The sequence below is a fragment of the Anaerotaenia torta genome (genome assembly GCF_050433395.1).
Taxonomy (GTDB): Bacteria; Bacillota; Clostridia; order Lachnospirales; family Lachnospiraceae; genus Mobilitalea; species Mobilitalea torta.
Genome location: NZ_JBNPXH010000006.1, coordinates 288,356 through 333,621 on the forward strand (window position 1 = coordinate 288,356; position 45,266 = coordinate 333,621).

The window sequence follows — 45,266 nt, forward strand, 5'->3', positions numbered from 1 at the left end:
CGGGAGGAAATCGTCGGTAAGGCATTCATTCGGATATCCCCCTTTAATTTTGTAAATAAGCTGAATTTGCTTAAAGAAACAGAGAAAGAAAAAGAGTAAGAGGCCGGGCAAAATGTCCGGCGGCAGGAGGTAATCAATGCATTTTCAATGGTATCCCGGTCATATGGCGAAGGCAAAACGGTCCATGCAGGAGGATATGAAGCTGATTGATGTGGTGATTGAGCTGGTAGATGCCAGAATACCATATTCCAGTATGAATCCGGATATTGATACGCTGGCACAGAATAAATCCAGGGTAATGCTGCTCAATAAGGCAGATATGGCGGATCAGCGTTATAATCAGGCATGGAAGGAATATTTTGAGCAGAAGGGTTATTATGCCACCCTGGTGAATTCCCGGAGCGGTGCAGGGGTGAAGCAGGTTCAGGATATCGTGAACAAGGCATGTCAGGCCAAGATAGAGCGTGACCGCAGGAGGGGCATCTTAAACCGTCCTGTCCGGGCCATGATCGTCGGTATTCCCAATGTGGGGAAATCCACTTTTATTAACAGCTTTGTAGGAAAGGCTTCCACGAAGACGGGGAATAAGCCGGGGGTTACCAAGGGAAAGCAGTGGATTCGCCTGAGCAAGACCATAGAGCTGCTGGATACACCGGGAATTCTCTGGCCTAAATTTGAGGATCAGTCCGTAGGTCTGAAGCTGGCCCTGATCGGCTCCATTAATGATAATATTGTGGATACGTCGGAGATGTCCTTGGAGTTGATTCTGCTGCTTCATAAGCACTACCCGGAGGTTTTGCAAAGCCGTTACGGGGTGGAGATGCCGGAGGGGGAACTGGATATTCCCCGGGCTGCGGCGGTGCTGGAGGAGATAGCCAGAAAGCGTTCCTGCCTGTTAAAGGGCGGGGAACCGGATCTGGAGCGTGCTGCAAGCCTGTTTATTGATGATTTCCGGAGTACAAAGCTGGGAAATATCACCCTGGAGTTTCCGCTGGAGAATAAAAACCCGTAAGCGGCTTCTTGCCTGTGGGGTGATGCAGGGGGGGAGGGCATGCTGCTCCCTCACACAGGATAGAAGGCATATGATTGTATCAAAAACACAAGAAAAAGGAGGGCTCTCCATGTTAGCCGGAAAAGGTCCCAAGGATACGGTTCCGAAAAAGATATCCATGATTAAACTGGAATTTATGCAAGCCTCGGCAGAGGAGATTCCCGGACTGCTGGATCAATATGCATCGGACCAGCGAAGCGGGGTTATTACGGTCTGCAATCAGTACCGCAGCCGGGCACAGGCACTTCAGAAGGAATTGGAGCGCTTGGATAAAATGAAGGAATATGAAAGAAAATATAGTGAATTCGAATATATTTGCGGTATTGATGAGGTGGGCAGGGGTCCCCTCGCCGGGCCGGTCATTGCCGCGGCGGTCATCCTTCCGAAGGATTGTAATATCTTATATATTAATGACTCCAAACAGCTCACGGAGAAGAAGAGGGAGGAGTTGTATGATGAGATCATAGATAAGGCAATTGCCTTCGGTCTGGGAAGCGTTCCCCCGGATCAGATCGATGAGGTCAATATATTGCAGGCCACCTATGAAGCCATGCGCAAGGCCATCGGAAATCTTAGCGTTAAACCGGATATACTGTTAAACGACGCGGTTACCATACCGGGGATTTCCATCCGCCAGGTTCCGATTATCAAGGGGGATGCCAAGAGCATCTCCATTGCGGCGGCCAGCATAGTAGCCAAGGTGACGAGGGACCGCATGATGGGAGCCTATCACCAGGTCTTTCCCCAATATGATTTTGCCGGTAATAAGGGATATGGCTCCGCCAGGCATATAGAAGCCATCCGCCAGCATGGTCTGACGCCGATTCACCGCAGATCCTTTGTGAAGAATTTTGCTCCGGCTTAATGCAAGACGGGGGGAAAGGAGGCTTTATGGAAGAATCCAGACAGGAAGGAAACAACCAAAAGCAGCAAGAGGCTGATTTCATATTCAAGAATAAAACCGCTGTCGCACTTTCCTATGAGGCCGGTGAGGATGCCCCCAAGGTCATCGCCACAGGAAAGGGCTATCTTGCCGAGAAGATCATCAACCGGGCCCGGGAGGCCCAGGTTCCGCTGCATCAGGATGCGAAGCTGGCGGATACCCTGTCCAGGCTGGAGCTTGGGGAGATGATCCCTCCCGAGCTATATGAGATTGTAGCTGAGATTCTGGTTTTTGTTGACCGGATGGACCGAATCAAGGGTAAGGCAGGTATGGAGGATGAATAAGCGGGCCGTGGGTTCTGAATTCGAGCAGCAGGCAGCCGGATATCTTGCGGACCGGGGATATACTATTTTGGAGCGCAACTTCCGCTGCAGAATCGGGGAGATTGACCTGATCGCCAGAAACGAAGGCTATCTCTGCTTTATTGAGGTAAAATACCGCTCCAGTTCCTCCAGCGGTTACCCGTCGGAAGCCGTTACGCCCCATAAGATACGAAAAATTGTTCACACGGCGGAATTCTACCTGCTGCTGCACCGGCTTCCCGTAGATACCCCCTGCCGTTTTGATGTTGTCGTCATTCTCGACAATGAGATTTCCCTCATTAAAAATGCCTTTGACGGGATATAATCCCGTCGCTGTGAAGCCAAAATAAAGTTATGAGCAAGCAGCTAAACGGCCGAAGCTTATTGACCGAAAGCTATTGGCATACTGGGAATATCCCATTCCTCCGATTCAGAAGAAAGGCCAGGTGATTTCTATGAAATTTCAGAATTCCTCTGACGCGCAAATTGATTTTAGCAGGGAGGTCCCCTATCTGTCCTTCCCTGTCCTCTCAGAGCTTCCCTTTATCCGGCACGGCTTTTCTACCCGTCTGGGCGGGGTCAGCGAGGGTGTTTATTCCTCTATGAATCTCGGCAACACCACCGGCCTGGCTCCGGATGCTCCCGAAAATATCAGGGAGAACTTCCGCCGGATGGCAGAGGGCATTGGAGTGGATATAGGCAGCCTGGTACTATCCCAGCAGGTCCATAAGACCAATATCCGTCTTGTCACCGGGGAGGACCGCGGAAAAGGGGTCCTGCGTCCCCGAGGCTATGCGGAGATCGACGGTCTGATCACCCAGGAACCTAATGTAACCCTGGTTACCAAGTACGCGGACTGTGTGCCCTTATATTTTGTAGATGTGAACCGGCGTTCCATCGGCCTTTCCCATTCGGGATGGCGGGGAACAGTGGCAGAGATCGGCAGAATTACCGCAGAAGAGATGCACAAGCACTTCGGCAGCCGCCTGGAGGATATCATCGCTGTGATCGGCCCCTCCATCTGCCATGACTGCTTCGAAATCGGCGTCGAAGTAGCCGCAGAGTTCGAACGTGTCTTCCCCGGAGCCTATGATACCGGTATTCTGACACCCCGTAGTGAAGCCGGTAAGTTCAGCTGTGATTTATGGGAAGCCAACCGTCAAATTCTATTACTGGCAGGTCTTTCTGAAGAGAACATCCATACCAGCAGAGTTTGTACCTGCTGCAACGAAGATCTGTTATTCTCCCATAGGAAAACCATGGGACAGCGGGGAAGTCTGGGAGCATTCCTGGCAATTACAGAATAGAGTAAAAAATAACCACAGAGATGAAAATTGTACAATCACGTAGCAGTGGAGAATGTGGCTGGGAGTACTAAGCCCTCCTCCCAGCCACATTCTCCACTGTTACTCTTCACTACCTCCCCTTTGTATGGTGATGGAATCTTCTTTACAAACTCATGTACGTATTGTACAATCAGATGGAAAGTTCGTGACTAATTCAGTCACTCTTTAATAAGGAAAGTAATAAGGAAAGGCACAGGTATAATATGAGCAAACCAATTGTAGCCATTGTAGGCAGGCCCAATGTAGGCAAATCTACACTATTTAATGCCTTGGCGGGTGAGCGTATCTCCATCGTCAAGGATTATCCCGGTGTAACCAGAGACCGGATCTATGCCGATGTGACATGGCTGAACACACAATTTACCATGATAGATACCGGAGGAATTGAACCGGACAGCAAGGACGAGATGCTGTCCTATATGAGAAGCCAGGCTCAGACCGCCATTGATACGGCGGGGGTGATTATCTTCCTGGTGGATGTGAGACAGGGTCTGGTGGATGCTGACTTTAAGGTGGCCGATATGCTCCGCCGTTCCGGTAAGCCGGTGGTGCTGGTAGTAAACAAGGTGGACAGCTTTGAAAAGCTGATGGCCGATGTATATGAATTCTATAATCTGGGAATCGGAGAACCCTTTCCCATATCCGCTTCCGGAAAGTTGGGTCTTGGCGACATGCTGGATGAGGTGGTGAAGCATTTTACCTCCGGCAATATCCGGGAGGAGAACGATGAAAGGCCCAGAATCGCCATTGTGGGAAAGCCCAATGTAGGGAAATCCTCTATCGTTAACAAACTGGTAGGGGAGACCAGGGTTATCGTTTCCAATATCGCAGGCACCACAAGGGATGCCATCGATACTCCCATCCGCCGCAACGGTAAGGAATATATACTGATTGATACGGCGGGTCTTCGCCGGAAGAGTAAAATCAAAGAGGAGCTGGAGCGTTTCAGCATTATCCGCACCGTATCGGCTGTGGAGCGTGCGGACGTGGTGGTGCTTGTCATTGATGCGGAGGAAGGCGTGACGGAACAGGATGCCAAGATCGCGGGCATTGCCCATGACAGGGGCAAGGGCATGATCATTGCCGTGAATAAATGGGATCTGATTGAGAAGAACAATAAGACGGTCAAGGAATATACGGCGGATATCCGGGAGATACTGTCCTTTATGCCGTATGCGGAGATTCTTTTTATCTCGGCGGAGACCGGTCAGAGGCTGCACAAGCTTTTTGAAATCATAGAGGTGGTAATCCAGAATCAGAATCTCCGCATTGCCACCGGGGTGCTGAATGAGATATTGATGGAAGCGGTCTCACTTCAGCAGCCGCCTTCGGACAAGGGCAGGCGTTTAAAATTATACTACATCACCCAGGTGTCCGTAAAACCTCCGACTTTCGTAATCTTTGTCAACGATAAAGAATTAATGCACTATTCTTATACCAGGTATATCGAGAATAAAATCCGGGAGGCCTTTGGTTTTGCCGGAACCTCATTAAAATTTATCATCAGGGAGCGAAAGGAGAACGCATAAATGATTCCTGGAATCATAATTTGTCTGGTTTTCGGTTATATTATGGGATGTTTTTCAACCGCATATTTTGTAGGTAAGCTGAATAAGGTGGATATCCGCCAATACGGCAGCGGCAATATGGGCACCACCAATGCCCTCAGAACCCTGGGAGCGAAGGCGGGAGCCATCACTCTGGTGGGTGACGTGCTGAAGGCTGTTATTGCTATTCTGCTGGTGAAGTATGTTTTTTATCCCGGAGCGGAGCGGCTGGATTTGTTTTCCATCTATACCGGCTTGGGCGTGGTAATCGGGCATAATTACCCCTTCTGGCTGAAGTTTAAGGGCGGAAAGGGCATGGCGGCTACCGGAGGAGTAATGGCCAGCGTGGATCCCTGGATTATTCCTGTGGGACTTCCTTTGTTTGTTTTATCTATTCTTATTACGAAGTATGTATCCGTCGGTTCCCTGGCAATTGCCGTCTTATTTCCCATCTGGATCGCAATCCGCCATCCGGGGGACCTACATATGCTGGCGGTGGCTCTGGTCTTCATGGCCCTGGCCTTCCTCAAGCATCGGTCCAATATTAGGCGCCTGATCAATGGGACAGAGAATAAAATTGGCCAGAGAGTAAAGATGTAATAAAAAACATCATATTGATAAAAAACATCTAATAAGGAGGAGCTTATGAGTAAGGTTAGTGTCTTAGGTGCGGGGACTTGGGGATGTGCCCTGGCAATATTGCTTGCCAATAATGGGCATGAGGTTACTATTTGGACGAAAATCGAAGCAGAAGCTGCGGCGTTGAAAGAAAACCGCAACAACATGAAGAATCTTCCCGGTGCGGTTTTGCCTGAGCAGATTCAGATTACCCTTAACCTGGAGGAGGCCTGCAAGGACAGGGATTTACTCGTAATGGCGGTAGCCTCACCCTATATCCGTTCCACCTCCCATGATGCCAGCCCTTATATCAGAGAGGGGCAGATGCTGGTAAATGTGTCGAAGGGCATAGAGGATGGAACTCTTTATACCCTTTCCGAGGTAATCAGCTCAGAGATTCCTCAGGCGGATGTGGCTGTATTATCCGGCCCCAGCCATGCAGAGGAAGTAAGCCGCCAGATTCCCACCACCATTGTTGTGGGCGCCCGCACCAGGGAGACGGCCAGATATATTCAGGATGTTTTCATGACGGATGTATTCCGTGTATATACCAGCCCGGATATTATCGGAATTGAGCTGGGCGGCTCTTTGAAAAATGTAATCGCTCTGGCTGCCGGTGTTGTTGACGGCCTGGGTTATGGAGATAATACGAAGGCTGCCCTGATGACCAGGGGAATGGCGGAGATCAGCCGGCTGGGAATCCGGATGGGGGGAAGAATAGAGACCTTCTCCGGTCTGTCCGGTTTCGGAGATCTGTTTGTAACCTGTAACAGTAAGCACAGCCGTAACTGGAATGCAGGCTATCTCATGGGACAGGGCAAGTCCATGGAGGAAGCCATGAAACAGGTGGGCCAGGTGGTGGAAGGAATCAATTCCGCCAGGGCTGCATTGGCACTGGCCCGGAGGAATGGGGTGGAGATGCCCATTGTAGAGCAGATTAATCTGGTTCTCTTTGAAGGAAAGGCTCCCAAGGAGGCACTCTATGATCTTCTGGGAAGGGACAAGCAGAAGGAGCACAAATCCCTGGAGTGGGACTAACCGGCGATCCGCAATCCTTGGGATATCGCTGAAGCGGAGAGAGAAATGATACAAGAAATTATTGCAATTGTAAAGGAAGCGGGTCAGATTATGACAAAGGCCCGCAATATACAAGAGGATACAAAAAGCAAGGAAGGCAGAGCTAATTTTGTCACCAAGTACGATATAGAGGTTCAGCGGTTTCTGTACTCCCGGTTGGGCGAGCTGTACCCCCGGGCGACATTTATCGGGGAAGAGGATGACAATAACGGGCCGCCCGGGGAATACTGCTTCATCATTGATCCCATTGACGGCACCACCAACTTTATTCTGGACTATCATCACAGTGCCATCAGCGTAGGATTAATGTATCACGGACAGATGGTTGCCGGAGTGGTATACAATCCCTATCTGGATGAAACCTTCCATGCGGTAAAGGGAACCGGCGCTTATTTGAATCACAAGCCTTTGAGGCTGACTGACCAGTCTCTCAGCGAAGGGCTGGTTTCCGTAGGCACCTGCCCTTATTACCGTGAGAAGGCGGATGAGACCTTCGCCCTGATGCGTAAATTATATGACCGGGCGCTGGATATCCGCAGAAGCGGCTCGGCCGCACTGGATATCTGCTATGTGGCTGCCGGCCGTTTTGTTCTTTATTATGAATTGCAGCTATCCCCCTGGGATTATGCGGCGGCATCCCTGATTCTGACGGAAGCGGGAGGCAGAATATCAAAGGTCGGAGGCGGTGAGCTTCCACTGACCGAGGGCTGTCCCGTTGTGGCGGCTGCCCCGGCGGCGTACGAAGAATTTCATAAAATGGCGGATCAGATTTGATCTGATGCAAGGCGGATAAATCATATTTATCCGCCTTTGTTTGAATCTGTTTTCCTATTCATAGAATGAAACATCCCTGCATATGCTTAACTATAACTATAAGGAGGGTTGGCACATGCTAGGGCAGTATGATGTTTATAATGATATTCAGGCTAGGACAGGCGGTGAAATATACATAGGCGTAGTAGGGCCGGTTAGAACAGGAAAGTCCACCTTCATCAAAAGGTTCATGGATCTCCTGGTGATACCGGGTATCGAAGATGTCCATAGCAGGGAGCGGGCAGTTGATGAGTTGCCCCAGGCTGCGGCCGGAAGAACCATTATGACGACCGAACCGAAATTTATTCCCAAAGAGGCAGCCGTAATAACCTTTGATGATGATACGAAAGTAAAAATCCGTTTGATAGACAGCGTAGGATATATGGTGGACGGCGCCGCCGGCCATATCGAGAATCAGCATGAACGCATGGTTCGCACTCCCTGGTTCGACCATGAGATTCCCTTTACCCAGGCTGCGGAACTTGGAACCAGGAAGGTAATCAATGACCATTCCACCATCGGTATTGTTGTAACCACAGACGGCAGCTTCGGCGAGCTGTCCCGCGCCAGTTACAAGACCCCGGAGGAGCGGACCATCAATGAATTGAAACACCTTGGCAAACCCTTTATCGTGCTGCTGAATACGAATAAGCCTTATTCCAATGAAACGCTCCGCATCGCAGAAGAGATGCGGGAGGAGTATCAGGTTCCCGTATTGCCGGTGAATGCGGAACAGCTGAGAAAAGAGGATATCACCAGAATTATGGAAAATGTTCTGTATGCATTTCCGATCACGGAGATGGATTTCTACATGCCGAAATGGGCGGAAATTCTGCCTGCGGATCACTGGCTGAAGAAGGATCTGGTGGCTTCCGTGCGGGAAGTATTTCATAATATTACCCAGATGAAGGATACAAAGGTGACAAATCTGGATACCGACAGCCAGTATGTCAAGCGTTTTAAAGTGGATAACATCAACATGCAGGACGGTACCGTAAGTGTCAATGTGGAGTTCGATGATATGTATTATTATCAGATTCTCAGTGATCTCATCGGTGTGCCGATTAACGGGGAATACCAGCTGATTCATACCCTGAAGGAGCTGGCAGCCATGAAGTCGGAATATGAAAAGGTATCCCAGGCTACGAATCAGGTCCGCGCCAAGGGCTACGGAATTGTTTCGCCTATGAAGGACGAGGTAAGCATTGAGGAGCCGGAGATCATGAAGCATGGAAATAAGTTCGGTGTTAAAATTAAGGCCACCGCACCTTCTATTCACATGATTAAAGCGGAGATCATGACGGAGGTTGCTCCCATTGTAGGCACGGAGGAGCAGGCCAGGGATCTGATTAACTACATCAATGTCAATGCCAAGGAAAATCCGGAAGGCATATGGGAGACTAATATCTTCGGAAAAACCGTGCGGCAGCTGGTGGACGAGGGAATTAATTCGAAGATCAGCAAGCTGACCGATGAAAGCCAGTTGAAGCTTCAGGATACCATGCAGCGGATTATTAACGACAGCAACGGCGGCCTTATCTGTATTATTATTTGATTATGATCCATTGGAAGGACTACCCGGTCAACGGTATTTATCGTACTGCGGTAGTCTTTTTTTAAAGCTTTTGCTCCCTGTTTTGTAAATATTGCACCAGATTTAAAATATGTTTGACATGGAGTTGACAAAAAGTATAGTGTTTGTTATAATACTCACGTAATATATTTAATATTTACGTAATAATTTTGAGGGACAGTATAACAAACATTATATTGACATAGCATGTACATATGTGGTGAAGTATATCAGCATAATCGTTCGCATAATAGAACAAGAAAATTATGGAGGACATACAATGAACAGGAAGCTCCTTAGGTTTTCCTTAGGCGTTGTGACGGGAGCAATGGTGCTCACAGCCAGTCCCAGGACAGTATTTGCATTTGAAGAGGCAGTTGCCGGTTTCACCTTTGATAAATTAACCTCCAGTACGGGAAGCGGTGATGAGGGGACAGAGATATCCAGTTTATCAACTTACGATATACCCATCCCGGGCTTTACCAATATCGGAATTGCCGATGTGGTGAATAATTTAAATATCCGTTCCGGGGCGGGCGAGAATTACAAGATAATCGGCAAGCTTCCGAAAAACGGGGGATGTGAGATACTTGAGCTGACAGAAGACGGATGGGCGAAGATTAAATCGGGCAAGGTTAGCGGTTATGTAAAGGCTTCCTACCTGATTACCGGCCCGGAAGCCACCGCATTGGCCCGGAAGGTAGGGAACTATGTGGCAACAGCCAATACGGGAGGCCTTCGTGTCCGTAAGGAGCCTACCACCGATGCTGAGGTAATCGATCAGATTGCCAAGGGCGAGGAGATGGTGGTACTGGATGCCAGAGTCATTACGGATGATGAGGAGCATGGCAAGTGGGTTCAGGTAAATCTTGACTCAGATGATTCGGAAAATGGAACTCCCGGATATGTAGCCAAGGAGTATGTGGATTTATCCTTTGAGCTGATCAAGGCAGTTTCCGTAGAGGAATTAGAATACGGTTCCGGAGTTTCCTCCACCCGTGTGAAATTGATCAATCTGGCAAAGCAGTACCTGGGAGATGCTTATGTATGGGGAGGTACCACTCTCGGAAGAGGAGTTGACTGTTCCGGCTATACACAGGCTCTTTACAGAAAGCTGGGTTACAGCATTCCCAGAACCTCCAGAGAGCAGGCAAGAGGCGGCAAGACCATTTCATCTTCCAATTTAAAGCCCGGTGACCTGGTGTTCTACGGAAGCTCCTCCTATATTAATCATGTTGCCATCTATATCGGTAACGGTAGAGTGATCCATGCCAGCAACAAGAGGGATGGCATCAAGATCTCCGGCATGTATTACCGGAAGCCGGTTAAATATGTTCGGTACATCAATGGTTAAGAATAGCTGATAGAATGATAATGTATGGCTGGGTATATAAGATACCCAGCCATTTTCTCCCTAAAATATAGGGGCAACACTACATCTGTCGGTTATTTACACAAAGCGGTTGACATCACCGGAATAGAAATTTATAATAAGCCCTAAGTAAGTTGATGATATCGACTTCCAATAATGACAGGCAGGAGCAGAAGACTATGACTTATATCTTAATCTTAGCGGCCTTGGTGGCCGCTATTGTAATATGGAGCCACATAAGCAATATCAACTATCAGAAAGAGTTAAGGCGGCGTTTAAAGAAGGAATGGGGCGATATCCCTTCCCAGGAGTATTCCTCGGAAAAGCTGGAATCCATCAAAGCTTATTATTCCTCCGTCAGGGACAAGCATCTGGACATTGACGATATCACCTGGAATGATCTGGACATGGACGAGATTTTTATTGATATCAATAATACCCAGTCCTCCATTGGAGAAGAGTATCTTTATGGGCTGCTTCGCAAGCCCTGCTTCTCCCAGGAGGAATTGACGGAGCGGAACCGGCTGATGAAATTCTTTGAGGAAGAGGAAGAGAGCCGAATTCTGCTCCAGACAAGGCTGCATGAGATGGGGAAGCTGAGAAGTATTTCCGTTTTTGAATACATTAACCGGCTTCAGGAACAGGAAGTGGGAAGCAATCTGATCCACTACCTGCTGGATCTTGGATTACTGGCGTCCGTCTCCTTTATTTTTGTCAATCCGGGAATCGGTGTGGTAGGAACCTTCGCCTTTGTAATCGTCAATATCTTTCATTACTATTCCTGCAAGGCGAAGATCGAGAATTATATCACCGTATTCTCTTATCTTTTTGGCGTGCTGGACAGCGCCAAGGAGATTGTTAAGCTGGATCTTCCTCAGATTAGGGAGTATACCGGGCTGCTGCGGGAGGATATCAGGCATTTTAGCAAAATTAAGCGGGGAGCATTTATTCTGGCTCCTAAGAAGGCAACCGGCAGCCTGGTGGATGCTATTATGGATTATTTCAGGATGCTCTTTCACTTGGATTTGATTAAATATAATTCCATGCTCAATTTCTTTAAAAAGAGCCATGCGGTATTAAACCGTATCTATGAGAAGATTGGTTATCTGGACAGTATGACTGCGGCGGCTTCCTTCCGCAAATCAATCTATTATTATTGTGAGCCGGAGCTGTCCCGGTCTGAAAAGCCCTTTCTGGAAGCGGAGGATTTGTACCATCCCCTGCTGGAGTCGCCGGTTCCCAATTCCATTACGGAGGATCGCAGCGTGCTCCTGACCGGCTCCAACGCTTCGGGCAAATCTACCTTTATTAAGGTGCTGGCAATCAATGCAATATTGTCCCAGACCATATATACCTCCACCGCGCGCAGCTACCGGGGGAGCTTTTTCCTGATTTATTCCTCCATGGCCCTCAGGGATAATATCTTCGGCAACGAAAGCTATTATATTGTAGAGATAAAATCATTAAAGCGGATTCTGGATCATGTGAATGAGGACATCCCCATGCTTTGCTTTATTGATGAGGTGCTGCGGGGAACCAATACCCTGGAGAGAATTGCGGCCTCCTCCCGGATTCTGCATAGCCTGGCCGGGCAGAATGCTATGGTGTTTGCGGCGACCCATGATATTGAGCTGACCCATATCCTGGAGAACAGCTTCTCCAATTACCACTTCCAGGAACGGATTGAGGATAAGCAGGTCTTATTTGATTATAAGCTCTACCAGGGGAAGGCTGTTTCCAAGAATGCCATCCGGCTGCTGGATATGCTTGGATATCCGGAGGGGATTATCACCTCGGCGGAACAAGCTGCCCAGGAGTTTCTCACCGAAGGCGAGTGGAAAGATTTGGTGTAAACAGAAAGGTGTAGGATTCATATGAACGTTACAATTTATACGGATGGAGCAGCCAGAGGAAACCCGGAAGGACCCGGCGGCTACGGCGCTGTTGTCGTATTTGTTGATTCTAAGGGTACGGTTCATGAAAGGGAGTATTCCGGCGGCTACCGGAAGACCACCAATAACCGGATGGAGCTTATGGCGGCAATCGCAGGACTGGAGGCATTGACCAGACCCTGTCAGGTGGTGCTTTATTCTGATTCCCAGTATCTTGTGAAGGCCTTTAATGAGCATTGGCTGGAGGGATGGATTAAGAAGGGCTGGAAGAGGGGAAAGAATGAGCCTGTTAAAAATATTGATCTATGGAAAAGGCTGCTGAAAGCAATGGAGCCCCATCAGGTGCGTTATGAGTGGGTGAAGGGACATAACGGCCATCCGATGAACGAGCGCTGCGATGTGCTGGCAACCACGGCGGCGGATGGCGATGAATTGCAGGAAGACGTAGTATCAGAGGAATAGACAGTACAGAATACAAGATAGAATTTTGATAGACATCAGAATGATTACGTTGTTGACAATGTATACGAAAGGAAGCTTACCATGACACAATTAACTCCTTTGATGCAGCAATACATGCAGATCAAGGAACAATATAAGGATTGTATCTTATTTTACCGGCTGGGTGATTTTTATGAGATGTTTTTTGAGGATGCCCATGTCTGCTCCAGAGAGCTGGAGATTGCGCTGACGGGAAAGAATATCGGTCAGGAGGAGCGGGCGCCCATGTGCGGCGTGCCCTATCATGCGGTAGAAGCTTATTTGAGCAAACTGGTCAGCCGGGGCTACCGGGTGGCCATCTGCGAACAGGTGGAGGACCCGAAGCAGGCAAAGGGGATCGTTAAGAGGGAGGTAGTTCGGATTGTCACGCCCGGAACCAACTTAAATACCCAGGTTCTGGATGAATCCAAGAATAATTATCTGATGTCAGTCGTACATACCACCAATGCCTACGGCATCTCCATCGTGGATGTCACCACAGGGGATTACTATGTAACAGAGGTGGACAGTGAGCGAAAGCTCATAGACGAGATTTACAAATGGTCTCCTACGGAGATTGTATGCAATGATACCTTTTTTGTCTCAGGGGTTAATATTGAGGCTTTGAAGAATTACAATAATATTACCCTGTCTCCTTTAGAGCCCTGGTATTTTGACGATGACCTCTGTGTCCGTGCCCTGAAGGAGCATTTTAATGTGAGCGTATTGGACGGCATCGGCTTAAAGGATTATACCATCGGAGTCATTGCCGCAGGCTGTGTCATGCAGTTTTTGCGGGAAACCCAGAAGAGCTCCCTGTCCCATATTGTTAAGCTTACCCCCTATACCTATGAGAAGTACATGCTTTTGGACAGCTCCACCGTCCGTAACCTGGAGCTCACGGAGACAATCCGGGAGAAGAGTAAGAAGGGTTCGCTGCTGTGGGTGCTGGATAAGACCAAAACGGCCATGGGGGCCCGGTTGCTGCGCAGCTTTATGGAGCAGCCCTTAATTGATTATGAGCAGATCAATCAGCGCCTGGAGGCCGTTGACCAGCTGAAGGAGAATATGATTACCAGGGAAGAGATGCGGGAATACTTAAATTCCATCTATGACCTGGAACGCCTCATGAGCAAAATCAGCTATAAAAGCGCGAATCCAAGGGATCTGATCGCTTTCAGCTCCTCCCTTTCCATGCTTCCCCATATCAAATTCCTGATGCAGAGCTTTGACAGCGGGCTTCTGAAGGAAATTCACGCGGAGCTGGATTCCCTGCAGGATATCCATGAATTAATCGCTTCCTCCATCGCCGAGGAGCCTCCTATCAATGTCAAGGAGGGAGGCATCATCCGTGAGGGGTACAATGAGGAGGTGGACCGCCTCCGCAAAGCAAAAACCGAGGGCAAGGACTGGCTTATGGACCTGGAGACCAAGGAACGGGAAGCCACGGGCATTAAGAATCTTCGCATCCGGTTTAACCGTGTCTTCGGATATTATCTGGAAGTAACCAATTCTTATCAGAACCTGGTTCCCCCCACGTGGATCCGTAAGCAGACATTGGCCAATGCGGAGCGTTATACCACCCAGGAGCTGAAGGAGCTGGAGGATATTATTCTGGGAGCGGAGGATAAGCTGTTCTCTCTGGAATATGATCTGTTTGGAGAGCTTCGTGACCGGATTGCCCTTGAGGTAAAGAGAATTCAACAGACAGCCAAGGCAATTGCGAAGATAGATGTGTTCGCTTCCCTTGCTTTGGTGGCTGAGCAGAATAATTATGTAAAGCCGGTGATGAGCACCGGAGGGTCCATCCATATCAAGAACGGAAGGCATCCCGTAGTGGAGCGGATGATTTCCCATGACATGTTTGTGGCGAATGATACGCTTCTGGATAATAATCAGAACCGGATCGCCATCATTACCGGCCCCAATATGGCGGGAAAATCCACCTATATGCGTCAGACCGCCTTAATCGTCTTATTGGCCCAGATTGGAAGCTTTGTGCCTGCGGATTCCGCCGCCATCGGTATCGTTGACCGGATATTCACCAGAGTGGGAGCCTCGGATGATCTGGCCAGCGGGCAGAGCACCTTCATGGTGGAGATGACGGAGGTGGCTAATATTCTGCGCAATGCCACCAGGAACAGTCTCTTGATCCTGGATGAGATAGGAAGAGGAACCAGCACCTTCGACGGCCTGAGTATCGCCTGGGCGGTGGTTGAGCATATCAGCAATCTTCAGCTTCTGGGGGCGAAGACCTTATTTGCAACCCATTACCATGAGCTAACAGAGCTGGAGGGCCGGCTGGAGGGTGTGAACAATTACTGCATCGCCGTGAAGGAGCAGGGGGAGGATATCGTATTCCTTCGTAAAATCGTCAAGGGCGGGGCTGACAAGAGCTACGGCATCCAGGTGGCAAAGCTGGCGGGCGTGCCGGCCAGCGTCCTTAAGCGTGCCTCAGAGATTGTAACGGAGCTGACGGGCAATGACCTTGCCCTGAAGGCGAAGAATCTGTCCGCACCGGAGGCGGCTGCCTCACAGGAGGTTTTCCTGCAGGAGGAGCTGACCTTTGAAGCGGGGCAGTTTGTTCCTTCCGGCACCGATACCGCCAGAAAGGGCAGGAAATCCAAAGAGTTCCGGGAACAGCTCTCCTTATTTTCCACTTCCGAAAACGAGGATATTATCACCGAGCTGCGGGATATGGATATTGCCAGATTAACACCCATTGATTCCATCAATAAGCTGTACCAGCTCCAAAGGAAGATAAAGGACCGAATATAGGAGGTGTCCCATGTCGCTTATTCATATTCTTGATGAAGCCACCATTAACCAGATCGCAGCCGGAGAGGTTGTGGAACGTCCCAGCGCGGTAGTGAAGGAGCTCATTGAAAATGCAATGGACGCCGGAGCAACCGCCATTACTGCCGAGATCAAAGAGGGGGGACTGACCTTTATCCGGATTACCGATAATGGGAGCGGAATGGACCGGGAGGATATTCCCCTGGCATTCCTGCGCCATGCCACCAGCAAGATACGGACTGCCGGAGATCTGCTCAGTGTCACCAGTCTGGGATTCCGCGGAGAAGCATTATCCAGCATTGCCTCCGTGGCCCAGGTGGAGCTCATCACCAAGACTCCCACCGCATTAAACGGATTTCGTTATGTGATTGAGGGAGGGGAAGAAAAGTCCGTGGAGGAAATCGGCTGTCCCGGCGGAACCACCATCATCGTGCGCAATCTATTCTTCAACACTCCGGCCAGACGTAAATTCCTGAAATCCGCCGTAACAGAAGCCGGCTATGTCAGTGATCTGATGGAACGCCTGATGATCTCCCATCCTAATGTGTCCTTTAAATTTATCACCAATAATCAAGTTAAATTGCAGTCTTCCGGCAATAATAACAGTAAGGATATTCTGTACCAGATCTACGGCAGGGATATTACCAGGGAGCTGCTTTCGGTGGAATATGAGGCGGAAGGCATAAAGGTAACGGGTTACATCGGAAAACCTTCCATTACCAGAGGAAACCGTAATTTTGAAAATTATTTTATCAACGGGCGTTATATTAAGAGTAACATTATAACAAAGGCAATTGAGGAGGGGTACAAGTCCTATCTGATGCAGCACAAATACCCCTTTACTTCCCTTTATTTTGAGATTGATCCGGAACAGATCGATGTGAATGTTCATCCTCAGAAGTTGGAAATACGACTGAAAAACGGGGAGGAAATCTACCGCTGTGTCTATGGGCTGATCCGGGATGCCCTCTCCGGGAAAGAGATGATTCCTAAGGTCACTCTTGTTCCTGAGGAAGAGAAGAAACAGGAGCAGCCGAGGATGCCGGAGCCTTTTGAGCAGAAGCGCAGGGAGCAGTACCGGCTTCAGAATAAGATAGAGAATGAAATCAATAATATAAAAGGCGAAGCAGGGCCGGAGGTATCATCTAAAAACCATTCGGAATCATCCGAACCGGTTATCTATGAGTTATCCGCAAAGGTACCGCTGTTAAAGGAGTCATCCGGCAGGGCGGCAGCAGAATCAAAGGGTTCTCATGGCCTTCCTGCGGCAAAAGCGGTAAATCCCCAAGCAAGTCTGGAAGCGCTGAGAATCTTATCCGGCGGGCAGCAGATGGACCTCTTTACCGGAACTGCACCGGAAGAAGAGAAACCCTTCCTTTCAAATCAGGCTGTTCAGGAGCACCGGATTATCGGTCAGGTATTCTCCACCTATTGGCTGGTGGAATATAAGAAAGACCTGTATATCATAGACCAGCACGCTGCTCATGAAAAGGTTCTCTACGAACGAATTATGGCCGCAGCGAAGACAAAGACCTATGTATCCCAGCAGCTTCTTCCTCCCATCGTACTGACCCTGACCCTCCGGGAGCAGGAAGTCCTTGCAAAGAGGGAAGAGGTACTGACCAGCATTGGCTATGAGTTCGAGCATTTTGGAGGAAATGAATATTCTGTCCGGGCGGTCCCGGCAGATTTATACGGGCTTTCGGAGAAGGAACTGCTGCTGGAATTCATTGATGATCTGGCAGAGGAGGTAAACAGCGCCGCGCCCGCCGCAAATTCCATCCTGGAGAGAGTGGCTTCCATGTCCTGTAAGGCGGCTGTAAAGGCAAACCATACATTTTCCCATGAGGAAGCGGGAGCCTTAATCCGGGAGCTGTTAACCCTTGAGAATCCCTACCACTGCCCCCATGGCCGTCCGGTTATTATCTCTATGAGCCAGTATGAGCTGGAGCGTAAATTCAAACGGGTATTATAAATGGAGGTTAATATGGAGAAAAAACCTTTAATTATTCTGACCGGTCCAACCTCTGTAGGAAAGACCTCCTTATCCATTGAATTGGCTAAGGCAGTCAATGGTGAGATCATATCGGCTGATTCCATGCAGGTCTATCAGTATATGGATATCGGAACGGCTAAGATTACTGCCCCCGAGATGCAGGGTGTCCCTCATTATCTCATTGACGAGCTGCTTCCGGAGGAGGAGTTCAATGTGGTCCGGTTTCAGCAGCTTGCGAAGGAATATATTCGTCAGATTCATGCCAGAGGGAGCATACCGGTCATCGCAGGGGGGACGGGTTTTTACATCCAGGCGGTGCTCTATGATATTGATTTTACGGAAAACGAATCAGATACCTCCTATCGCACGGAGCTAGAGGAAATCTGTGAGGAGCGGGGGAAGGAATACCTTCATAATATGCTGGCAGAGATTGATCCGGACAGTGCTGCCGCCATACATCCCAATAACAGCAAACGGGTAATTCGTGCTCTGGAATATGCCAGGCTGACGGGAGACAGAATATCGGAGCATAATGCCATGCAGCGGCAGAAGGAATCACCGTACCGGTTTTGCTATTTTGTCCTGAACCGGGACCGCGGCAAGCTCTATGATACGATTAACGAGCGTGTGGACCGGATGATGGAGCAGGGCCTTCTTGATGAGGTGAAGGCTTTGGCTGCCAGAGGCTATACAAGGGACCTGGTGAGCATGCAGGGTCTTGGATATAAGGAGCTGCTGGCTTTCCTGGACGGGGAATGCTCTCTGGAAGAAGCCGTTTATACCCTGAAAAGGGATACCAGGCATTTTGCAAAACGGCAGCTCACCTGGTTCAAGCGGGAGAAAGAGGTTCAATGGGTGGAAAAGGATCATTTTTCTTCTCAGGAAGAGCTGTTAGGCTATTTATTGAATTGCTTAAAAGAAAAAGGAATTATTTAATTGTCATAATTATATTATGTAAGCCCAATATATAAAGCAGAAATGTACCGGTTCTTCTGTGTCATGGAAGTTACCTTTCAGCCGATGGAGTGACAGTGCAGCCCGGTTGAAAGGTAATTTCCATGATAAATATTATGAATGGAGAACCGAGAGGAGGATATTATCTTGATAAAGCAGGAATTGACAAATGCTTACCGGGGGCTTGGAATTGATTCCGGAGTATTGAATTTTTGTCTGGAGATAGAAGAGAAGCTGGCAGAGCGTTTTCTGAAGATTGATAAAATTGCAGAGTACAACCAGATGAAGGTATTAAAAGCCATGCAGGATAACCGGCTCAGTGATATTCATTTTGCGGCTACCACCGGCTATGGTTACAATGATATCGGAAGGGATACCCTGGAAAGAGTTTATGCCGATGTATTCCAGGCGGAGGATGCCCTGGTCCGGCCCCAGTTAATCAGCGGCACCCATGCCCTTACGGTTGCCCTGTCCGGGAATCTGAGGCCGGGGGATGAGATACTTTCTCCGGTGGGAAAGCCCTATGATACCCTGGAGGGTGTGATCGGCATTACGAAGGCCAGAGGTTCCCTTGCAGAGTATGGGATTACCTATTCCCAGGTGGATTTAAAGCCGGACGGCGGTTTCGACTGGGAGGGCATCCGGGCAGCACTAAAGCCCAATACCAGACTGGCCACAATCCAACGTTCCAAAGGCTATGCAGACAGGCCCACCCTGTCCGTTGCACAGATTGGAGAGCTGATCCGTTTTCTGAAGGAGCGGAAGCCGGATATCATATGCATGGTGGATAATTGCTACGGAGAATTTGTGGAGCTGACGGAGCCGACTCAGGCGGGAGCCGATCTCTGTGTGGGATCTCTGATTAAAAATCCGGGGGGCGGTCTGGCACCCATCGGAGGCTATATTGTGGGCAAACAGGAATACGTTGAAAATGCGGCCTATCGTCTCACCGCACCCGGTCTCGGCAAGGAAGTGGGAGCCACCCTTGGGTTGAATTCCTCCCTGTTCCAGGGACTGTTCTTATCTCCCCAGGTGGTCTCCGGGGCGGTCAAGGGCGCCGTATTTGCCGCCAATATATACGAGAAGCTGGGCTATGGAGTATTGCCCAATTCCGTGCAGGAGCGCCACGATATCATCCAGGCGGTTACCCTGAACAGTGCCGAAGCGGTAATTGCCTTCTGCCGTGGAATTCAGGCGGCGGCCCCTGTGGACAGCTATGTGGTTCCTGAGCCATGGGCTATGCCCGGATATCAATGTGACGTCATCATGGCAGCAGGCGCCTTCGTCCAGGGTTCCTCCATCGAGCTGTCCGCCGATGCGCCCATTAAGCCCCCCTACACTGTTTTCTTCCAGGGAGGTCTCACTTGGTATCACGCCAAATTAGGTATTCTCAATTCAGTACAAAAGCTTTTTGAAGCAGGGCTGCTTCACCTATAGAGACCGGGCCAAACCTCCCATATCCACAAAATCAAGTTTAGCATATACAAAATACAGCGTTTGTGATAAAATGTTATTTGATTATGATACTGGGAGGCAGACATTTTATGGCAAGAGTATTGAGCAAAAACAGATGGGCTTTATTTCTTCTGCTGTTAGCCGGTATGGTGGTAGGAAGCTTTATCGGATACCTTCTGAGGGGTGCAGGGGCCTTGAGTTGGCTGGATTATGGAATGAATTTTTCCATAGGAAATGTGGACAAGGGTAATATTGTAACCCTGGATCTGGGGGTGCTGGTGCTGCATTTCGGCTTCCGCCTCAAGATCACGATAGCCAGCGTGATCGGCGCCGCTATTGCCGTAATCATTTATAAAAAGCTTTAGAAAGAGAGCAATCAATTTCGAAACAGTCCGGTTTCCTGGAGAGAGGAATACGGAGGATCGAAAGATGGAAAATTATTTAACAGTGAAGGAACTGCCTTGTTCCGAACGTCCTTATGAAAAATGTGAACGTTACGGGGCCGGGTTTTTGTCCGATGCGGAACTGCTGGCAGTGATTCTTCGGACCGGAACAAAGAAGTTAAGAGCAATTGATCTGGCGGTGAATATCTTGAATTGCGCTGCCTATCCCGGATTAAAGGGTCTGAATTATTTCACCCTGGAGGAGCTTAAGAAGATAAAGGGAATCGGCAGAGTGAAGGCCATTGAGCTGTGCTGCCTGACGGAGCTTACCAGGCGCATGGCGAAGGAAACTCTGGAGGAGCAGCTTCGTTTAAACTCTCCGAAAAGTGTGGCGGAATATTACATGCAGGATATGCGGCATCTGACCTGCGAGCGGGTTCTGCTGCTTATGATGGACTCTAAGGGCAGAAAACGGAAGGAACTGGTGATCTCCGAGGGGACGGTAAACACCTCCATCATGCCTACCAGGGAAGTCTTTGTACAGGCCATCAAATATGAAGCGGTGAGTATTATCCTGATACATAACCATCCAAGCGGTGATCCCACCCCAAGCCCGGAAGACGTCCGGGTTACGAAAAAGGTGGCAGAAGCCGGGAATTTAGTCGGAATTACACTTATGGATCACATAATTATTGGCGATAATAGATATATCAGCTTAAGGGAGCAGGGGCTCATCTGAATTTCCGTCAGATGAACCATAACGCCAGAACAGCTCCATGCGATGATAGGAGGTTACACAATTATGGCTTCGAAAGCATTTGGTATCGACTTCGGTACCAGTACAATAAAAATATATAAAAAAGGACAGGGGATCGTTCTGGATGAGCGCAATATTATTGCCATATCCAACCGGAAGACAGTGATTGCTTCGGGGGACGAAGCCTTTGAGATGTATGAAAAAGCACCGGCTAATATTGAGGTAAGCTATCCCGTGAGAAACGGGGTTATTGCCGATGTTGCCAATATGCTGTCCCTGCTCCGGCATTTTATGCACCGGATCGGGGGCTCCGCACGTCCGGGAGCGGCTGATTATATCGTGGCAACGCCTACGGATATTACCGAGGTGGAGCGCCGTTCCTTTTATGATCTGATTGCCAGCGCCAATCTGAAGGCAGGTAAGATCAAGATCGTAGAAAAGCCCATTGCCGACGCGGTGGGGGTCGGACTGGATATTATGACGGCAAGAGGAGTTATGATTGTAGACATCGGTGCCGATACCACGGAGGTTTCCATTCTGTCCCTGGGCGGCATCGTTCTCAGCAAATTGATTCCCGTGGGCGGAAACCGGCTGGATGAGAGCATTAAAAGTATGGTAAAGAGAAAATACAATCTGTATATCGGGGATAAAACCGCCGAGAATATTAAGAAGAAGCTGGCCAGCGCCATCACCAATGTAGAAGCCAGCGTCAGGGTATACGGCCGTGATGTTGTGACCGGCCTGCCGTTGGAGATGGAAGTAAGCTCTTCCGATGTCTATGAGGCGATATCCGAGCATATGTTTGCCATTATTGATGCCATTAAGATTATTCTGGAGCGGACTCCGCCGGAGATATCCTCCGATATCATTGACAGCGGTATCTATGTCACCGGAGGCTCTGCCAAAATCTATGCTCTGGATCAGCTGATGCAAAAGGAAACCGATCTGAAGATTAATATATGCTCTGATTCTTCCAACACAGTAGTAAACGGACTGGGAAGAATTATGGAGGATAACAAGCTCTCCGCCCTGGCGGATACCCTGAGACCAAAACTCTTCATCAATTAGGAGGAAGAGATGAGACGAAGAACAAAGATCAACATTAACCCCAAACATGTATTCATCGCATTGGTTATTTTCTGTATTGCGCTGATCGGCCTGTCCTTCCGGTTTGGTGACAGGCTGTCACCGGTGAAGGATGCGGTGGGAATGGTAATCACGCCGATGCAGGTGGGTATCAACTCAGTGGGGACTTATGTGTCGGATAAGCTGGATACTTTCAAAAGCATTCGTGACCTGCAGGCGGAAAATGAGCGTTTGAAGGAGCAGGTCAATATTCTATCCTATGAGAATAAGCTGCTGCTTCAGGACAAATACGAGCTGGACGGCCTGCGGGAGCTCTATGAACTGGATCAGAAATATCTTGACTATCCCAAGGTGGCGGCGCGTGTCATCGGTAAGGATACAAACAATTGGTATAATGTATTTAACATTGACAAGGGTTCCCGGGACGGGATTCAGAAGAACATGAATGTGCTGGCCGGGAATGGCCTGGCCGGAATTGTGACCGATGTGTATTATAACTACTCTGTGGTAAGGTCTATTATTGATGATAACAGCAATGTTACCGGTATGCTCCTGAAGACGGCGGATACCTTTAATGTGCAGGGAGATCTCCGGCTCATGGATTCTGGGAAGATCCGGGTGAAGGATATCGGCCGGGATGCCCAGATACAGGATGGGGATGAGGTGGTAACCGCCCATATCAGCTTGAATTTTCTTCCGGGTATACTCATCGGTTATGTCAGCGATATTCAGCTGGATGCCAACAACATGACCAGAACGGCTTATTTAACGCCGGTGGTCGATTTTGAGCATTTGGAAGAAGTACTGATCATCACGGAGCTGATGGAGCCGCTGCTGGAAAAAGACCCTGCGGCGGAGGAAGAAGAACAAAACTAAAGGCAGGGAAGGCATGAATGTTAAGGTGAAGAGGTTAATTGTATCCGTTCTTGAAATTATAATATTGTTTGCACTGCAGAGTGCCGCCTTCCATTATTTTCAGCTTGCCAATATTATGCCCAATCTGCTGCTGATTCTAGTGGTTTCAACGGCCTATATGCGTGGGCGGCTTTCCGGCATGCTTATGGGCTTTTTCAGCGGATTGCTGGTAGATTTAAGATTCGGGTCCTATGTGGTGGGATTATATGCGCTGCTGTACCTGCTGATCGGCTACTTCATGGGATTTACCAACAAGATATATTCAAACGACGACTACACGCTGCCCATAGTTTTCATTGGGATCAGTGATTTTGTATATGGTTTTTTTTATTATGTATTCGAGTTTTTATTGAGAGGACGTCTGAATTTTATGTATTATTTAAGACGCTTCATTATACCGGAGATCATTTATACGGTTGTCGTATCCGTTTTCTTATATAAGCTGCTGCACATGATTAACAGAAGCCTGGAGCCTAAGCCGGAAGAGGAGGGATAAGAGTGTTTGATGTTTTTTTGGATTATATAAAGCGGTTATTGAAATCCAGATTATTTCCCGTTACGATCATTTATCTGGCGCTGTTCGTCGTAATTGTCCATCGTCTCTTTGTTCTGCAAATTGTGCAAGGACCGGAGATTGTGGCGGAAAATGAGCTGAAATCTACCAGGAGCAGGGTGATAAAAAGCACCAGGGGCAATCTGTATGACCGTAAGGGCAAGCTGCTGGCCTACAATGTGCTGACCTCCTCTGTTGTGATGGAGGACAGCACTAAAGTCAAATCAAATGCCCAGAGAAATGAAATTATCCATAAGATGATCCGGCTCATTGAACAGAACGGCGATACTCTGGATACCGAGTTCTATATCCGTCAGAATGAGGAAGGCGGGCTGGAATTTACCGTAGAAGGAAGTGCTCTGACCCGCTTTAAGAAGAATGTGTTTTCCTATGTTCTGAAAAAGGATGGAACCTTTCCGGATGAATATCCCAGCGAAACGGCGGAGGATGCTTACGAATTCCTCAAGAAGGGAACCGGCGATGCCTATACCAGAATGTTTGGAATCTCTGACGAATACAACGTTGAGGAGACGCTGAAGATTATGAGTGTGAGGTATGCCCTGTTCATAAATTATCCGAAGTATGCTCAGATTACCGTAGCCTCCTCCGTCAGTGACCGGACCGTGGCTGCCATCAATGAGAGCAGTGCGGAGCTGCCGGGGATTGAGATCCAGCAGCAAACCCACAGGGTCTATGAGGACAGTTTATATTTGGCCCATATTATGGGCTATACGGGGCTGATCAGCGCTGAGCAGCTGGAAACCATGAATGCGGAAGAGGAATATTATGATGCTACGGATGTGGTGGGAAAGGCTGGATTAGAGAAAAAATACGAAGCTATTCTCGGAGGCACAAAGGGCAGTGAGAAGGTGAGCGTCAATTCCTCCGGCAAGGTGGTGGAGATTCTCAGCCGCACCGAGCCCGTGGCAGGGAGTGATATCTATCTGACCATTGACAGTGAGCTGCAGAAGAATGTTTATCATATTCTGGAGAAGAAGATTGCCGGAATCCTATTGGAGAAGATTGTACCGAATCTGGATTACGGAAGCAAGGGGACAAGCGCCACGGATATTACGATTCCGATCTATGAGGTTTACTATGCTCTGATCAATAATAATATTATCCGTCTGGACCGCTTAAATGCAAAGGATGCCACAGAGCTGGAGCAGCGGACCTATGAGGATTACGCGGCGGAGCTGAACTCCGTATTCAGCCGTCTGGATGATCTGCTTGCCATGGATAATACGGTTACCAATGATAAGTCCGGTGATATGGGTGAATTTCTCGACTATTTTTACACAGTGGTGTCCAAAAACCTGTTTATCGCGGACGCGGTCGGAAAGGATGACCCGGAGCTTACCAGCTATAAGAACAACAGGACAAGCTTAAGCAAGCTCCTTTTATATGCCTTGTCGAATAACTGGGTTGATTTGTCGAAATTAGGCGGGGATGAGTTTTTTACCGTGGAGGAATACTATGGGAAATTGGTCGGCTACATCAAGGATCTGCTGAAAGCGGATGACAATTTCAATAAAAAAATATATCGAAAATTGGTATTTTCGTATAAATTATCGGGAAGTGAAATTTGTCTTTTATTATTCGATCAAGGTGTGTTAGAATATAATGAAGGGGATGTCAACCGTTTAAAAAATGGAAATAAATCCGCCTATGATTTTATCCGGGAGAAGATAACCTCCCTGGAGATCACTCCGGCGATGCTTGCGCTGGAGCCCTGCAGCGGATCCGTGGTGGTAACGGAGGTGAAGACCGGTAATGTGTTGGCTCTGGTGACTTATCCCAGCTATGACAACAATAAATTTGCCAATAAGATTGACTCTGCCTACTACAGCCAGGTATATAATGATAAGACAACGCCCATGAACAACCGGCCTGTAACAGAGAAGCTGGCTCCCGGCTCCACCTTCAAGATGATAACGGCTTTTGCCGCGTTGGAAGAGGGAGTGACGGATCCCTATACCCGGATCAAGGACGAGGGTGAGTTTGATAAGATCAATCCGGCGGCCAAATGTCATATCTATCCGGGATCCCATGGGATGGTTAATATTGTGGATGCCATCAAGGTTTCCTGCAACTATTATTTTTATGAAATGGGCTGGCGGCTTAGTATGAGCAGCAGCGGTAAATTTGATCCGCAGCTGGGGCTGTCCCGGCTGGCAAAGTATGCGGAATACTTTGGACTGAATGAGACCTCCGGTATTGAGCTGGCGGAGTCGATGCCGGAGATTTCCACGGAGGATGCGGTTCGTTCTTCCATCGGTCAGGGCTCCAATGTATATACACCGGTTCAAATGTCTCGATATATTACAACTCTGGCTAACCGCGGCACCTGCTTTGATCTTACCCTCATTGAAAAGACGGTGAGCAGGGACGGGAAGACGCAGGAGAATAAGGCGGTAATTGACCATCAGCTGACAGACTTTAAACAGAGTACCTGGGACAGTGTATGGCAGGGAATGTATTCCGTAGTGAATGAACAGGGCGGTTCCGTTTATAAGCTCTTTAAAAATCTGGACATGAACATTGCAGGTAAGACAGGTACCTCCCAGATCAGCAAAATCAGTCCCAATAACGCGTTATTTGTTTCCTTTGCCCCCTATGAGGATCCGGAGATATCCATAACTACGGTGATTCCCAAGGGCTATACCTCTTCCAATGCGGCAGAGGTGTCAAAGGAAATCTATAAATTATATTTTGGTTTGGAGGAAGCTACAGAGATTCTGGACGGTGAGGTGACGCTGCCGGAAGGATCGGGCAATGTAAGTGAATAACTGACGGCATCTGAAAAAACGAAGAAGGAGTATTGCAATGAATAATTCGGTTATTATTAAGGGTAATAAATACGGTATTATTGTTGTCATGAATCCTGATCTGCCATTTGAGGACTTGAAGCTTGTCATTGCAGAAAAGTTCAGGGAATCCAGTAAATTCTTTGAAAATGCAAAAATGGCCATCAGCTTTGAGGGCCGTAAGCTGACCAATGACGAGCAGCGGGAGGTATTGGACATCATCAATGAGAATACAGACATGCATATTGTCTGTGTTTTGGAGAATGATACAGAGAAGGAAGAAACCTTTAAAAAAACCGTAGAACAGAAGCTGATGGAGCTGTCCAATAACACCGGACAGTTCTATAAGGGAATTCTCCGGTCCGGTGCCTCTCTGGAATTCGAGAACAGCGTAATTATTATCGGAGATGTCAATCACGGAGCAAGAGTGGTGTCCAAGGGGAATATTATTGTTCTGGGTTCTTTGAAGGGCAATGCTTTTGCCGGAGCAACCGGCAACATCAATTCCTTTGTGGTGGCGCTGGATATGAATCCCACGCAGATCCGGATTGCGGATACCATTGCCAGAGCTCCCGATAAACCGGTGAAGCAGGAAATAAAAGAAGCAAAGATAGCATTCCTGGAGGAAGGCAATATCTATATTGAACCGCTGAACAAGAATATTTTACAGGATATTAATCTTTGACAGATTTAAAAACATGAAGGGCTCTCCTCCAATCAACAACGGAGAGTATCCCTTCATAGAAAACAGGAGGAAAAGAGTTAGCTATGGGAGAAGTTATAGTTATCACATCAGGTAAGGGTGGTGTAGGTAAGACCACAACAACTGCAAATGTTGGTACCGGCCTGGCGATGCTGGATAAGAAAGTGGTATTGATTGATACGGATATCGGCCTGAGGAATCTGGATGTTATTATGGGGCTGGAGAACCGGATTGTGTATAATCTGGTAGATGTTATTGAGGGAACCTGCCGTATCCGCAATGCCCTGATTAAGGACAAGCGTTATCCCAATCTCTATCTGCTTCCCTCGGCCCAGACCAGGGATAAGAACTCTGTGACACCGGAACAGATGAAGAAGCTGGCTGATGAACTGAGAGAAGAATTTGATTACATATTAATGGACTGTCCCGCCGGTATTGAACAGGGCTTTAAAAATGCCATCGCCGGAGCAGACAGGGCATTAGTTGTTACTACCCCCGAGGTATCGGCTGTTCGTGATGCGGACCGCATCATCGGCCTGTTAGAGGCCAATGAGATGAGGCAGACCCATCTGGTAGTAAACCGGATCCGCATGGATATGGTAAAACGCGGTGACATGATGTCCAGTGAAGATGTATGTGAAATATTAGCAGTTGATCTGATCGGCATTGTACCGGATGATGAGAACATAGTAATCTCTGCAAATCAGGGTGAGCCCTTGGTTGGCAATGATACCATGGCAGGAAAAGCTTATATGAATATCTGCAGAAGGATACTGGGTGAGGAGGTACCTTACCTGGATCTGGAAGAAAAACAAAGCATTTTCGGGAAACTGTTTGGGAAGCGAAAAAAATAGGGAGGTAGCATAATGGGCTTTTCGGATTTTTTTAGGAAAAAAGGAACCAGCAGTATTGCGAAAGACCGATTAAAACTGGTCCTGGTGTCTGACCGTGCCGGGTGCTCGCCGGAGATCATGGAACAGATCAAAAATGATATTATCGCGGTAATATCAAAATACATTGAGATTGACCTGGAGGGATTGGATATTAAGATTACCCAGATGGAATCAGAGACAAACAACGGAGCGGTACCGGCCCTGTTTGCCAATATTCCCATCAAGGACTTGAAGTCCCATAATAAGTAAGGATGATAACCGGATGTTGAAGTTTAAGCAGTATGATTTTAAGCGATACAATATTCCGCTGCTGATAACAGTATTTCTGTTAGGCGGAGTAGGAACCTATTTAATCAAACAGGTTCAGACAGAAGATGAAAATCTGTTTACAAAGCAGATATTTGGTCTGGCGGTAGGAATCGTCGGTGCATTGATATTATCCGTAATCGATTATCATTTTATATCGGGTTTTTATATCGTGCTGTATCTGATTAATCTGGGATTGTTAGGATTGGTGGTAACCATCGGTGAAACCCATAACGATGCCCAGAGGTGGCTGAAGCTGGGGCCCTTGCCGGAATTCCAGCCATCGGAGCTGACGAAAATCATATTGATTATATTTGCAGCCAAGCTTTTTTCCGTGCTGCGTGCCAGGATCAATAATATCTTTGTCCTGCTCCTCGTTGCGATATCCTTTGGAGTACCCATCATCTTAATCCTGATGCAGCCCAATTTGTCCACCAGTCTGGTAATTGTATTTATATTTGTTATAATGATATTTGCGGCGGGACTCAAATGGAAGGTAATTCTTCCTATTCTGATTATAGGAGTTCCGGTGATGATGGGATTGTTCTGGTATATCCAGCAGGACTATCAGGTACTGTTACATGATTATCAAAGGAACCGCGTGCTTTCCTTCTTGAATCCGGAGGAGCATGAATCGATTATGTTTCAGCAGGAGAATTCCGTAAGCGCCATCGGATCAGGGCAGCTTCACGGTAAAATCTTCAGCGAAGAAGAGAAAAGGAATTATGATACCCTGCCTATCTCCGAGAGTGATTTTATCTTCTCTGTGGCAGGCGAGGAGTTTGGTTTTATTGGCTGCTGTATCCTGCTGGGACTTTATGCGGTTGTTATTTCTATCTGTCTTCAGACTGCGAGGCAGGCGCCTGATTATATGGGAATGCTGATTGCCGTTGGCATCGCCTCCATGTTCACGTTTCAGGTATTTGTCAACATCGGGGTGGCAACAAAATTGCTGCCCAACACCGGTATACCATTACCGTTTTTAAGCTACGGCTTAAGCTCCCTCCTCAGTGGTATGATGGGAGTGGGTATGATTCTTAATATTAGATTACAGCCCAAAAAGACCAGAAGCTAGTATAGCCGGTCTTATATTGCGGCAGAAGGGAGGTAAAATATGAATATAGGTATGATTGCCCATGATTCAAAAAAGAAGCTGATGCAAAATTTCTGCATTGCTTACCGCGGTATTTTAAGCAAGAACACTTTATATGCTACCGGCACTACCGGGCGTTTGATTGAGGAGGTAACCAATCTGACGGTTCATAAGTATCTGGCAGGCCATCTTGGCGGAGAACAGCAGCTGGGCGCACAGATTGAGCATAACCAGATGGATCTGGTGATCTTTTTGAGAGATCCCCTGACTCCCAAGTCCCATGAACCGGATGTGAATAATATTTTCCAGCTATGTGACAAGCATAATATCCCTCTGGCAACCAACCTGGCTACGGCAGAGCTGCTGGTTAAGGCCCTGGACCGGGGAGATTTGGATTGGAGAGAGCTTTTTAAAACATGAGGAGATGGTGTATCCTATGAGAAAAAGGCTGATTGTCGGCGCATGTACATGCATACTATTGACATTGCTGGGCGGATGCCGGACATCCTTTGAGGATTATCTGGCTTTTGAGGACACGGCGGCATCCGCGGATTATACTATCGACAACCGGTTAACCCAGGCCGGATTCTTTGCGGAGAATCTGGCGATTGCCGTTGAAGGGGAAGCGGATGAGGAATTGACCTCCGGCGCCAGCCTTCTGGTGAATATGGCGGATAACCAGGTGTTATATGCAGATCATGTCTATGACAGATTATATCCAGCCAGCCTGACTAAATTAATGACAGCGCTGGTGGTGCTGCAGTACGGTGAACTGACGGATACGGTTACCGTCAGCCATGCAGCCTCCCATATCAGTCAGGGCGGGATCAAATTATGCGGCTTCCAGGAGGGGGACATCCTGACTCTGGATGCTCTCTTGAAATGTCTTCTGGTTTATTCCGGTAATGATGCCGCGATTGCCATTGCGGATCATATCAGCGGAAGCGAGGAAGCTTTTGTCGCGAGAATGAATGAGGAAGCGAAGAAGATTGGAGCGGTTCATACCAATTATGTGAACTCCAACGGACTTCATGAAGACGAGCAATATACCACTGCTTATGATGTTTATCTTATATTTAATGAATTGTTAAAATATGATACCTTCCGTTCTGTCATCGTAATGGATTCTTATACGGCGAATTATCAGGACCGGTCCGGTAATCAGAAGGAGAAAACCTTCAAATCCACCAATTCCTATCTCCGGGGTGATGCGGAGGTCCCCGATGGAATTCAGATCATCGGAGGCAAGACCGGTACCACCAAAAAGGCAGGCAACTGCCTTGTACTGCTGAGCAAAAATGCGGCGGAAGAGGAACTTATCTCCGTGATATTAAAGTCCCCTGACAGCTCCGCTCTTTACTCCCAGATGTCCTATATGCTGGAGATGGCGGCAGAGGAATAATAAAAATACTTTAAATTGTTATTTTATAGTTGTTTTTCTCTGTTAATTGTACTATAATTAATTTGTAATATTTTCTTTTTAAGACAAATTGCACAATTTAATATTTGGTACCGCACATCTTAAAGTTGCGCCCATAATAAGGAGGAGATTACAATGATACAGATAATTTCAGGTGAGAAGGGTAAGGGAAAGACCAAGATCCTTATCGAGAAAGCGAACACTGAAGTGAGAACCGCTAAGGGAAGCATTGTTTATCTTGACAAAAGCAACAAGCACATGTATGAATTAAGTAATAAGATCCGGTTAGAAAATGTACGTGATTATTTCATTGAAAATCAAAGCGAGTTCATCGGTTTTATCTGCGGTATCATATCCGGTAATCATGATGTTCAGGCGATTTATCTGGATAGTTTCCTAAAAATAGCTTATGTGAATGATGATAATTTAGAATCAGTTTTCTCCAAATTAGAGAAAATAGCTGAGGCTTTTCATGTTGATTTCATAATCAGTATCTCCCTGAATGAAAATCAATTGCCTGAGAACTTTAAGAAGAATGTAATTGTATCCTTATAATGGGATGCCGGAAGGCAGCCGGCAGCAAACTGCTGATTAATGTAAACCAGAACATAAACGGGAAGACCGGAAGGAGCTTTCTGTTATTATACCGAAATAACGAGTGGCTCCTAACGAGCCACTCGTTTTCTTCTATTATTCATTTCTAAGTCTTCCAAAGAAGCTTAAAGCGTACAGGCCGGATACACCGACTAAAGCATAGATGATTCTGGATACGAGAGTCATATCTCCGAAAATCATTCTTACTAAATCGAAGCTGAAGAATCCGATTAAGCCCCAGTTTATTGCACCAATTACTACAAGGATTAATGCAATATAATCCAATGTTTTCATAATGAACCTCCTTCATGGATTTAATGTGATGCAAAGCTCCCGATATCCCTTGAAAATGCGGATGCCGGGATAAAATCTCTCTTTTCATAGAATATCCTATTTTTTTGCTTTTATTCATGCACGGAAGGATTATACTTTTGATGTTATCGCTGGGCAGGGCAGAGCAGAGCAAAGCGGACAGTAACATTGGTATTTTAATGCTTTCTTACTAAATTTTATAAAATAAAGGAGAAAGGGGTTTGAAAATTTTTGAAAAGTAAGTATAATGTTATAAGTGTGATGCATCCATTTCAAGCCATAACGGAGGGAAGTTTTCTTGAGCGACAATAACAAGGTTGTTAAATTTAAAAAAAGAAGAAGCATCAACATTGGTGTAATTGTATTTCTGATTTTATTTGTATACATTGCATTTAATGTGTATTTTTATTTAACAAAAGAGCAGCTCTCCATCTACGAGGTGCATGAAGGAACCACCGCTGTTGACAATCGGATCCAGGCCCTTATTATCAGAGAGGAAGAGGTTATCACCTCGGATCAGGCAGGATATGTTACCTATTACCAGAAGGAAGGGGCCAGGGTTGCCAAGCATACTTCGGTATATTCCCTGGATGACAGCGGAAGAGTGGCGGATATACTGGAAAGCGGTGATATTCCCGTCACTATGTCCAAGAAGGATAGTGCGGAGCTGCTCCATACCATTAAGAGCTTCCGCAACGCTTTTAATGACGAGAATTTTCATCGGGTGTACGATTTTAAAGAGGATGCCCAGAGTACTGTGCTGGAAAGCCTGAACAACACCATGCTGCTGAATGAAACAACCATAAGGGAGGAGACGGGGCAGAGCTTTTCTTATCATATGGTAAAAAGCCCCCAAAGCGGAATTGTAAGTTATTATATCGATGGATATGAGACGGTCACCCTGGAGAATCTATCCGCTGACCTGTTCCTTACAGAGAATTATGTTAAGACGGGACTTCGAACGAACAGCATGATCGATATCAACACGCCGGTATATAAATTAATTACTTCAGAGCAATGGAGCCTGGTGTTCCCTCTTACCCAGGAGCAATACGGAAGGCTTCAGGGGAAGGAACAGGCCAAATTCACTATTTTGGAGGATGATTTTGAGCTGTCTGCGGCTCTCACGCTGACCCAGATGAACTCACAATATTACGGGCAGCTTGTTCTGAATAAATATCTGTCCAATTATCTGAGGGACAGGTTTCTTGAAATTGAACTGGATTTTGATACGGTGGAGGGCTTAAAGATACCCTTAAGCGCCATTACAGAAAAGAGCTTTTACCTGGTGCCCCTGGAATACCTCTCCAAGGGAGCGGACAGCACCGATTCCGGCCTGATCCTTGAGAGCTACGATGAAAAAACCGGGGAAGTAAAATATACCTTTACTGTTACGGATATTTATTACCAGGATGAGGCTTATGCCTATGTGGATATGGAGCTGTTCCCGGACGGCACATTTATTCATTCTCCCAGCGGAAGTCAGCGTTATGTTCTTAAGCCGACCAACAGGCTTACCGGAGTATATAATGTAAATCTGGGTTATGCCGTATTTAAACGGATTGAAATTCTATATCAGAATGAGGAATATGCTATCGTTAGTGATACTACGGAGAAAGGGCTGTCTGCCTATGATCAGATTGCCCTGGACGGAAAAACAGCCGTCGATCAGGCGATTATATATTAAGAGAATGAGATGGAAGGAATCAAAAAGGATGGACGAAGAAGGAAAATGATGAAGGACAATATAATTCAAATGGAAGAACGTATTCTGGCCGCCTGTGCCCGAAGCAAAAGGGAACGTTCCGAGGTGACGCTGATTGCTGTGAGCAAGACAAAGCCGGAGGAGATGCTGCTGGAGGCTTATGAGAACGGTATCCGGCATTTCGGGGAAAACAAGGTGCAGGAGCTGGTAGAAAAATATGAGGATTTAAATAATCAATTTTCGGATCCGGTTTATTGGCATATGATCGGACACCTGCAGCGCAATAAAGTAAAATATATCGTGGACAAGGCGGTATTAATCCATTCCGTGGATTCCCTGCGTCTGGCACGGCAGATCAACGAGGAGGCTGCTAAGAAGCAGATCATCTGTGATATTCTCCTTGAGGTCAATATTGCCGGAGAAGAGACCAAATATGGCATGAAACCTGAGGAGGTACCAGGAATGGTAGCGGAACTGACGGCTTTTCCCCATATTCGGGTGCGCGGTTTAATGACGGTTGCACCTTATGTAGAAAATCCGGAAAAAAACAGAGAGCATTTTAAGAATTTGCGACGATTATATGTTGACATAAAATCAAAAAACACCGATAATATTAATGATGATTTCAATATTCTTTCCATGGGCATGACAGGAGATTTTGATGTGGCTATTGAAGAGGGTGCAACCATGGTCCGTATTGGGACAGGTATCTTTGGTGAGCGCGATTATTCAATTTGAATATAGCTGTACGGTTGGAGGTAGGGACGGATGTCTAATATTTTTAAAAGTTTCTTAAACTCAATGAAGTTAACGGAAGACGAAGATGATTATGAAGATTACCTGGAGGAGGAGACCGAGAAGGAGCAGAGGCGCGCTCTCAGGGCAGAACGGAAAGAGGCAAAGAGGGAGCAGTATGCTGAGAGGAACGACCGCTACAGCGATAAGAACGACCGCTATAGTGAGGTTGCTAAGAATCAGTCGATAGCCTCCATGTCAGCCGCCTTTTCCAATGATACAAAGAAAGAGAAGGCTGCCAGGGCGGAGCGAAGCTCCGTGAGCAAGGTGGTACCGATCCGTACAACAGCCAAGGGGCTGGAGGTCTGTATTATGAAGCCTACTTCCTTTGAAGACTCCCAGGAGATCTGTGATATGCTTTTAACCGGGCGTGCAACGGTAATTAATCTGGAGGGCTTTGATGACAAATTAGCCCAGAGAACTATGGATTTTATCTCCGGGTCGGTCTATGCCATTAACGGGAAGCTTCACCGGATATCCAATGCCATTTTTATCGTATCGCCGGATACGGTGGATATTTCAGGAGACTATCTTGACTTGATTCAGGAAAGCGGTTTTGAGCCTCCGACTTTCCATTCCAAATTTTAAGCCATGATGAACAACGATAAAGAAGAACAGTTATTGCGGCGGAGATTTGCGGATCTGGCGAATGCTGCCTATCACCGTGGGATATGTATGTTCTCGGATTATTTGAACCTGTATGAGCAGAATTTGCTTCTGCGTTTTAAAAATGAACTGCCAAGGATAAAGTATTTTGCTTACGGAGGTTTTGAGGATGCCGAGAGAAAAATACTTTGTTTTTGTGGAAACGATCAGATTGACCGGAGGGAGGAAATTGAGTTTCCTATTATCTGTATTAAAGTCTCTCCGATTAACCAACGTTTTTCGGATGATCTGAATCACCGTGATTTCCTGGGAGCGGTATTAAATCTTGGGATTGACCGGAGTAAGATCGGAGATATTTTGATTGAACATAAGACAGGCTATATTTTTGCCCATACTTCCATCAGCCGTTTCATTACGGATCAGCTGGTTAAGATTAAGCATACGGTGGTCAGTGCCGGTGTGCTAAATCAGCAGGAGTTTCATTATGAGCCGAAATACACCGAGGTTACCGGGACAGTTTCTTCCGTAAGGCTGGACAGCATTCTGTCCGTAGCCTTCCACGGCTCCCGCAGCAGTCTGACGGGGTTAATTGAGGGCGGAAAGGTGTTTGTGAACAGCAAAGAGGTGCTGTCTAACAGCTATGCATTGAAGGAGCAGGATGTGGTGTCAGTACGCGGTCTGGGGAAGTTCATCTACACCGGTACCTCCTATCAGACAAAGAAGGGCAGATACAGCGTTAAGCTGCTGTTATATACTTAGATAAGCAATGGCCATAGCATAACCTCGTCTTATCCTGTGATGCGGTTATGCTTTATTGTTGCAGGATCGTGCTGCGCTGCAGGGCATGCAACTGGTTGTATGGATACTTTAAGAAAGGAACAGATGCGATGAATCAGATCCTTAATGTTAATTATGAAGGAAGGCCGGCCTACTCTATCATGCTGGAACCGGATTTTGGGAAGCTGGCCGAAGCCTTCGGTTCACTTTCCATGACGAACCGGAGAGTTATGATTATAACGGATGACAATGTGGGCGCCATTTACCTTGAAGCGGTGAAGAATATATTTCTTTCCTCCGCAAAAGCGGTGGAGAGCTTTGTCTTTCCGTCCGGCGAAGGCAGCAAGAACCTGGACACCGTGGGCCGGTGCTATGAACAGCTTATTCAGGCTGGTTTTGACCGTAAGGACATTCTTGTAGCCTTAGGAGGCGGAGTGGCAGGCGATCTGACCGGCTTTGTTGCGGCAACCTACCTGCGGGGGATTTCCTTTATCCAGCTTCCCACCTCCTTGCTGGCTATGGTGGATTCCAGTATCGGCGGAAAGACCGGGGTGGATTTTAAAGCCTATAAGAATATGGTAGGTGCATTTCATCAGCCTAAGCTGGTATATATGAACCTGTCAACCCTGCTCACCCTTCCCCAGGCGGAATATAATTCCGGCATGAGCGAAATAGTAAAGCATGGTTTAATTAAGGATGCCCGGTATTATCAATGGCTGAAGGAGCATAAGGAGGAGATTCGCCGGAGGAGTTTTGATATCCTACTGGAGATGATCCGGCGCAGCTGTGAAATCAAACGGGAGGTTGTGGAGAGAGATCCGAAGGAGCTGGGAGAAAGAGCCCTGCTTAATTTCGGACATACCATCGGACATTCTGTGGAGAAGCTGAAGGAGCTGTCCTATCTCCATGGAGAATGTGTCAGTCTGGGCATGGCAGCCGCTTCCTTTCTTTCCCTGTCAAGGGGAATGATCACGAAGGAAGAATATGAGGATATTCTGGATACCATGATTAGCTTCGGGCAGCCGGTGAAGGTGGACGGCTTGTCAGCGTCAGAGGTATATGAGGTGACCCGTTCGGACAAGAAGATGGACGCACAGCAGATCCGGTTTGTCTTATTGCAAGGAATTGGCAACGCGGTTATTGATACGACGGTCACTAAGGATGAGATGTTGGACGCGATCCATTCCATTCTGGAAGGCATAACAGGATGAAAGCGTCCAAAGGTGCTGCGCACTTTTCCAGATAGAATATATTGCTATTGCAAGCGTGCTTGCATATCAATATATCCTATCCGGAAAGCACCTTTGGTGCTTTGGATGCTTCTAAAAATACAAATTATAGTGCCTGCCAAATTGGGATGCCTGCAGGCCGCGGAAAGGCATGGTTTTTATATGAAAGAAAAAATAAAGCATTTGATACTGTTTATTATCCTTGTGGTGATTGATCAGGGAGTGAAGCTGTGGGTACGCCGTACCTTGATGGACAAGGCCCCCCTTGTTTTTATTCAGGATGTGTTCAGTCTGCAGTATCATGAGAATACCGGTGCGGTATGGGGAATTATGAGCGGGAAGGTGCAGCTCCTGAGTATCTTTACCTGTATTGTTTTCCTGCTTATTGTTTTCCTGTATTTTAAGATCCCTCAGGACAAAAAGTACCGTCCCCTGCGACTGGTTACCGTGTTTATCCTGGCCGGAGCGGTAGGTAATCTCATTGACAGGGTGTTCTTGGGCTATGTGGTGGATTTTATTTATTTTGAATTGATCAACTTTCCTTTATTTAATATTGCTGACAGCTACCTTACGGTATCGTGCATTGTATTATTCCTTCTGGCGGTCTTTCATTATAAGGAGGATGATTTTGCTTTCCTTGACAGGCTCTTTACCTCCAAGAAGAAAGCTTCCAATGAGGAAGCGGGATCTGCCGGAGCGGATGACAAAAGCGGTATTACCAGTGATGCGGAGCAAATCGATAAGGAATAAATTTGCAGGGTGTAATCTTCATAAGGAATAAATCAGAATGACAGGATACGGAAAGGATTGTGCGGATGGACGACGAATTAATGGAGCTGTCGGAATCGGAGATGGAGCAGGTTCTGGAATATAGCATAGCAGAAGAGGATGCCGGCAACCGCATTGATAAATACCTTTCTGTAATACAATCGGAAATCTCCCGCAGCTACATCCAGAAACTAATCGAGGAGAACAGGGTTTTGCTTGACGGTAAGCCCGTAAAAGCCAATTTAAAGGTTAAAGCAGGACAGACGGTACAAGTATTGCTTCCGGAGCCAAAAGAGGCGGAAATCGACCCTGAGGACATTCCTCTTGATATTATTTACGAGGACAGGGATATTATCATTATTAATAAACAAAAGGGTCTGGTGGTGCATCCGGCGGCAGGCCATGCCAACGGCACACTGGTGAACGGGCTGCTCTATCACTGCCGCGGCCAGCTGTCGGGCATTAATGGGGTTCTCCGCCCGGGTATCGTCCACCGGATTGACAGGGACACCACAGGGGTTATGGTTGCCTGTAAGAATGACAGAGCCCATCAGATCATTGCAGAGCAGCTGAAGGTTCATTCTATAACCCGCAAGTACCAGGCAATTGTCTATCACGCCTTTAAAACGGATCAGGGCAGGGTAGAGGGGCCCATCGGAAGGGACCCCAGGGATCGGAAGAAGATGGCCGTTAATCACAGGAACGGCAAATCGGCGGTGACCAATTACAGGGTCTTAGAGAACCTGGGAATGCATTATGCCCACATCGAATGCTCTCTGGAAACAGGACGGACCCATCAGATCAGAGTCCATATGGCAAGTATTCACCACCCATTGCTGGGGGATACGGTGTACGGACCGGATAAGGACCCTTTCCATCTGGAAGGACAGGCTCTCCATGCCGGTATTCTGGGCTTGATTCATCCCACCACCGGAGAGTATATGGAATTTTCAGCGCCTCTTCCGGATTATTTTACCGATTTATTAGTGAAACTAAGACATAAGGGGTAATTGCCATTGAAGAGAAATGTCATCGATCAACTAATTTGCTGGAAAACAGAATCCAATCGGCTTCCTGTTTTACTTAAGGGTGCAAAAGGTGTGGGGAAAACCTTTCTGGCCTACGATTATGCAAAAGCATTTTTTCAGCATATCTATTATATTAATTTTGAGCGCGAGCCTCAATTGGCAGAGCTGTTTCATGAGACTGGAGAGAAAGCCCCCGGATACAGGCTGATGGATTATTTTCAGAAAGAGGTTCCCCGGGAAGAGGGAGCGCAGACCGAAGAGGAGAAGCCTCTTGGAGACCGGGTTCTTATTCTTGATGAAATCAGCTTCAGCCGGGAGGCAATGACGGCGGTTCAGGAGGGCCGGCTGCAGCCGGCCTTTGAATACATCATTGTAATTTCAAGCCATCCTTTACCGGAGGAACTGAGCCGGAATTATATGCAGCTCAGTATCCGTCCTCTGGAATTTGACGAATTTTTAAAAGCAATAGGAAGTGATTGGTATATCGAAGCCATTGTCAATCATTTTCAAGCCGATAAAAAAATGCCTGAGATTGTACATAAGGAGCTGCTGGCTCTCTACCAGCTGTATCTGCAAATCGGCGGCATGCCCGGAAGTATCAATGAATATCTCAATTTGCAAAGCAGTGTCAATGTTTCCGAACAGCACAGCTTCATTAACGCGTCCTATCGCAGGGATATCCTCAGGGATAATAACGACAGCGATGCCCTCAAGATGAATCAGGTGCTGGACAGCCTGGTGTACCAGCTTATGAAGGATAACCGGAAGTTCCAGTATAAGATTATAAGAAAGGGTACCACCCATACCATGTACCGGGAGGCTATCCATAGGCTGTGTGAACAAAATTATACGATACGGTGCAGCCGAATCAGTCCGGAGCAGCTGACACAGCCCTCTCAATCCCAACCCTCGCCGGATGCTTCCTCTTTCTATGAGGATGGGGAAAATACAAATTTCAAGCTATATCTTCCGGATACGGGAGTCTTATATTCACAACTCGTGGAGGTACAGGGAAAGGAAAATATGAATAAATATGAAAAGGTCCTGCATGAAAATTGTGTGGCTCAGTCCCTTTCTGCAAAAAATGACCTCTTTTTCTTTTGGGAAAGCAATTCCACCGCAAAGGTTGATTTTATCCTTTTAAGGGATGGTGAACTGCTTCCTATCGAGATTTTTACAGGGGAGAATACCCGATCGAAGAGTATCAGTGTTCTAAAGCAGAACTCTGCTTTCCCGTATTCCATCAAAATATCATCCCGAAATTTTGAATTTACCAATGATACGAAATACGTTCCGTATTATGCTGTGTTCTGTATCTAGTATATTGTTTCCATAATATTGCTATTATCTTACGGATATATTAAGAAAACAGTTGACAAAATCATTCTATTGGTATAGTATGGTAATACAAGTCTGAATCTACTTATGTAGATTTTTGCGAAGACTCCTTGATGGTGTGCCGATGGTTGAAAGAATTTTTATTCTATAACTGTAGATTTCCTTGTTTTACATAGAGTATATGGATATATGGCAATGAAGTTTATTTTATTTGCAGGACAATGTGTTATGGTATATTTGATCTCAATGTTTCATTGTCTGAAAATAGAATGCAGCAGATGTACGGAGAAGCAGATGCCGCATTTTTGGTTCTACAGATGTAGACCTATAGAATAATAGCCTGGAGGAGTGTAGTATATCATGTCATCGTTACCAGAAATACGTCTTCACGAAGGAGAACTTAATATTATGGAACTGTTATGGTCCAATAAGACCCTGGCGGCCAAGGATATATCCAAAATCATCAAGGAATATATCGGCTGGGAGAAGAATACCACCTATACAGTAATTAACCGTCTGATTGATAAAGGGGCAATCAAGCGTGAAGATCCCGGTTTCTTATGCAGGGCTGCGATTTCAAAGCGTACCGTGCAGGCAATTGAAACAAAAGCCCTGCTGAACAAATTATATAATGGTTCCTTAAGCACCTTTTTGAACGAATACTTGAAGAATCAGGATTTATCAAAGGCAGAGGTGCTGGAGCTTCAGAGGATTATAGGAGAGCAGCGGTTTTGATTCGCTTTATACTTCCTGAAGACGGAGATTAAGCTGCATAATCAAAAATAGAGATAGGCCGAAATGTTGTGATACATACGGCCTATTATTTATTTTACATCCGACAGGAAAGCGTTGTATGAAGAGCAGCTTTGAAGTATAATCGAGGTATGGCAAATGGGGAGCCAGTGGTGTCGTTATTATTATTTGGTTTGATCTTGGTGTGATTTTGTTTTGATCAGTAGATTTATAGGCGGTGATGGGGTGTATCAGGTTTATCAAAAGCAGGATGAAATGAAACGAAAGCTAAGAGAGCTTAAGAAGCTGGAGTTGAAAATACGTCCGGGAGTTACGAAGGGCTTGCCAGGAAAGAATAAGGAGCTGGTCTGGGATAAATTCTTTGATCTTAAGGAGGAAGGGAAACAGAATGTGAAGTATCCCATCCACCGGCTTATCTCTTTGACGAAGGATGAATATAAGGATGTAGTGAACGAGTACTTTTATCATGTATATTATTGGTTCTGCCAAGAATTTGGAATAACAGGCTCCTCATCGGCGGATATCGAAACCCTCACACGGCTTGGACTTCCCATAGATGCAGATAGTGACGAGATTAGAAGGAGATTCCGAGAGCTTGCTAAAATATATCATCCGGATAACGGGGGCGACAGCGATAAATTCATCGAAATAATGGAGAAATATAAGAACTGCAGGACGGAGGAGCGCCCATGATAGGAGTATGCCCGCAATGCGGGAACCATGAATGGAATAAGCAGATATCTGAAAACAAAAAACATATAATATGTCAGCAATGCGGGCATCAATGGAATTTTAAAGCCATGCCTCTTTTTATATTGACCGGATGCAGCGGAGTAGGGAAAACTACAACTGCACAAGAATTACTTCAGCGGGATGCGAAATTCATCGTTATGGATGCGGATTTCTTATATAACATTATGCCGCATGAAACAGAGGAAGATTGTAAGAATTGGGTGGAGCAGATTATGTCTCTGTCTAAAAACATCATGCAGGGCGGAAAGCCTCTGCTATGGGCAATGGCAGGTGCTTTGGAGCATTTTGAACATACCTATAATCGTCGTTTTTTTACTGAGATTTATTATTTGGCTTTAGTATGTAATTCCGAAGATTTAGAAAAAAGGATGCGTGAGGGAAGGCAGATAACGGATTTGAATTGGATAAACAGTTCCGTTGACTATAATCGTTGGTTTATTGAAAATGGTATGGTGTCCGGTCAAAGAGTTGATATCTATGACATTACCGGAAAAAAGGTATCTGAGGTTGCTGATTATGTAATGCAGTGGGTCGCAGCAAGAATAGAGGACTGGGAAGCGGAGGGGTTATCATGAGTGACTATATCCGTTGGATAAGAAGTAAGGTTGGACATGATAATATTATTTTGAATTTTTCAGGAGCATGTATTACCAATGAGAAGGGGGAAATCCTACTTCAAAAGCGGAGTAAGACGGAAAATATTTGGGGATTGCCTGGAGGTGGAGTTGAACTGGGAGAATCCATTGAAGAAACGGCAATAAGAGAGGTAAAGGAAGAAACGGGCCTTGATATCAGAGTGGAGTATTTAATAGGTGTATACTCAAAGTATTTTACCGAATATCCAAACGGAGACAAAGCACAGTCTATCTGTTATTGCTTCAAGGGTACTGTTGTAAATGGAAGTCTTAATATAGATAATAAAGAGACCTTCGGTTTACAGTTTTATGATAAGGAACATATTCCGCCATTATTTGTACAGCAGCATGCAGACATAATAAATGACTTTTTTGAAAATAAAGCAGGTGTTTTTCGATAATGTGTTAGGATGAGAGAACAAAAATTTCTTTATGCTGGAGAAGGATAGTGGATTACAGGTATACAAAAAATGATAATTATGAGGATTTCGCCAGCGGAAGAGTATTATACCATCAGAGATTTATGGAAGCGATATAAATCTCAAAAGCCTTAAGCTGGCAGAAGATAATCTTGGGCTTTTGAAAAGGCCGGGGATTAACAGACGGAGAGATGAGTTAAAAACGCTTTATGAAAAATACGGGAAAGTATCTCATTTCGATGCGTTACAGAGTACAAATCGGATAGAGCGCCTGCTGATAAATGAAATTAAAACCGGTATATTTAATAGAAATGTCCTTGAGGCATGTAATCTGCCCTTTGTTCCTGATATTATTATCACCGATGTCCCTTACGGCAATATGGTAGAATGGGAAGCAGGCAGCGGAGGCGTTAATCAAATGATGAATGCCTTATCCGAGGGATGCGGCAGAGAAACCGTAGTTTGTGTCTGCATGGATAAAAAACAGAAGATACAAACAGACGTATATCAAAGACTGGAAAAACAATTCGTTGGAAAAAGAAAATTTGAAATTTACAGAAAGTAAATAATATAGAAAGTAAATATTCTTGTCAGGGAGCGGCGGGTCATGTCAACCAGAAAAATATTCGATACCATTATAAAAAAAGAACCGATAACAAAAGGATGGTCGGAAGATCAAAAATACTGTGTCACCACAACAGGCGGAACAAAATATTTACTTCGTATTTCTTCTGTTTCCCAGTATGAGGCAAAAAAATCATTATTCTCCATGATGGAACAGATTGCTGTACTTGATATTCCTATGTGCCGCCCTATAGAGTTTGGTATTTGTGACGAGGGTGTTTACTCCATCCAGAGCTGGATTGAGGGCGAAGACCTGGAAACAGTATTGCCCTTGTCCTCTAAAACCTTGCTGTCTGAGACGGAGCAGTATAGATTGGGGTTACAGGCAGGCAAAATTGCGAAAAAAATACATACCATACCCATACCGGAACCGCAAGAGGAATGGGAGAATATTTTTAACCGCAGAATTGATATGAAAATACAGGAATATCATGAATACGGCTTGAAATTTGAAGGTGATTATCATATGTTCGATTATATTGAGAAAAACCGTCATTTGTTGAAAAATCGCCCGCAATGCTTTCTGGTGGGTGATTATAATGTGATTAATATGATGTATGAAAAGGGTGATTTGAGAATCATAGATTTCGAACGTTTCGACGTCGGTGATCCATGGGATGAATTTAATTGTATCGTTTGGAGCGCCATGGCAAGCCCCCATTTCGCAACAGGGCAGCTGCATGGCTATTTCGACGGGGAGCCGCCGATGGAATTTTTTAAACTGATGGACGTTTATATCGCAGTTCTTGTACTGTCATTGATCTCTTCCTGGGCAGTCACTTCCGAATTTGGGCGTAATGTAACTTTGAAGTTGTCACAGGATGTATTGAAATGGTTCGATGATATGCAAGATCCCGTGCCCACATGGTATCTCAGGGATTTCCATCTATAATAAATAAAAGAGGGCAGTAACCGTGATTCCGGCTGCTGTCCCTTATTGTTATACCACGATACGGTCGGATGCTATCGGGGTAAAATATCACGAATTTTCAAAATTTCTATTATAGTTTCATTTTCATCCGATAATTTCCTTATGTCGGTCCTTATGTTTCTTTCCAGGACCTTCATATCCAAACTTAAATTGGAGATTCTTTCTGAGTTTCTATCAACCTTAAATTTAATAACTTTTATGCAATCATCCATTACGTTTAAGCGACCATCCATTGTGTCTAAGCGACCATCCATTGTGTCTAAGCGACAGTCTATTGTGTCTAAGCGACCATCTATTGTGTCTAAGCGACCATCTATTACACTTAAGTGATCATCCACTTTACCTACATGAACTTTAATGTCCCGAACTTCGCTTAACATATTTCCTAAGATTTCTTTTAATTCGTTCTCCATTATACTCCCCCTGTCCATTTTCTTAATTGTAACATATTAGATATAAAAATAGAAGACGGCAAAATCGGCAAACATTTTATTTTTTTCTGTGCATTTTACTTAAAAGGAATAGCTGTTTTTTGTATCTGGCAGAATTATCAAGGGACATAGACAGTGCCTGCAGAACATTTGCATTATTATAAAATCATGATATAATCTCTGTATATTTATTTGCATTCGGCTATGATAAGGAACTAAGGCTATTAAGGGAAACAGGAGATAATAGGGGGATAATAATGAAGGTTGAAGAGAATAAAATAATGCAATCCTTTGAAAAATGGTGTAAAAAATTGCGTATATCTCCATATTGGGATATCAAGCTGGAATTGAACAAAATCGCTGCGCGATGGCCTGCCAAGGCTGTGGCGCAGTTTCTGTTATCTAATAATTAAAAGGCAATGGAAATCTTTACTGAT

General features: G+C 46.4%; 48 protein-coding genes (1 of these 48 cut by a window edge). 46 read left to right on the forward strand and 2 right to left on the reverse strand.

Annotation, left to right across the window (positions count from 1 at the left end; all coding sequences use genetic code 11):
* The 31 genes from lepB to HNQ56_RS12315 form a co-directional block, all read left to right on the forward strand.
* A protein-coding gene (gene lepB, locus HNQ56_RS12165) for a signal peptidase I (protein WP_429146305.1) crosses the window boundary here: on the forward strand, positions 1-99 show its end. The gene continues 504 nt to the left of window position 1, outside the view; the window shows 99 of its 603 coding nt (coding positions 505-603); its start codon lies off the left edge, out of view; its stop codon occupies positions 97-99.
* A 37-nt stretch (positions 100-136) separates the two neighbouring features.
* Entirely contained in the window at positions 137-1,012 is an 876-nt protein-coding gene (ylqF, locus tag HNQ56_RS12170; protein WP_429146308.1) for a ribosome biogenesis GTPase YlqF, read from the forward strand.
* 109 nt (positions 1,013-1,121) lie between these two features.
* On the forward strand, positions 1,122-1,916 hold the full coding sequence (gene rnhB, locus HNQ56_RS12175) for a ribonuclease HII (RefSeq protein ID WP_429146311.1): 795 nt from the start codon (positions 1,122-1,124) through the stop codon (positions 1,914-1,916).
* A gap of 26 nt (positions 1,917-1,942) precedes the next feature.
* Entirely contained in the window at positions 1,943-2,278 is a 336-nt protein-coding gene (locus HNQ56_RS12180) for an EscU/YscU/HrcU family type III secretion system export apparatus switch protein (RefSeq protein WP_429146313.1), read from the forward strand.
* The gene (locus HNQ56_RS12185; protein ID WP_429146316.1) at positions 2,271-2,621 is read left to right on the forward strand and encodes a YraN family protein; all 351 of its coding nucleotides are present in this window, start codon (positions 2,271-2,273) and stop codon (positions 2,619-2,621) included. Before HNQ56_RS12180 ends, HNQ56_RS12185 begins: the two co-directional genes overlap by 8 nt.
* Before the next feature lie 130 nt (positions 2,622-2,751).
* Positions 2,752-3,603 carry a peptidoglycan editing factor PgeF gene (pgeF, locus tag HNQ56_RS12190; RefSeq protein ID WP_429146318.1) on the forward strand — a complete coding sequence of 284 codons (852 nt, stop codon included), beginning with the start codon at positions 2,752-2,754 and terminating at the stop codon, positions 3,601-3,603.
* A 242-nt stretch (positions 3,604-3,845) separates the two neighbouring features.
* Positions 3,846-5,171, forward strand: a complete 1,326-nt coding sequence (gene der, locus HNQ56_RS12195) for a ribosome biogenesis GTPase Der (protein ID WP_429146320.1) — start codon at positions 3,846-3,848, stop codon at positions 5,169-5,171.
* Positions 5,172-5,789, forward strand: coding sequence for a glycerol-3-phosphate 1-O-acyltransferase PlsY (gene plsY / locus HNQ56_RS12200; protein WP_429146323.1), 618 nt, complete (start codon positions 5,172-5,174; stop codon positions 5,787-5,789).
* Between the two features lie 45 nt (positions 5,790-5,834).
* Complete coding sequence (locus HNQ56_RS12205; protein WP_429146325.1) at positions 5,835-6,845, forward strand: NAD(P)H-dependent glycerol-3-phosphate dehydrogenase; 1,011 nt, start codon at positions 5,835-5,837, stop codon at positions 6,843-6,845.
* A gap of 45 nt (positions 6,846-6,890) precedes the next feature.
* Positions 6,891-7,658 carry an inositol monophosphatase family protein gene (locus tag HNQ56_RS12210; RefSeq protein ID WP_429146327.1) on the forward strand — a complete coding sequence of 256 codons (768 nt, stop codon included), beginning with the start codon at positions 6,891-6,893 and terminating at the stop codon, positions 7,656-7,658.
* 115 nt (positions 7,659-7,773) lie between these two features.
* Positions 7,774-9,252 carry a stage IV sporulation protein A gene (gene spoIVA, locus HNQ56_RS12215; RefSeq protein ID WP_429146329.1) on the forward strand — a complete coding sequence of 493 codons (1,479 nt, stop codon included), beginning with the start codon at positions 7,774-7,776 and terminating at the stop codon, positions 9,250-9,252.
* A gap of 298 nt (positions 9,253-9,550) precedes the next feature.
* Positions 9,551-10,624 carry a C40 family peptidase gene (locus HNQ56_RS12220; protein WP_429146331.1) on the forward strand — a complete coding sequence of 358 codons (1,074 nt, stop codon included), beginning with the start codon at positions 9,551-9,553 and terminating at the stop codon, positions 10,622-10,624.
* Positions 10,625-10,821: 197 nt separating this feature from the next.
* Complete coding sequence (locus tag HNQ56_RS12225) at positions 10,822-12,495, forward strand: MutS-related protein (protein WP_429146334.1); 1,674 nt, start codon at positions 10,822-10,824, stop codon at positions 12,493-12,495.
* A 21-nt stretch (positions 12,496-12,516) separates the two neighbouring features.
* Positions 12,517-12,996, forward strand: coding sequence for a ribonuclease HI (rnhA, locus tag HNQ56_RS12230; protein WP_429146337.1), 480 nt, complete (start codon positions 12,517-12,519; stop codon positions 12,994-12,996).
* An 81-nt stretch (positions 12,997-13,077) separates the two neighbouring features.
* On the forward strand, positions 13,078-15,792 hold the full coding sequence (mutS, locus tag HNQ56_RS12235; RefSeq protein ID WP_429146340.1) for a DNA mismatch repair protein MutS: 2,715 nt from the start codon (positions 13,078-13,080) through the stop codon (positions 15,790-15,792).
* A 10-nt stretch (positions 15,793-15,802) separates the two neighbouring features.
* Positions 15,803-17,785 (forward strand): DNA mismatch repair endonuclease MutL, encoded by a 1,983-nt coding sequence (gene mutL / locus HNQ56_RS12240; RefSeq protein WP_429146343.1) that lies wholly within the window; start codon positions 15,803-15,805, stop codon positions 17,783-17,785.
* Between the two features lie 12 nt (positions 17,786-17,797).
* Positions 17,798-18,742, forward strand: coding sequence for a tRNA (adenosine(37)-N6)-dimethylallyltransferase MiaA (gene miaA / locus HNQ56_RS12245; protein WP_429146345.1), 945 nt, complete (start codon positions 17,798-17,800; stop codon positions 18,740-18,742).
* Between the two features lie 138 nt (positions 18,743-18,880).
* Entirely contained in the window at positions 18,881-20,197 is a 1,317-nt protein-coding gene (locus HNQ56_RS12250; RefSeq protein WP_488167874.1) for a methionine gamma-lyase family protein, read from the forward strand.
* A 107-nt stretch (positions 20,198-20,304) separates the two neighbouring features.
* Positions 20,305-20,580 (forward strand): DUF4321 domain-containing protein, encoded by a 276-nt coding sequence (locus HNQ56_RS12255; RefSeq protein WP_429146350.1) that lies wholly within the window; start codon positions 20,305-20,307, stop codon positions 20,578-20,580.
* 64 nt (positions 20,581-20,644) lie between these two features.
* Entirely contained in the window at positions 20,645-21,337 is a 693-nt protein-coding gene (gene radC / locus HNQ56_RS12260) for a RadC family protein (protein WP_429146352.1), read from the forward strand.
* A 63-nt stretch (positions 21,338-21,400) separates the two neighbouring features.
* The gene (mreB, locus tag HNQ56_RS12265; protein WP_429146355.1) at positions 21,401-22,423 is read left to right on the forward strand and encodes a rod shape-determining protein; all 1,023 of its coding nucleotides are present in this window, start codon (positions 21,401-21,403) and stop codon (positions 22,421-22,423) included.
* Between the two features lie 9 nt (positions 22,424-22,432).
* Positions 22,433-23,317, forward strand: coding sequence for a rod shape-determining protein MreC (gene mreC, locus HNQ56_RS12270; protein WP_429146358.1), 885 nt, complete (start codon positions 22,433-22,435; stop codon positions 23,315-23,317).
* 13 nt (positions 23,318-23,330) lie between these two features.
* Complete coding sequence (gene mreD, locus HNQ56_RS12275) at positions 23,331-23,852, forward strand: rod shape-determining protein MreD (RefSeq protein WP_429146361.1); 522 nt, start codon at positions 23,331-23,333, stop codon at positions 23,850-23,852.
* A 2-nt stretch (positions 23,853-23,854) separates the two neighbouring features.
* The gene (locus HNQ56_RS12280; protein ID WP_429146364.1) at positions 23,855-26,698 is read left to right on the forward strand and encodes a penicillin-binding transpeptidase domain-containing protein; all 2,844 of its coding nucleotides are present in this window, start codon (positions 23,855-23,857) and stop codon (positions 26,696-26,698) included.
* Positions 26,699-26,735: 37 nt separating this feature from the next.
* Entirely contained in the window at positions 26,736-27,401 is a 666-nt protein-coding gene (gene minC / locus HNQ56_RS12285; protein WP_429146367.1) for a septum site-determining protein MinC, read from the forward strand.
* A gap of 83 nt (positions 27,402-27,484) precedes the next feature.
* Positions 27,485-28,273 carry a septum site-determining protein MinD gene (gene minD, locus HNQ56_RS12290; RefSeq protein ID WP_429146369.1) on the forward strand — a complete coding sequence of 263 codons (789 nt, stop codon included), beginning with the start codon at positions 27,485-27,487 and terminating at the stop codon, positions 28,271-28,273.
* A 12-nt stretch (positions 28,274-28,285) separates the two neighbouring features.
* Positions 28,286-28,561, forward strand: a complete 276-nt coding sequence (gene minE / locus HNQ56_RS12295; protein ID WP_429146372.1) for a cell division topological specificity factor MinE — start codon at positions 28,286-28,288, stop codon at positions 28,559-28,561.
* Between the two features lie 13 nt (positions 28,562-28,574).
* Complete coding sequence (locus HNQ56_RS12300) at positions 28,575-29,693, forward strand: FtsW/RodA/SpoVE family cell cycle protein (protein ID WP_429146374.1); 1,119 nt, start codon at positions 28,575-28,577, stop codon at positions 29,691-29,693.
* Between the two features lie 39 nt (positions 29,694-29,732).
* On the forward strand, positions 29,733-30,131 hold the full coding sequence (gene mgsA / locus HNQ56_RS12305; protein ID WP_429146377.1) for a methylglyoxal synthase: 399 nt from the start codon (positions 29,733-29,735) through the stop codon (positions 30,129-30,131).
* Positions 30,132-30,147: 16 nt separating this feature from the next.
* A complete protein-coding gene (locus HNQ56_RS12310) occupies positions 30,148-31,113 on the forward strand; it encodes a D-alanyl-D-alanine carboxypeptidase family protein (RefSeq protein WP_429146379.1) in 966 nt (321 codons plus the stop codon).
* A gap of 153 nt (positions 31,114-31,266) precedes the next feature.
* Entirely contained in the window at positions 31,267-31,686 is a 420-nt protein-coding gene (locus tag HNQ56_RS12315) for a twitching motility protein PilT (RefSeq protein ID WP_429146382.1), read from the forward strand.
* A gap of 135 nt (positions 31,687-31,821) precedes the next feature.
* Here HNQ56_RS12315 and HNQ56_RS12320 read toward each other — a convergent pair whose 3' ends face one another.
* On the reverse strand, positions 31,822-32,019 hold the full coding sequence (locus HNQ56_RS12320; RefSeq protein WP_429146385.1) for a DUF378 domain-containing protein: 198 nt from the start codon (positions 32,017-32,019) through the stop codon (positions 31,822-31,824).
* Between the two features lie 316 nt (positions 32,020-32,335).
* Between HNQ56_RS12320 and HNQ56_RS12325 the strand changes: the two genes are divergently transcribed.
* From HNQ56_RS12325 to HNQ56_RS12390, 14 genes are all read left to right on the forward strand, one after another.
* Complete coding sequence (locus HNQ56_RS12325) at positions 32,336-33,724, forward strand: biotin/lipoyl attachment domain-containing protein (RefSeq protein ID WP_429146387.1); 1,389 nt, start codon at positions 32,336-32,338, stop codon at positions 33,722-33,724.
* A gap of 45 nt (positions 33,725-33,769) precedes the next feature.
* On the forward strand, positions 33,770-34,480 hold the full coding sequence (locus tag HNQ56_RS12330) for a YggS family pyridoxal phosphate-dependent enzyme (protein WP_429146454.1): 711 nt from the start codon (positions 33,770-33,772) through the stop codon (positions 34,478-34,480).
* 63 nt (positions 34,481-34,543) lie between these two features.
* Positions 34,544-35,125, forward strand: coding sequence for a cell division protein SepF (locus HNQ56_RS12335; protein ID WP_429146390.1), 582 nt, complete (start codon positions 34,544-34,546; stop codon positions 35,123-35,125).
* An 87-nt stretch (positions 35,126-35,212) separates the two neighbouring features.
* Complete coding sequence (locus HNQ56_RS12340; protein ID WP_429146392.1) at positions 35,213-35,902, forward strand: YlmH/Sll1252 family protein; 690 nt, start codon at positions 35,213-35,215, stop codon at positions 35,900-35,902.
* A 128-nt stretch (positions 35,903-36,030) separates the two neighbouring features.
* Positions 36,031-37,131 (forward strand): 3-dehydroquinate synthase, encoded by a 1,101-nt coding sequence (gene aroB / locus HNQ56_RS12345; protein WP_429146395.1) that lies wholly within the window; start codon positions 36,031-36,033, stop codon positions 37,129-37,131.
* Positions 37,132-37,311: 180 nt separating this feature from the next.
* The gene (lspA, locus tag HNQ56_RS12350; RefSeq protein ID WP_429146398.1) at positions 37,312-37,899 is read left to right on the forward strand and encodes a signal peptidase II; all 588 of its coding nucleotides are present in this window, start codon (positions 37,312-37,314) and stop codon (positions 37,897-37,899) included.
* A 65-nt stretch (positions 37,900-37,964) separates the two neighbouring features.
* On the forward strand, positions 37,965-38,927 hold the full coding sequence (locus HNQ56_RS12355) for an RluA family pseudouridine synthase (RefSeq protein WP_429146400.1): 963 nt from the start codon (positions 37,965-37,967) through the stop codon (positions 38,925-38,927).
* 6 nt (positions 38,928-38,933) lie between these two features.
* Complete coding sequence (locus HNQ56_RS12360) at positions 38,934-40,265, forward strand: ATP-binding protein (RefSeq protein ID WP_429146402.1); 1,332 nt, start codon at positions 38,934-38,936, stop codon at positions 40,263-40,265.
* Positions 40,266-40,643: 378 nt separating this feature from the next.
* Positions 40,644-41,018, forward strand: a complete 375-nt coding sequence (locus tag HNQ56_RS12365; protein ID WP_429146405.1) for a BlaI/MecI/CopY family transcriptional regulator — start codon at positions 40,644-40,646, stop codon at positions 41,016-41,018.
* Between the two features lie 273 nt (positions 41,019-41,291).
* Positions 41,292-41,729, forward strand: coding sequence for a J domain-containing protein (locus tag HNQ56_RS12370; RefSeq protein WP_429146408.1), 438 nt, complete (start codon positions 41,292-41,294; stop codon positions 41,727-41,729).
* Complete coding sequence (locus HNQ56_RS12375; RefSeq protein WP_429146411.1) at positions 41,726-42,364, forward strand: AAA family ATPase; 639 nt, start codon at positions 41,726-41,728, stop codon at positions 42,362-42,364. The genes HNQ56_RS12370 and HNQ56_RS12375 overlap by 4 nt, the downstream gene beginning before the upstream one ends.
* Positions 42,361-42,825: an NUDIX hydrolase gene (locus HNQ56_RS12380; protein ID WP_429146413.1), complete on the forward strand. Its 465-nt coding sequence runs from the start codon at positions 42,361-42,363 to the stop codon at positions 42,823-42,825. The genes HNQ56_RS12375 and HNQ56_RS12380 overlap by 4 nt, the downstream gene beginning before the upstream one ends.
* A gap of 103 nt (positions 42,826-42,928) precedes the next feature.
* Positions 42,929-43,408: a hypothetical protein gene (locus HNQ56_RS12385; RefSeq protein ID WP_429146457.1), complete on the forward strand. Its 480-nt coding sequence runs from the start codon at positions 42,929-42,931 to the stop codon at positions 43,406-43,408.
* A gap of 42 nt (positions 43,409-43,450) precedes the next feature.
* A complete protein-coding gene (locus HNQ56_RS12390) occupies positions 43,451-44,359 on the forward strand; it encodes an aminoglycoside phosphotransferase family protein (RefSeq protein ID WP_429146416.1) in 909 nt (302 codons plus the stop codon).
* A 71-nt stretch (positions 44,360-44,430) separates the two neighbouring features.
* Here HNQ56_RS12390 and HNQ56_RS12395 read toward each other — a convergent pair whose 3' ends face one another.
* Positions 44,431-44,811, reverse strand: a complete 381-nt coding sequence (locus HNQ56_RS12395) for a hypothetical protein (RefSeq protein ID WP_429146419.1) — start codon at positions 44,809-44,811, stop codon at positions 44,431-44,433.
* A gap of 275 nt (positions 44,812-45,086) precedes the next feature.
* On the opposite strand from HNQ56_RS12395, the gene HNQ56_RS12400 reads away from it, so the two are divergent.
* Positions 45,087-45,242: a hypothetical protein gene (locus tag HNQ56_RS12400; RefSeq protein WP_429146421.1), complete on the forward strand. Its 156-nt coding sequence runs from the start codon at positions 45,087-45,089 to the stop codon at positions 45,240-45,242.
* The last annotated feature ends 24 nt before the right edge of the window (positions 45,243-45,266 follow it).

Bases quoted from the DNA above. Each gene is read 5' to 3' on its own strand.
- ylqF (WP_429146308.1), top strand. From the start codon at position 137: ATGCATTTTCAATGGTATCCCGGTCATATGGCGAAGGCAAAACGGTCC.
- rnhB (WP_429146311.1), top strand. From the start codon at position 1,122: ATGTTAGCCGGAAAAGGTCCCAAGGATACGGTTCCGAAAAAGATATCC.
- HNQ56_RS12180 (WP_429146313.1), top strand. From the start codon at position 1,943: ATGGAAGAATCCAGACAGGAAGGAAACAACCAAAAGCAGCAAGAGGCT.
- HNQ56_RS12185 (WP_429146316.1), top strand. From the start codon at position 2,271: ATGAATAAGCGGGCCGTGGGTTCTGAATTCGAGCAGCAGGCAGCCGGA.
- pgeF (WP_429146318.1), top strand. From the start codon at position 2,752: ATGAAATTTCAGAATTCCTCTGACGCGCAAATTGATTTTAGCAGGGAG.
- der (WP_429146320.1), top strand. From the start codon at position 3,846: ATGAGCAAACCAATTGTAGCCATTGTAGGCAGGCCCAATGTAGGCAAA.
- plsY (WP_429146323.1), top strand. From the start codon at position 5,172: ATGATTCCTGGAATCATAATTTGTCTGGTTTTCGGTTATATTATGGGA.
- HNQ56_RS12205 (WP_429146325.1), top strand. From the start codon at position 5,835: ATGAGTAAGGTTAGTGTCTTAGGTGCGGGGACTTGGGGATGTGCCCTG.
- HNQ56_RS12210 (WP_429146327.1), top strand. From the start codon at position 6,891: ATGATACAAGAAATTATTGCAATTGTAAAGGAAGCGGGTCAGATTATG.
- spoIVA (WP_429146329.1), top strand. From the start codon at position 7,774: ATGCTAGGGCAGTATGATGTTTATAATGATATTCAGGCTAGGACAGGC.
- HNQ56_RS12220 (WP_429146331.1), top strand. From the start codon at position 9,551: ATGAACAGGAAGCTCCTTAGGTTTTCCTTAGGCGTTGTGACGGGAGCA.
- HNQ56_RS12225 (WP_429146334.1), top strand. From the start codon at position 10,822: ATGACTTATATCTTAATCTTAGCGGCCTTGGTGGCCGCTATTGTAATA.
- rnhA (WP_429146337.1), top strand. From the start codon at position 12,517: ATGAACGTTACAATTTATACGGATGGAGCAGCCAGAGGAAACCCGGAA.
- mutS (WP_429146340.1), top strand. From the start codon at position 13,078: ATGACACAATTAACTCCTTTGATGCAGCAATACATGCAGATCAAGGAA.
- mutL (WP_429146343.1), top strand. From the start codon at position 15,803: ATGTCGCTTATTCATATTCTTGATGAAGCCACCATTAACCAGATCGCA.
- miaA (WP_429146345.1), top strand. From the start codon at position 17,798: ATGGAGAAAAAACCTTTAATTATTCTGACCGGTCCAACCTCTGTAGGA.
- HNQ56_RS12250 (WP_488167874.1), top strand. From the start codon at position 18,881: ATGGAGAACCGAGAGGAGGATATTATCTTGATAAAGCAGGAATTGACA.
- HNQ56_RS12255 (WP_429146350.1), top strand. From the start codon at position 20,305: ATGGCAAGAGTATTGAGCAAAAACAGATGGGCTTTATTTCTTCTGCTG.
- radC (WP_429146352.1), top strand. From the start codon at position 20,645: ATGGAAAATTATTTAACAGTGAAGGAACTGCCTTGTTCCGAACGTCCT.
- mreB (WP_429146355.1), top strand. From the start codon at position 21,401: ATGGCTTCGAAAGCATTTGGTATCGACTTCGGTACCAGTACAATAAAA.
- mreC (WP_429146358.1), top strand. From the start codon at position 22,433: ATGAGACGAAGAACAAAGATCAACATTAACCCCAAACATGTATTCATC.
- mreD (WP_429146361.1), top strand. From the start codon at position 23,331: ATGAATGTTAAGGTGAAGAGGTTAATTGTATCCGTTCTTGAAATTATA.
- minC (WP_429146367.1), top strand. From the start codon at position 26,736: ATGAATAATTCGGTTATTATTAAGGGTAATAAATACGGTATTATTGTT.
- minD (WP_429146369.1), top strand. From the start codon at position 27,485: ATGGGAGAAGTTATAGTTATCACATCAGGTAAGGGTGGTGTAGGTAAG.
- minE (WP_429146372.1), top strand. From the start codon at position 28,286: ATGGGCTTTTCGGATTTTTTTAGGAAAAAAGGAACCAGCAGTATTGCG.
- HNQ56_RS12300 (WP_429146374.1), top strand. From the start codon at position 28,575: ATGTTGAAGTTTAAGCAGTATGATTTTAAGCGATACAATATTCCGCTG.
- mgsA (WP_429146377.1), top strand. From the start codon at position 29,733: ATGAATATAGGTATGATTGCCCATGATTCAAAAAAGAAGCTGATGCAA.
- HNQ56_RS12310 (WP_429146379.1), top strand. From the start codon at position 30,148: ATGAGAAAAAGGCTGATTGTCGGCGCATGTACATGCATACTATTGACA.
- HNQ56_RS12315 (WP_429146382.1), top strand. From the start codon at position 31,267: ATGATACAGATAATTTCAGGTGAGAAGGGTAAGGGAAAGACCAAGATC.
- HNQ56_RS12320 (WP_429146385.1), bottom strand. From the start codon at position 32,019: ATGAAAACATTGGATTATATTGCATTAATCCTTGTAGTAATTGGTGCA.
- HNQ56_RS12330 (WP_429146454.1), top strand. From the start codon at position 33,770: ATGATGAAGGACAATATAATTCAAATGGAAGAACGTATTCTGGCCGCC.
- HNQ56_RS12335 (WP_429146390.1), top strand. From the start codon at position 34,544: ATGAAGTTAACGGAAGACGAAGATGATTATGAAGATTACCTGGAGGAG.
- HNQ56_RS12340 (WP_429146392.1), top strand. From the start codon at position 35,213: ATGTTCTCGGATTATTTGAACCTGTATGAGCAGAATTTGCTTCTGCGT.
- aroB (WP_429146395.1), top strand. From the start codon at position 36,031: ATGAATCAGATCCTTAATGTTAATTATGAAGGAAGGCCGGCCTACTCT.
- lspA (WP_429146398.1), top strand. From the start codon at position 37,312: ATGAAAGAAAAAATAAAGCATTTGATACTGTTTATTATCCTTGTGGTG.
- HNQ56_RS12355 (WP_429146400.1), top strand. From the start codon at position 37,965: ATGGACGACGAATTAATGGAGCTGTCGGAATCGGAGATGGAGCAGGTT.
- HNQ56_RS12365 (WP_429146405.1), top strand. From the start codon at position 40,644: ATGTCATCGTTACCAGAAATACGTCTTCACGAAGGAGAACTTAATATT.
- HNQ56_RS12370 (WP_429146408.1), top strand. From the start codon at position 41,292: ATGAAACGAAAGCTAAGAGAGCTTAAGAAGCTGGAGTTGAAAATACGT.
- HNQ56_RS12375 (WP_429146411.1), top strand. From the start codon at position 41,726: ATGATAGGAGTATGCCCGCAATGCGGGAACCATGAATGGAATAAGCAG.
- HNQ56_RS12380 (WP_429146413.1), top strand. From the start codon at position 42,361: ATGAGTGACTATATCCGTTGGATAAGAAGTAAGGTTGGACATGATAAT.
- HNQ56_RS12390 (WP_429146416.1), top strand. From the start codon at position 43,451: ATGTCAACCAGAAAAATATTCGATACCATTATAAAAAAAGAACCGATA.
- HNQ56_RS12395 (WP_429146419.1), bottom strand. From the start codon at position 44,811: ATGGAGAACGAATTAAAAGAAATCTTAGGAAATATGTTAAGCGAAGTT.
- HNQ56_RS12400 (WP_429146421.1), top strand. From the start codon at position 45,087: ATGAAGGTTGAAGAGAATAAAATAATGCAATCCTTTGAAAAATGGTGT.